48 protein-coding genes (2 of these 48 cut by a window edge) are annotated in these 56,684 nt (G+C 74.9%); 23 read left to right on the top strand and 25 right to left on the bottom strand.

What is annotated here, in order from left to right; translation table 11 throughout:
• Positions 1 to 111, top strand: the 3' end of a protein-coding gene (locus tag ACZ7BZ_RS26470) for a cytochrome P450 family protein (protein WP_470360475.1). 1,071 nt of this gene lie to the left of the window's left edge; 111 of the gene's 1,182 nt are visible here — the last part of the coding sequence; its start codon lies beyond the left edge, outside the window; its stop codon occupies positions 109 to 111.
• Positions 112 to 371: 260 nt separating this feature from the next.
• On the opposite strand, the gene ACZ7BZ_RS26465 is transcribed toward ACZ7BZ_RS26470, so the two are convergent.
• The gene (locus tag ACZ7BZ_RS26465; protein WP_470360507.1) at positions 372 to 968 is read right to left on the bottom strand and encodes a GNAT family N-acetyltransferase; all 597 of its coding nucleotides are present in this window, start codon (positions 966 to 968) and stop codon (positions 372 to 374) included.
• A 331-nt stretch (positions 969 to 1,299) separates the two neighbouring features.
• Positions 1,300 to 1,857, bottom strand: coding sequence for a universal stress protein (locus tag ACZ7BZ_RS26460; protein ID WP_470360474.1), 558 nt, complete (start codon positions 1,855 to 1,857; stop codon positions 1,300 to 1,302).
• 264 nt (positions 1,858 to 2,121) lie between these two features.
• Between ACZ7BZ_RS26460 and ACZ7BZ_RS26455 the strand changes: the two genes are divergently transcribed.
• The 6 genes from ACZ7BZ_RS26455 to ACZ7BZ_RS26430 all read left to right on the top strand — a co-directional run bounded on the left by ACZ7BZ_RS26455 (position 2,122) and on the right by ACZ7BZ_RS26430 (position 7,713).
• Positions 2,122 to 3,894, top strand: coding sequence for an oleate hydratase (locus ACZ7BZ_RS26455; protein ID WP_470360473.1), 1,773 nt, complete (start codon positions 2,122 to 2,124; stop codon positions 3,892 to 3,894).
• Between the two features lie 207 nt (positions 3,895 to 4,101).
• Entirely contained in the window at positions 4,102 to 4,395 is a 294-nt protein-coding gene (locus ACZ7BZ_RS26450) for a hypothetical protein (protein ID WP_470360472.1), read from the top strand.
• A gap of 55 nt (positions 4,396 to 4,450) precedes the next feature.
• Entirely contained in the window at positions 4,451 to 4,798 is a 348-nt protein-coding gene (locus tag ACZ7BZ_RS26445) for a GntR family transcriptional regulator (protein ID WP_470360471.1), read from the top strand.
• Entirely contained in the window at positions 4,795 to 5,805 is a 1,011-nt protein-coding gene (locus tag ACZ7BZ_RS26440; protein WP_470360470.1) for an SdpI family protein, read from the top strand. Before ACZ7BZ_RS26445 ends, ACZ7BZ_RS26440 begins: the two co-directional genes overlap by 4 nt.
• A 217-nt stretch (positions 5,806 to 6,022) precedes the next feature.
• On the top strand, positions 6,023 to 6,787 hold the full coding sequence (locus ACZ7BZ_RS26435) for a hypothetical protein (RefSeq protein WP_470360469.1): 765 nt from the start codon (positions 6,023 to 6,025) through the stop codon (positions 6,785 to 6,787).
• A gap of 86 nt (positions 6,788 to 6,873) precedes the next feature.
• A complete protein-coding gene (locus ACZ7BZ_RS26430) occupies positions 6,874 to 7,713 on the top strand; it encodes an SAM-dependent methyltransferase (protein WP_470360468.1) in 840 nt (279 codons plus the stop codon).
• A 337-nt stretch (positions 7,714 to 8,050) separates the two neighbouring features.
• Here ACZ7BZ_RS26430 and ACZ7BZ_RS26425 read toward each other — a convergent pair whose 3' ends face one another.
• Together ACZ7BZ_RS26425 and ACZ7BZ_RS26420 are read right to left on the bottom strand one after the other, a co-directional pair.
• Complete coding sequence (locus ACZ7BZ_RS26425) at positions 8,051 to 8,749, bottom strand: response regulator (RefSeq protein WP_470360467.1); 699 nt, start codon at positions 8,747 to 8,749, stop codon at positions 8,051 to 8,053.
• Entirely contained in the window at positions 8,746 to 9,939 is a 1,194-nt protein-coding gene (locus ACZ7BZ_RS26420) for a sensor histidine kinase (protein WP_470360466.1), read from the bottom strand. The genes ACZ7BZ_RS26425 and ACZ7BZ_RS26420 overlap by 4 nt, the downstream gene beginning before the upstream one ends.
• Positions 9,940 to 10,073: 134 nt before the next feature.
• On the opposite strand from ACZ7BZ_RS26420, the gene ACZ7BZ_RS26415 reads away from it, so the two are divergent.
• Positions 10,074 to 10,985, top strand: a complete 912-nt coding sequence (locus ACZ7BZ_RS26415) for an ATP-binding cassette domain-containing protein (RefSeq protein ID WP_470360465.1) — start codon at positions 10,074 to 10,076, stop codon at positions 10,983 to 10,985.
• Positions 10,982 to 11,818 carry an ABC transporter permease gene (locus ACZ7BZ_RS26410; protein WP_470360464.1) on the top strand — a complete coding sequence of 279 codons (837 nt, stop codon included), beginning with the start codon at positions 10,982 to 10,984 and terminating at the stop codon, positions 11,816 to 11,818. The genes ACZ7BZ_RS26415 and ACZ7BZ_RS26410 overlap by 4 nt, the downstream gene beginning before the upstream one ends.
• Here ACZ7BZ_RS26410 and ACZ7BZ_RS26405 read toward each other — a convergent pair.
• Positions 11,781 to 13,301: an MFS transporter gene (locus ACZ7BZ_RS26405; protein WP_470360463.1), complete on the bottom strand. Its 1,521-nt coding sequence runs from the start codon at positions 13,299 to 13,301 to the stop codon at positions 11,781 to 11,783. The two genes, ACZ7BZ_RS26410 and ACZ7BZ_RS26405, sit on opposite strands and share 38 nt — an antisense overlap.
• 268 nt (positions 13,302 to 13,569) lie before the next feature.
• Here ACZ7BZ_RS26405 and ACZ7BZ_RS26400 point away from each other — a divergent pair, with 268 nt between their 5' ends.
• Positions 13,570 to 15,636: an MDR family MFS transporter gene (locus tag ACZ7BZ_RS26400; protein ID WP_470360462.1), complete on the top strand. Its 2,067-nt coding sequence runs from the start codon at positions 13,570 to 13,572 to the stop codon at positions 15,634 to 15,636.
• A gap of 142 nt (positions 15,637 to 15,778) precedes the next feature.
• Here ACZ7BZ_RS26400 and ACZ7BZ_RS26395 read toward each other — a convergent pair whose 3' ends face one another.
• The 3 genes from ACZ7BZ_RS26395 to ACZ7BZ_RS26385 all read right to left on the bottom strand — a co-directional run bounded on the left by ACZ7BZ_RS26395 (position 15,779) and on the right by ACZ7BZ_RS26385 (position 18,589).
• Entirely contained in the window at positions 15,779 to 16,192 is a 414-nt protein-coding gene (locus tag ACZ7BZ_RS26395) for a hypothetical protein (protein WP_470360461.1), read from the bottom strand.
• Positions 16,189 to 17,328, bottom strand: a complete 1,140-nt coding sequence (locus ACZ7BZ_RS26390) for a molybdopterin-dependent oxidoreductase (protein ID WP_470360506.1) — start codon at positions 17,326 to 17,328, stop codon at positions 16,189 to 16,191. Before ACZ7BZ_RS26390 ends, ACZ7BZ_RS26395 begins: the two co-directional genes overlap by 4 nt.
• A gap of 223 nt (positions 17,329 to 17,551) precedes the next feature.
• On the bottom strand, positions 17,552 to 18,589 hold the full coding sequence (locus ACZ7BZ_RS26385; RefSeq protein WP_470360505.1) for an aldo/keto reductase: 1,038 nt from the start codon (positions 18,587 to 18,589) through the stop codon (positions 17,552 to 17,554).
• A gap of 126 nt (positions 18,590 to 18,715) precedes the next feature.
• On the opposite strand from ACZ7BZ_RS26385, the gene ACZ7BZ_RS26380 reads away from it, so the two are divergent.
• From ACZ7BZ_RS26380 to ACZ7BZ_RS26360, 5 genes are all read left to right on the top strand, one after another.
• Positions 18,716 to 19,336 carry a TetR/AcrR family transcriptional regulator gene (locus ACZ7BZ_RS26380; RefSeq protein ID WP_470360460.1) on the top strand — a complete coding sequence of 207 codons (621 nt, stop codon included), beginning with the start codon at positions 18,716 to 18,718 and terminating at the stop codon, positions 19,334 to 19,336.
• A gap of 128 nt (positions 19,337 to 19,464) precedes the next feature.
• Positions 19,465 to 20,127, top strand: coding sequence for a C39 family peptidase (locus ACZ7BZ_RS26375; protein ID WP_470360459.1), 663 nt, complete (start codon positions 19,465 to 19,467; stop codon positions 20,125 to 20,127).
• A 455-nt stretch (positions 20,128 to 20,582) separates the two neighbouring features.
• A complete protein-coding gene (locus ACZ7BZ_RS26370) occupies positions 20,583 to 21,263 on the top strand; it encodes a response regulator (RefSeq protein ID WP_470360458.1) in 681 nt (226 codons plus the stop codon).
• Complete coding sequence (locus ACZ7BZ_RS26365; RefSeq protein ID WP_470360457.1) at positions 21,260 to 22,819, top strand: sensor histidine kinase; 1,560 nt, start codon at positions 21,260 to 21,262, stop codon at positions 22,817 to 22,819. Before ACZ7BZ_RS26370 ends, ACZ7BZ_RS26365 begins: the two co-directional genes overlap by 4 nt.
• A complete protein-coding gene (locus tag ACZ7BZ_RS26360; RefSeq protein ID WP_470360456.1) occupies positions 22,816 to 23,301 on the top strand; it encodes a GerMN domain-containing protein in 486 nt (161 codons plus the stop codon). Before ACZ7BZ_RS26365 ends, ACZ7BZ_RS26360 begins: the two co-directional genes overlap by 4 nt.
• 27 nt (positions 23,302 to 23,328) lie before the next feature.
• On the opposite strand, the gene ACZ7BZ_RS26355 is transcribed toward ACZ7BZ_RS26360, so the two are convergent.
• Positions 23,329 to 24,372, bottom strand: a complete 1,044-nt coding sequence (locus ACZ7BZ_RS26355; RefSeq protein ID WP_470360455.1) for a TerD family protein — start codon at positions 24,370 to 24,372, stop codon at positions 23,329 to 23,331.
• A 165-nt stretch (positions 24,373 to 24,537) separates the two neighbouring features.
• On the opposite strand from ACZ7BZ_RS26355, the gene ACZ7BZ_RS26350 reads away from it, so the two are divergent.
• Positions 24,538 to 25,854, top strand: a complete 1,317-nt coding sequence (locus tag ACZ7BZ_RS26350; protein WP_470360454.1) for a pyroglutamyl-peptidase I — start codon at positions 24,538 to 24,540, stop codon at positions 25,852 to 25,854.
• 91 nt (positions 25,855 to 25,945) lie between these two features.
• Here ACZ7BZ_RS26350 and ACZ7BZ_RS26345 read toward each other — a convergent pair whose 3' ends face one another.
• The gene (locus ACZ7BZ_RS26345; RefSeq protein ID WP_380453151.1) at positions 25,946 to 26,431 is read right to left on the bottom strand and encodes an inorganic diphosphatase; all 486 of its coding nucleotides are present in this window, start codon (positions 26,429 to 26,431) and stop codon (positions 25,946 to 25,948) included.
• 85 nt (positions 26,432 to 26,516) lie between these two features.
• Between ACZ7BZ_RS26345 and ACZ7BZ_RS26340 the strand changes: the two genes are divergently transcribed.
• Positions 26,517 to 26,828: a hypothetical protein gene (locus tag ACZ7BZ_RS26340; RefSeq protein WP_470360453.1), complete on the top strand. Its 312-nt coding sequence runs from the start codon at positions 26,517 to 26,519 to the stop codon at positions 26,826 to 26,828.
• Between the two features lie 57 nt (positions 26,829 to 26,885).
• Here ACZ7BZ_RS26340 and ACZ7BZ_RS26335 read toward each other — a convergent pair whose 3' ends face one another.
• Positions 26,886 to 28,175: an alpha/beta hydrolase family protein gene (locus tag ACZ7BZ_RS26335; protein WP_470360452.1), complete on the bottom strand. Its 1,290-nt coding sequence runs from the start codon at positions 28,173 to 28,175 to the stop codon at positions 26,886 to 26,888.
• Between the two features lie 450 nt (positions 28,176 to 28,625).
• Between ACZ7BZ_RS26335 and ACZ7BZ_RS26330 the strand changes: the two genes are divergently transcribed.
• On the top strand, positions 28,626 to 29,444 hold the full coding sequence (locus tag ACZ7BZ_RS26330; RefSeq protein ID WP_470360451.1) for a hypothetical protein: 819 nt from the start codon (positions 28,626 to 28,628) through the stop codon (positions 29,442 to 29,444).
• Positions 29,445 to 29,496: 52 nt separating this feature from the next.
• Here the strand turns inward: ACZ7BZ_RS26330 and ACZ7BZ_RS26325 are convergent, their stop codons facing one another.
• The 3 genes from ACZ7BZ_RS26325 to ACZ7BZ_RS26315 form a co-directional block, all read right to left on the bottom strand.
• Complete coding sequence (locus ACZ7BZ_RS26325) at positions 29,497 to 29,940, bottom strand: cupin domain-containing protein (RefSeq protein WP_470360450.1); 444 nt, start codon at positions 29,938 to 29,940, stop codon at positions 29,497 to 29,499.
• Between the two features lie 130 nt (positions 29,941 to 30,070).
• Complete coding sequence (locus ACZ7BZ_RS26320; RefSeq protein WP_470360449.1) at positions 30,071 to 30,802, bottom strand: Mut7-C RNAse domain-containing protein; 732 nt, start codon at positions 30,800 to 30,802, stop codon at positions 30,071 to 30,073.
• A 90-nt stretch (positions 30,803 to 30,892) separates the two neighbouring features.
• Complete coding sequence (locus ACZ7BZ_RS26315) at positions 30,893 to 32,143, bottom strand: MFS transporter (RefSeq protein WP_465746504.1); 1,251 nt, start codon at positions 32,141 to 32,143, stop codon at positions 30,893 to 30,895.
• A 278-nt stretch (positions 32,144 to 32,421) separates the two neighbouring features.
• Here ACZ7BZ_RS26315 and ACZ7BZ_RS26310 point away from each other — a divergent pair, with 278 nt between their 5' ends.
• Together ACZ7BZ_RS26310 and ACZ7BZ_RS26305 are read left to right on the top strand one after the other, a co-directional pair.
• Positions 32,422 to 34,968 (top strand): xanthine dehydrogenase family protein molybdopterin-binding subunit, encoded by a 2,547-nt coding sequence (locus tag ACZ7BZ_RS26310; protein WP_470360448.1) that lies wholly within the window; start codon positions 32,422 to 32,424, stop codon positions 34,966 to 34,968.
• A gap of 15 nt (positions 34,969 to 34,983) precedes the next feature.
• The gene (locus ACZ7BZ_RS26305; protein WP_470360447.1) at positions 34,984 to 35,448 is read left to right on the top strand and encodes a (2Fe-2S)-binding protein; all 465 of its coding nucleotides are present in this window, start codon (positions 34,984 to 34,986) and stop codon (positions 35,446 to 35,448) included.
• A gap of 54 nt (positions 35,449 to 35,502) precedes the next feature.
• Here the strand turns inward: ACZ7BZ_RS26305 and ACZ7BZ_RS26300 are convergent, their stop codons facing one another.
• Positions 35,503 to 35,895 (bottom strand): hypothetical protein, encoded by a 393-nt coding sequence (locus ACZ7BZ_RS26300; RefSeq protein ID WP_470360446.1) that lies wholly within the window; start codon positions 35,893 to 35,895, stop codon positions 35,503 to 35,505.
• A 283-nt stretch (positions 35,896 to 36,178) separates the two neighbouring features.
• On the opposite strand from ACZ7BZ_RS26300, the gene ACZ7BZ_RS26295 reads away from it, so the two are divergent.
• Entirely contained in the window at positions 36,179 to 37,435 is a 1,257-nt protein-coding gene (locus tag ACZ7BZ_RS26295) for a helix-turn-helix domain-containing protein (RefSeq protein WP_470360445.1), read from the top strand.
• A 137-nt stretch (positions 37,436 to 37,572) separates the two neighbouring features.
• Here ACZ7BZ_RS26295 and ACZ7BZ_RS26290 read toward each other — a convergent pair whose 3' ends face one another.
• The 7 genes from ACZ7BZ_RS26290 to ACZ7BZ_RS26260 form a co-directional block, all read right to left on the bottom strand.
• Positions 37,573 to 38,871 (bottom strand): alpha/beta hydrolase family protein, encoded by a 1,299-nt coding sequence (locus tag ACZ7BZ_RS26290; RefSeq protein WP_470360444.1) that lies wholly within the window; start codon positions 38,869 to 38,871, stop codon positions 37,573 to 37,575.
• A 48-nt stretch (positions 38,872 to 38,919) separates the two neighbouring features.
• Positions 38,920 to 39,498 carry a TIGR03086 family metal-binding protein gene (locus tag ACZ7BZ_RS26285; RefSeq protein WP_470360443.1) on the bottom strand — a complete coding sequence of 193 codons (579 nt, stop codon included), beginning with the start codon at positions 39,496 to 39,498 and terminating at the stop codon, positions 38,920 to 38,922.
• A gap of 174 nt (positions 39,499 to 39,672) precedes the next feature.
• On the bottom strand, positions 39,673 to 40,428 hold the full coding sequence (locus tag ACZ7BZ_RS26280) for an SDR family NAD(P)-dependent oxidoreductase (RefSeq protein WP_470360442.1): 756 nt from the start codon (positions 40,426 to 40,428) through the stop codon (positions 39,673 to 39,675).
• 255 nt (positions 40,429 to 40,683) lie between these two features.
• Positions 40,684 to 41,442 carry a transglycosylase family protein gene (locus tag ACZ7BZ_RS26275; RefSeq protein ID WP_470360441.1) on the bottom strand — a complete coding sequence of 253 codons (759 nt, stop codon included), beginning with the start codon at positions 41,440 to 41,442 and terminating at the stop codon, positions 40,684 to 40,686.
• Between the two features lie 554 nt (positions 41,443 to 41,996).
• Positions 41,997 to 42,665 (bottom strand): response regulator transcription factor, encoded by a 669-nt coding sequence (locus ACZ7BZ_RS26270; protein WP_470360504.1) that lies wholly within the window; start codon positions 42,663 to 42,665, stop codon positions 41,997 to 41,999.
• 124 nt (positions 42,666 to 42,789) lie between these two features.
• Positions 42,790 to 44,454 carry a sensor histidine kinase gene (locus ACZ7BZ_RS26265; protein WP_470360440.1) on the bottom strand — a complete coding sequence of 555 codons (1,665 nt, stop codon included), beginning with the start codon at positions 44,452 to 44,454 and terminating at the stop codon, positions 42,790 to 42,792.
• Between the two features lie 36 nt (positions 44,455 to 44,490).
• The gene (locus ACZ7BZ_RS26260; protein WP_470360439.1) at positions 44,491 to 47,040 is read right to left on the bottom strand and encodes a SpoIIE family protein phosphatase; all 2,550 of its coding nucleotides are present in this window, start codon (positions 47,038 to 47,040) and stop codon (positions 44,491 to 44,493) included.
• Between the two features lie 425 nt (positions 47,041 to 47,465).
• On the opposite strand from ACZ7BZ_RS26260, the gene ACZ7BZ_RS26255 reads away from it, so the two are divergent.
• Positions 47,466 to 48,776 (top strand): outer membrane protein assembly factor BamB family protein, encoded by a 1,311-nt coding sequence (locus ACZ7BZ_RS26255; RefSeq protein WP_470360438.1) that lies wholly within the window; start codon positions 47,466 to 47,468, stop codon positions 48,774 to 48,776.
• A 91-nt stretch (positions 48,777 to 48,867) separates the two neighbouring features.
• Positions 48,868 to 49,503, top strand: coding sequence for a nucleoside/nucleotide kinase family protein (locus ACZ7BZ_RS26250; protein WP_470360437.1), 636 nt, complete (start codon positions 48,868 to 48,870; stop codon positions 49,501 to 49,503).
• Here the strand turns inward: ACZ7BZ_RS26250 and ACZ7BZ_RS26245 are convergent.
• The 3 genes from ACZ7BZ_RS26245 to ACZ7BZ_RS26235 all read right to left on the bottom strand — a co-directional run.
• Positions 49,451 to 50,308: a DNA-formamidopyrimidine glycosylase family protein gene (locus ACZ7BZ_RS26245; protein WP_470360436.1), complete on the bottom strand. Its 858-nt coding sequence runs from the start codon at positions 50,306 to 50,308 to the stop codon at positions 49,451 to 49,453. The genes ACZ7BZ_RS26250 and ACZ7BZ_RS26245 overlap by 53 nt on opposite strands.
• 58 nt (positions 50,309 to 50,366) lie before the next feature.
• Positions 50,367 to 50,831, bottom strand: coding sequence for a universal stress protein (locus ACZ7BZ_RS26240; protein WP_470360435.1), 465 nt, complete (start codon positions 50,829 to 50,831; stop codon positions 50,367 to 50,369).
• Between the two features lie 295 nt (positions 50,832 to 51,126).
• On the bottom strand, positions 51,127 to 56,684 hold the 3' portion of the coding sequence (locus ACZ7BZ_RS26235) for a beta-ketoacyl synthase N-terminal-like domain-containing protein (RefSeq protein WP_470360434.1). Its footprint extends 688 nt past the window's final position; only the last 5,558 of its 6,246 coding nucleotides appear in the window; its start codon lies beyond the right edge, outside the window — the gene reads right to left on this strand; the stop codon is at positions 51,127 to 51,129.

The following is a 56,684-nucleotide window of genomic DNA, read 5'->3' as shown; positions in this document are numbered from 1 at the left end:
GTGCTACTCACACGCTTCCCCGAGCTTCGACTCGGCCGGCCCGCCGACCAACTGCGCTGGCGCCACTCGCGGCTCATCCACGGGCTGGAATCGCTCCCCGTCCTGCTGTAGCCGGGCCGCCGGCGGAGTTCGCCGACGCGGCTGCACCGCCCGCCGACCGGGCGGTCGCGGGGCCCGCGCCACGTCACCGGGGCGTGGCCCGGGCCCCGCGCGCTCAGTCCGTCAGTCCGTCGCGTTCAGCCCTCGCGCTCGGCCCTCGCGTTCGGCCCTCGCGTTCGGCCCTCGCGTTCATCCAGAACAACACGCCCACGTTTCCCTTGCTCTACCGTCTCCCGTACGCCGAGAACGCATCAGCGCCCCTCCGCGCTCGCCTACGCCCGGGGCGCGCGCCGCATCGCCCAGAGGGTCGGGCCGTCCCCCGGCAGCCGCACCTCCTCCTCCACCTCGAAGCCGAAGTGCCGGTACAGCGCGAGGTTCTCCTGCTTGGAGGACTCCAGGTACACCGGCAGGCCCGCCGCGTCCGCCCTGGCCAGGCCCGAGCGCAGCAGGGCGGCGCCCTCTCCGCGGCCCTGGGCGACCGGGTCCGCGCCGAGCACCGCGAGGTACCAGTGCGCCTCCTGCGGGGCGTTCGCGGCGGCCGCCTCGACACAGTGCCGGAACCAGTCGGCCCGCTCCCCGAGCAGACCGCTCAGCTCCCGGATCGTCCCCTCGTCCGGCGCGGCCTTCTCCTGCGCCTCCGGCCCCACCCAGAGGGCGGCCGCGTGCTCGGTGCGCTCGCACACCCCGTGCGGGAGGTACTGCCGGGTGAGCAGGGTGCTGAAGTAGCCGTCCAGCGCGGCCGGGCGGGTGGCGCCGTCCGGGAAGAACCAGCACATCATCGGGTCGTCCTCGAAGGCCCGGGCGAGCGCCCCGGCTATCGACCCGACGTCGTCACCCGTCGCCGCCCTGGGCGTGCCCGCATTCGTCATCCGCATACGGACATTCTGCTCGCCCTTATCCCCGCCGCCCGGACGGGGCCCCAACTCGGCCCGTTCCGAACGCTTCTGACCGCACGTGCGCGACGAGGCGGTGGAGCGGCCGCTGCGGGCGGCGGGCCCGCTGTCCGAACGGCGGCCGCTCCACCGGGGGGGTACCGGGGCACCCCGCTCCCACCTGTCTTCCACCGGTGGTCGCGGGCTCCGGAGTTCCGGCCGGGGCCCGGCGGGCCGGCGCGGTCCGCCCCGGGAGGAGGGCGGACCGTCCATGGGCGGACCGGACCGTACGGTCGGACCGCGGTGGCGGCGCCCGAAGGCGCCGGGGTCAGGCCGCCTTGGCCGCGGTGAGCTCCGGTGCCGGGCCGACGGGCAGGTGCCAGCGGGCGCGGCGGTGCAGCGTCTCCAGGTCGTGCAGCAGCTCGGGCACCGGGACGGTGAGCACCGGACAGCCGGCCCGGCGGGCGCAGTACCCGGAGACCGGGCGTCGCAGCCGACGGCGCAGCGGGCCGCCGCTGCGGCCGAGGACGAGCAGGTCGTCCGGCCGGTCGGCGAGGTGGACCAGGGCGGGCCCGGTCTCGCCCCGGATCACCACGGGCTGCATCGGCACGCCGGGTCCGGCTTCGCCGAAGGCCGCTTCGAGGGCCTCGTCCAGCCGCCGCTCGGCGGCCTCCCGGGCGGCGGCGAGCAGCGGCGGGCACGGCGAACGACGGTAGCCGTGTTCGCCGCCCGGCGGCTCCCAGGCGAGCACCGGCCAGAGCACGGCGCCGCGGTCGCGGGCCTCGGCGAGGCCGCGGTGCAGCGCCGCCAGACTCCCCAGCGACCCGCTGACCCCGACCACCACCCTGAGTGCCGTTCCGTCCTGGTGCTGCCCGCTGCCGTGCATGATCCGTCCTCGCGTGGTCCGTTCGTCCGTCGGTCTCCACCCAACCGCCGCCGGCCGGCCGCTCCGGGCCGCTTTGACGCCTTCCTGACGCCCCGGAGGACGTTCCGTACGCACTCCATACGCGGATCGCCGGAGGGCCCTCCGCTTCACCCGTCCGGCTCAACCAGCGGGCGACGACCACTCCCGGATGGGTGGATGGGAAGCGCCCGAGGGACAGCCGTGCCCGCGGGCCGTTCGATGCCGAACTTTCAAGGGAGCGCGGGCTTGTACTACAGCAGCGGCAACTACGAGGCGTTCGCCCGGCCGAGGAAGCCCGAGGGTGCGGAGCGCAAGCGGGCGTGGTTCGTCGGGGCGGGCCTGGCCTCCCTGGCCGGGGCCGCGTTCCTGGTGCGGGACGGCCAGGTGCCCGGCGACCGGGTCACCGTCCTGGAGCGGCTGAAGCTGGCCGGCGGCGCGCTGGACGGCATCAAGGAGCCGGCCAAGGGCTTCGTGGTCCGGGGCGGGCGCGAGCTGGAGGACCACATGGAGTGCCTATGGGACCTCTTCCGCTCGGTGCCCTCGCTGGAGGTCGAGGGCGCGTCCGTGCTGGACGAGTTCTACTGGCTGAACAAGGACGACCCCAACTTCTCGCTCCGGCGCGTCACCGAGCGCCGCGGCCAGGACGCCGGTACGAACGGGCTGTTCGCGCTCGACGACACCGCACAGAAGGACCTGGTGCGGATCTTCCTGGCGACCCGCGAGGAGTTGGAGGGCAGGCGGATCGACGAGGTCTTCTCCCGGAGCTTCCTGGACAGCAACTTCTGGCTGTACTGGCGCACCATGTTCGCCTTCGAGGAGTGGCACGGCGCGCTGGAGATGAAGCTCTACCTGCACCGGTTCGTCCACCACGTCGGCGGCCTGCCGGACCTCTCGGCGCTGAAGTTCACCAAGTACAACCAGTACGAGTCCCTGGTACTGCCACTGACCCGCTGGCTGATGGACCAGGGCGTGCGGTTCCGCTACGACGTCGAGGTCACCGACATCGACTTCGAGCTCTCCCCCGGGCGCAAACTGGCCACCCGGATCCACTGGCGCGAGGCCGGGCGGGAGGGCGGGGCCGACCTCGGCGAGGACGACCTGGTGTTCACCACCATCGGCTCGCTGACCGAGAACTCCGACAACGGTGACCAGCGCACCCCGGCCCGCCTGAACGAGGGCCCGGCCCCGGCCTGGGACCTGTGGCGCCGGATCGCCGCCAAGGACCCGGCCTTCGGCCGCCCCGAGGTGTTCTGCGGGAACATCGCCGCGAGCAAGTGGGAGTCCGCCACGGTCACCACGCTGGATCCGCGGATCCCCGAGTACATCCGCAAGGTCGCCCGGCGCGACCCGTTCGGCGGCGGCGTGGTCACCAGCGGCATCGTCACCGCCCGCGACTCCTCCTGGCTGCTGAGCTGGACGGTCAACCGCCAGCCGCACTTCAAGCAGCAGCCCGCCGACCAGATCGTGGTCTGGCTGTACTCGCTGTTCGTCGACCGCCCGGGCGACCACGTGCGGAAGCCGATGCAGGAGTGCACCGGCGAGGAGATCACCCGGGAATGGCTGTACCACCTGGGGGTGCCGGTCGAGGAGATCCCCGAGCTGGCCGCCTCGGCCGCCCGTTGCGTGCCGGTGATGATGCCGTACGTGACGTCCTTCTTCCTGCCCCGGCACGCGGGCGACCGGCCGGACGTGGTGCCCGAGGGCGCGGTCAACTTCGCCTTCATCGGCCAGTTCGCCGAGACCACCCGGGACTGCATCTTCACCACCGAGTACTCGGTGCGCACCGGCATGGAGGCGGTCTACCGGCTGCTGGGCGTCGAGCGCGGCGTGCCCGAGGTGTTCGACTCCACCTATGACGTGCGCAAGCTGCTGGCGGCCACCACCCGGCTCCGGGACGGCGCCGAACTCGACCTGCCGGGGCCGGAGTTCCTGCGCAAGCGGCTGCTGCGCCGACTGGAGGAGACCGAAGTCGGCGAGCTGCTGCGGGAGTTCGGCCTGATCGAGGACGGCCGCTCCTGATCCGAAATCGAGCCGCTCCCGAGCGACTCCCGAGCTGAACGTGAGCCGCTCCCGAGCCACTCCTGAGCCGCTCCCGAGTCGGCCTGGAGGCGGCCCCGCGCCCACCGCTCGACCGCTTGCGGGCATTCGGCCCACGCCGCCGCCCTGCGGGGGTGACCCCCGCCCGCTCCCGGGGAGGCACAAGCTCCGAATGGTTATTCATATTGCATGACAATCACCCTTACCACCGCACTCGGCGCCCCCCTGATGGCCATCGCCGCCCTGACCCTGACCACCGGCCCGGCGGCCGCGGCCACCGGAGACCTGGCCATCAACGGCGCCACCCATACGGATCCCTCCGGCTGCTACGCCCTGGACGAGGCCGCCAGCATCGTCGACAACCTCACCGACCGAACAGTGGAGATCTACTCCGCCGCGGACTGCACCGGAGACGTCGTCGAAACGATCGCCGCCGGCGACGACAGCCGCGTCACCGGAGCCCAGAGCCTCAGCATCCCCTGAGCCGGCCGGGCCCCACCCAGCACCATGACCGCATGGTGCTATCGTCACTAGCACCATGTTGCTGAAGCTGGACCTTGGCGACGCCCGCCCCCTGCACGAGCAGGTGGCGGGCGCGATCCGACGGGCCGTCGCGGAGGGCGAGTGCGCCCCCGGCGACAAACTGCCGCCCGCCCGGGAGCTCTCCCGGGCCCTCGGCGTGAACACCAACACCGTCCTGCGCGGGCTGCGCGCCCTGCGCGACGAGGGGGTGCTGGAGTTCCGCCGGGGCCGCGGCATCACGGTCGCCACCGACGCCGACACCCGGGCCGAACTGATGGACCGGGTAAGGCAGTTGGTCGCCGACGCGGCCCGGTCCGGCTACAGCAGGAATGATCTCGTGGATCTGATCAGGGGGATGTCGTGACGTTCGAAGAAGCGGCCGGAGAGCCCGTCCCAGACCGGCCGGTGCGCCGGGCCGCGCTGTGGGGGGCCGTGGTCTGGACCCTCGGCGTGGCGGGCCTGCTGGTCGCCCTGCCGCTGACCGCGCGGGACCGGCTGCCGGAGCAGGTGGCGACCCACTGGAGCGGGAGCCGCCCGGACGGTTCGATGCCGCTGACGATGGCGGCGCTGCTCCCGGCCGGGGTCTGGCTGCTGGTCGCGCTCGGGCTCGCCGTCGGTCTGCGGCTCGGGCCCGACCGTACCCGCGGCGTCGCCGGACCGGTCCTGGCCGCCACCGGAGTGCTGCTGGCCGGCGCCCAGGCCTCCATCGTGCGCGCCAACCTGGACCGCACCCGCTGGCAGGACGCCGCACCGATGGGCGTCGAGGTGGTCCTGATCATCGTGGCGGCCGGCCTGGCCGGCTCCCTGGCCTGGCTGGCGACCCGACGGGCCGCCGCCGTGACCGCGCCCGTCCTCCCCGGGGCACCGGTGCTGGCCGCGAAGCCGGGCGAGCGGCTGGTCTGGCTCTCCCAGGCCGCCAACCACTGGCTGCAGGTGCTCGCCGCCGCCCTGGGGCTGGTCGCGGTGCCGGGCGCACTGCTCGCCGCGAGCGGGCGCACGGAGTCCGCCGACTGGCTGTCGGTCGTCCTGTTCGGCGCCGGCGCCGTCACCGTCCTGCTCTGCTCCTCGGTACGGGTCCGGGTGACCGGCGACGGCCTGCACGTCGGCTTCGGCCCGTTCGGCCTGCCGACCCGGCACCTCGCCCCCGCGGAGATCGCCTCCGCCCGGGTCGAGCACCTCAGTGCCCGTCAGGCCGGCGGCTGGGGCTTCCGGGTCTTCCGCAAGGGCACCGCCGTCTTCGTCCGCTCCGGCGAATGCCTGGTCGTCCGCACCACCCGCGGGACGGACTTCGTGATCAGCGTCGACGACGCCGAGCGCGGGGCGGCCCTGCTCAACGCACTCGTCGAACGGGCCGGTACGCCGAGCCGCTGAGCAGGCCCGCCCCGCCGAACCCGCGGAGGCCGCCGACCGCCGACCGCCCACGCAGCGTGGCACTCGACCCCGGTGCCAGGGCGGTCCTCCGGCGGCGACTCGACACCGGCGTCAACTCGGCACCGCGGGAAACCACCTGATCCAGTGGTGGGGTGATCTCCTTAGCGGGTACACCAGTTGACGGCCAAGCATTGCGCGGACCAGCGAGGAGGCGTCCGTGACCGACGACCGGAGTGTCCAGGGGACCATCGATTCGGAGCAGACCGTCCAGGCCGTCCAGACAGCCCAGGACGAACGGACCATCACCTTCCTCAGGTTCGGCGTCGGGGCGATCGGGGTGCTTCTGCCACCGGCACTGCCGTTGGGCAACTGGCTGGCGGCCGAGGTCACCGGCCGGGCCACCGAGGGGTACTGGCCCGCGTCGATGAGTGCCGCGTACTACTCGGGGATGCGGAACGTGTTCGTCGGGGCGCTGTGCGCGCTCGGGGTGTTCCTGATCTGCTACCGGTCCGACCGGCGGGACGACCGGTGGAGCACGGCGGCGGGGGTGTTCGCGCTGGGGGTGGCGCTCTGTCCGACGACACCGTCGGATCCGAGCGGGCTGCAACGCACGGTCGGGGCGTTCCACCTGGTGTTCGCCGGGCTGCTGTTCGTGATGCTGGCGCTGTTCTGCCTGTACTCCTTCCGCAATCCGCGCTCGGCGCAGCCGGCCCGGGTGGGCACGGCCTACCTGGCGGCGGGCGGGCTGATCGTGGTCGCGCTGCTGGCGGCGGTGGTCACCGGGCTGTCCGGGTTCGGGGCGGACTGGACGGTGCGGCCGGTGTACCTGTGCGAGTGGGTGGCGACCTGGGCGTTCGGTGCGGCCTGGATCGGCGCGGCGGTGGAGCTGGCGGCCGGGCGCGGCGGGCGGGCCGGGGCCGGGCGGCTGCCGCGTCAGGCGGTGGGGTTGGAGGTGCGAGGGCCGGAGGCCTCCCAGATCTGACCATTCGTCATCTCGTCGCACCGGCGAACCGTTACCATGCGCACGGAGGTCGGCCGCCGGACAGAGCCGGGGGCGGCCGGGGGCGGATGCCAGCAGCTACGGGGAGCGCGCACGTGACGAACGAGGAGTACCCGTCGGTCGACCTGCGGATGGACGTGCCGCACTCCGCCCGGGTCTACGACTACCTCATCGGCGGCAAGACCAACTTCGAGGCGGACCGGGCCGCCGCGCACGCCTCGGTGCAGGCCTGGCCTGCGCTGCCGGTCTCGATGCGCACCACCCGCGACTTCATGCAGCGCTCGGTGCGCCACCTCACCGAGCGGTACGGGGTGCGGCAGTTCCTCGACATCGGCACCGGCATCCCCACCTCGCCCAATGTGCACGAGATCGCCCAGGCGATCGCCCCCGAGGCCCGGGTCGGCTACGTGGACAACGACCCGATCGTGCTGACCCACGCGCGGGCCCTGATGTCCAGCACGCCCCAGGGCCGCACCTGTTATGTGGACGCGGACTTCCGCGACCCGGAGTCGATCATCGGCGACCCCCGGCTGCGCGAGGTGCTCGACCTCTCGCAGCCGGTGGCGCTCTCGCTGATCGCCACCGTCCACTTCGTGCTGGACGACGACGACCCCCGGGGCATCGTCCGCCGCCTCATGGACGCCCTGGCGCCTGGCAGCTTCCTCGCACTCACCGTGTTCACCGGTGACACCGACCCGGTCGGGGTGGGCGGCGTCGGCCGGGAGTACAACGCCCGCGGCATCCCGCTGCAGATCCGCGACAAGACCGAGACCGAGGCCTTCTTCGACGGCTACCGGCTGCTCGACCCGGGCGTCACCCTGGTCCACCACTGGCGGCCGGACGCCGGCGCCCCGGCGATCCGCGACCGGGACATCGCGATGTACGCGGGCGTGGCCGTCAAGGACTGAGCAGCCGCACGACCACGCCGTCGCCCCCGGACCCGCAGCCTTCGAGCCGCAGGCCCGGGGGCGGCCGCGTGGTGCACCGGGCCGGTCCACCGGGCGAACGAAATTCCTTGACGTTGCGTCAGACGCTTTCTAGCGTCGGCTGGGTTCGGCACGTGCCACTCATACCAACCCGCCCTGAAAGGCTCCGCCATGCCTTCTGGCGAACGGACGTCCGTCGCGTCGCCGAGATCACCGAGGGCCGGCACCCGGGTGTCCCCGAGGAGTTGCGCCGGTTGACCGTCGTCCCGCTCGGCCTGCGGAGGCGATCGTCCCGGACCGGCCGGTACGCCCACGGTGCTCAGCCGGGGATGGAGACCAGACCCGCCTCGTAGGCCAGGATGACCAGTTGCACCCGGTCCCGGGCGTCCAGCTTGGCCAGCAGCCGGGTCATGTAGGTCTTCACGGTGGCGACGCTGAGCACCAGTTCGGCGGCGATCTCGGTGTTGGACAGGCCCCGGCCGACCAGGGTGAGGATCTCCCGCTCCCGCTCGGTGATCACCTCCAGCCGGCGCGCCGCCACCTGCGCTCCGAGCGGCGGCTTCGGCTGCTGCGCCGCGAACGCCCCGATCAGCCGCCGGGTGACGCTCGGCGCGATCAGCGCCTCCCCCGCCGCGACCACCCGGACCGCCGCCAGGATGTCGTCCAGCGCCATGTCCTTGACCAGGAAGCCGGAGGCCCCGGCGCGCAGCGCCGCGTACACGTGCTCGTCCTCGTCGAACGTGGTGAGCACCACCACCCTGGTCGGCCCGCCGGCCGCGGTCACCAGCCGGGTGGCCTCGATGCCGTCGGCGACCGGGGGCACCTCCCGGCCGCCGGGCTGGGGGCGCATCCGAATGTCCATCACCACGACGTCCGGCCGCAGTTCGGCGGCCAGCCGGACGGCCCCGGCGCCGTCGCCCGCCTCGCCGACCACCTCGACGTCCGCGGTCTCGGCGATCACCATTTCCAGCGCGGCCCGCACCAGCGGCTGGTCGTCGGCCAGCACCACCCGGATCACGCCGTCACCTCCGCGGGGCCGGGGATCGGCAGCCGGGCGGCGACCCGGAAGCCGCCGTCCGGGCGCGGCCCGGCCTCGAACTCGCCGTGCAGCAGGGCGACCCGCTCGCGCAGCCCGGCCAGGCCGAAGCCGCTGCCTGGCCCGCTGCCGTGGCCCCGGCCCCGGTCGGTGATCTCCACGCTCAGCTCCCCCGCCGCGCGGTCGACGGTCACCAGGCAGTCGCGGACCTGCGCGTGCCGGACCACGTTGGTCACCGATTCCTGGATGATCCGGAACGCCGAGAGGTCGATCTCCGGTGGCAGCGGCCCCGGTTCGCCCGCGCGCCGCAGCTCGACCCGCACCCCGGCCGCGGTGGTGGTCGCGGCCAGCCGGTCGAGGTCGGCCAGGCCCGCCGGGACGGTGTCCGACACCTCGCCGTCGGCCTGGCGCAGAGCGACCAACATGCGGCGCAGCGCGGCCAGGGTCTCCCGGCCGGCGGTCTCGATCTCGCCCAGCGCCTGCTTGGCCCGCTCGGGCCGGCGGTCGATCACCCGCCGGGCGGCGCCGGCCTGGAGGGCGACGATGCCGATGCTGTGGGCGACGGTGTCGTGCATCTCCCGGGCGATCCGCAACCGTTCGGCGGTGACCGCCTCGACGGCTGCCCGGCTGCTCAGCGCCTCGGCGTGCTCGCGGTTCTGCCGCACCGAGCGCCCGGCCAGCCAGGCGACCAGGGCGAGCAGCGCGGCGCCGTCGGCGGTGCCGATGTGGGTGCCGGTGAAGATGCCGACGGTGCTGCCGGGCACCAGTCCGATGTGCAGCACCAGGAAGGTCATGACCAGCGCGGAAGCGGCACGCGAACTACGGCGCGGCGCTCCGGCGGTGATCACGAAGAGCGCGACGTCCACGGCGAGAAGCGCGGCCGGGGGCACCTGGTTCTTCGCCGCCCAGCCGTCGGTCTCGGTCCAGGTGGCGATCAGCAGCACGATGACCGAGAGCACCGGCCGGCGGCGCACCTGTGCGGCACCGGCGAAGGCCACCACCGTGGTGGCCAGGGCGAACGGCAGGCCGCCGTGCGCGGCGGCGCCGTGCTGCCGCCAGCCGGTGTCGCGGAGCAGCACGGCGGGGTAGGCGACGGCCACGCACCAGGCGAGGGCGACCCAGGCCTCGGCCGGGACGCGCCGGATCAGCGGGGCTGTCGGTGTCGCGGACATGGTCCAAGATCGTAACGACCGGCCGGGCGTCCGGCATCCAACCGTGGTTGTACGACCGGGGCAGGCCCGTGGACCCTGCGGTGTCGACGCGGGTCCGATGTGGCGGCCGGGGCTCCCCCGGCATCGTGGTGGCCATGATCGAAGTCATCGAACTCACCAAGCGCTACGGCCATCGCACGGCCGTCGACCAGCTGACCTTCACCGTCCGCCCCGGGCACGTCACCGGCTTCCTCGGCCCCAACGGCGCCGGCAAGTCCACCACGCTGCGGATGATCCTGGGCCTGGATGCCCCGACCTCCGGCACCGCCACCGTGGACGGCCGGGCCTTCCGCAGCCTGCCGCGCGGCCTGCGGGAGGTCGGCGCGCTGCTCGACGCGGGCGACGTGCACGGCGGACGCACCGGCTCCGCCCAGCTGCGGGCCCTGGCCCTCAGCAACGCGATCCCCCGCCGACGGGTGGACGAGGTGCTCGCCGAGGTCGGCCTCGCCGACGCCGCGGGGCGGCGGATCGGCGGCTACTCGCTGGGCATGAAGCAGCGCCTGGGCATCGCCGGCGCCCTGCTCGGCGACCCGCCCGTCCTCCTCTTCGACGAGCCGCTGAACGGGCTGGACCCGGAGGGCGTGCTCTGGGTGCGCGGACTGTTCCGCCGGCTCGCCGCCGAGGGGCGGACGGTCTTCGTCTCCAGCCACATGATGGCCGAGATGGAGCACACCGCCGATCGGCTGATCGTGATCGGCCGCGGCCGGCTGATCGCCGACGAGAGCCTCACCGACTTCGCCGCCCGGGCCGGCCGGGGCACCGTCACCGTCCGCGCCGCCGAACCCGAGCGGCTGACGGCCGTCCTGCGCGCCGAGGGCGCCACCGTCCGCCCCGGCCCGGACAGCAGCCTCGACGTCACCGGGCTGGACGCCGGCCGGATCGGCGAACTCGCCCTGGAGCAGCGACTGTTGCTGTACGCCCTGACCGAGCGCGGGGCCTCCCTGGAGGAGGCCTTCATGGAACTGACCGCCGACAGCGTCGAATACCTCGCCGGAGAGCCCCGATGAGCACCGCCGCCCTTTCCCCTTCCACGCCCCTGCGCCGCCACCGCTTCGGCGACCTGCTCGCCGCCGAGTGGCTCAAGTTCTGGTCACTGCGCTCCATCCCCTGGGTGCTCGGCCTCGGCGCACTGGTCGTCATCGTCGTCAACCTCAAGTCCGCCCAGTACACCCACGACCACTACCTGCCCGGCGACGGCGACCCGGTGGCGATGAAGCAGGTCGCCCTGAACGACTCGTTCGACACCGCCGGCGCCGACATCCTGATGCTGCTGGCCGGCGGCCTCGGCGCGATCGTCATCACCGGCGAGTACGCGACCGGGCTGATCCGCACCACCCTGGCCGCCGTCCCCGACCGCCAGGCGGTGCTGCTCGCCAAGGCGGGCGTGCTGACGACGGTGATGGTCGGCTTCGGGGTGGCCGGCGTGGGCCTCTCCTTCGGCCTCACCCAGGCGATCCTCGCCGACCGGGGCATCGGCCAGTCGATCACCGACCCGACCGCCTTCCGGTACGTGGCCGCGGCCGTCCTGTTCGCCCCGGTCTGCGGACTGGTCGGGCTCTGCCTGGGCACCCTGCTGCGGCACAGTGCGGGGGCGGTGGTGGGCACCGTGGTGGTGCTGTTCTTCGTGCCGTCCTTCGTCACCGAGCGCTACCGCTGGAGCGCCGACCTGCTGCACGCCCTGCCCTTCCCGGCCTGGCAGCGCCTGGCCCGCACCACGCTGGTGAACATGCGACCCACCGAGTACCCGGCCACCGTGGCCGGCTCCTGGACCACCTACGCGGTGTGGGCGCTCGCCTCGGTGCTCATCGCGACGGTGGCGATCCGGCGCCGCGACCACTGAGTGGGCCGGCCGCCCGCCGGCCGGCCCACTCGTCGGCCAGTGCCACCAGCAGGGCCGTCAGCACCAGCCCCGCCGCGACGGCGACGCCCAGTTCGAAGGCCAGCGCCCAGTCGGGGCGGGGTCCGGCCGCGTGGGCGAAGAAGACCGAGCCGACCACGGCGATGCCGACCGCCGAGCCGACCCGCTGGGCGGTCTGCAGCACGCCGCCCGCGCTGCCCGCCCGGGTGAGCGGCACGTGCTGGAGGGTGAGCGTCTGGTTCGGGGAGATCACCAGGCCGCTGCCCACCCCGGCGACCAGCAGCGGTACGAGCGTCGTCCAGCCCACCGAGGGCCCCGACCACAGCTGCACCGCCAGCGCCGAGGCCAGCAGGCCGACCAGCACCAGCAGCAGCCCGAGTACCACCAGCCGCCGGCCCAGCCGGCTCACCAGGCGCCCGCCCACCGCGGCCGCCACCCCCGAACCCACCGCGAAGGGGGTGATCGCCAGACCAGCCGTCAGCGCCGAGTAGTGCAGGCCCGCCTGCAGGTAGAGCGTGAAGATGAAGAAGACCGCGGTGAACCCGGCGAAGTACACCAGCGACAGCAGCACCCCCGCCGCGTACGGCCGCACCGCGAACAGCGCCATGCTGACCAGCGGTTCGTGCCGCCGCCCGTAGACCCGCTCCCAGCCGACGAAGACGGCCAGCAGCACCGCCGCCAGCGGCAGCAGCAGCCAGCGGGCCGGGCCGTGCCACTGCTGAGCCTGGACGAACGGCAGCAGCAGCGCGACCGTCCCCGCACCGAGCAGCAGCACCCCGAGCGGGTCGAAGTCCCGGTGCCCGGCCCGCTCGGCGGCCGGGCGCGGCGGCGGGAGCAGCCGGTAGGCGATCGGCAGGGCGGCGAGGCCGATCGGCAGGTTGACCAGGAACACCCAGCGCCAGCCGTCCTGGGTGCCGGCCAGGTGGATCAGCAGGCCGCCCAGCAACGGGCCGACAGCGGTGGACAGCCCGATGGTCGCGCCGAGCGCGCCGAAGGCCCGGCCGCGTTCGGCGCCCTGGAACAGGACCTGGATGAAGCCGGACACCTGGGGCACCAGCACCCCGCCGGCCGCGCCCTGGAACAGCCGGGCCAGCACCAGCCACTCCTGGTCCTGGGCCGCGCCGGCCAGCGCGCTGGCGGCGGTGAACAGGGCCAGCCCGGCGAGGAAGACGGCCCGCCGGCTCCGGGCGTCACCGAGCCGCCCGGCGGGGACGAGCACCAGGCCGAAGGCCAGCGCGTAGCCGCTGAGCACCCACTGCAGGCCGCTGTCCGACATGTGCAGCCCGACCCGGACGGTGGGCAGCGCGACGTTCACGATGCTGACGTCCAGCAGGGTCATGAACCCGGCCACCAGGCAGACCGTCAGCGCCCGCCAGCGGCGCGCGTCGGCCCGCCCGCCGACGGCGGAGGCACCGGGCGGCTGCGGGCGCGGGTCCTGCGCGTCAGGGGAGGTGGGGGCGGTCATGGGGAGCCTCTTCCCGGGTCCGGGTCCGGGGCCCGGGGCCCGGCGGACAGGCCCGAGGACAGGCCCTAGTCCTGGCTCTGCTCCGGCTCATCCTCACCTGGGCCGTACCCCGCCGCCACCCGAGCCCGCCCGGCGTCCGGCGCACGTCCGCTCTCTCATCCGGTCGCTCCTCCGGCTCACGCCCGGTCTCACGCCCGGTCTCACGTCTGGCTCACTCGAACGGACGAACCGGATCGCGACCGGCCAGCCCGCCCCCGAGGCTGGCCGCATGACCGTCGCCACCGAGACCCCGCCCTCCGCCCCGCCGGTGCTCGACGTGCGGCAGCGGAACGTCGTCTTCGCCACCATCGTGCTCGGCATGCTGCTGGCCGCCCTCGACCAGACCATCGTCGGCACCGCGTTGCCCACCATCGTCTCGGACCTCGGCGGCGCCGCCCACATGTCCTGGGTGGTGACGTCCTACCTGCTGGCCGAGACGGTGGCCACCGTGCTGGCCGGCAAGTTCGGCGACCTGTACGGGCGCAAGCTGATCTTCCAGCTGTCGGCGATCGTCTTCGTCGGCGGCTCGTTCCTGTGCGGCCTGTCCACCAACATGACCCTGCTGATCGCCTGGCGGGCGGTGCAGGGCATCGGCGCGGGCGGGCTGATGGTGACGGCCATGGCGCTGATCGCGGACGTCATCCCGCTGCGCGAGCGCGGCAAGTACCAGGGTGCGATCGGCGCGGTGTTCGGCCTGGCCACCGTCATCGGGCCGCTGCTGGGCGGGCTGTTCACCGACCACCTGTCCTGGCGCTGGGCGTTCTACGTGAACGTCCCGCTCGCCGTCGTGGTGGTGATCGCGGCGGCCCGGACCATCCCGTCGGTGCGCTCGGCGGTGCGGCCGGTGATCGACTACCTGGGCATCGCGCTGGTCTCGGTCGGCGCCAGCGCCCTGATCCTGGCGACCAGTTGGGGCGGCAACCAGTACGCCTGGGGCTCCGGGGTGATCATCGCCCTGTTCGTCGGCGGCGTGGTGGCGCTCGGGCTGTTCTGCTGGGCGGAGACCCGGGCGGCCGAACCGATGCTGCCGATGCGGCTGTTCCGCAACCCGGTGTTCGCGGTCTGCTCGGTGCTCAGCTTCATCGTCGGCTTCGCCATGCTCGGCGCGCTGACCTTCCTGCCGACCTTCCTCCAGTACGTCGACGGCGACTCCGCGACCGTCTCCGGCGTGCGGATGCTGCCGATGGTGATCGGCCTGCTGATCGCCTCGATCGCCAGCGGCAACGTGGTCAGCAAGACCGGCCAGTACCGGCTGTTCCCGATCGCCGGGACGCTGGTGATGGCCGTCGGCCTCTACCTGCTGTCGCGACTCGAACCCGGCACCGGCACCGCGCTGGCCTCCCTCTACATGTTCGTGCTCGGCGTCGGCATCGGGCTGAGCATGCAGGTGCTGACCATCGCCGTGCAGAACACCGTCGACTACGCGGACCTCGGTACCGCCACTTCCGGGGTGACGTTCTTCCGCACCATCGGAAGCTCCTTCGGCACCGCCGTGTTCGGCACCATCTACGCCAACGGCCTCAAGACCGAACTGGCCAAGGGCGTCGCCTCCGCCGCCCAGCTCACCGGCGCCGACCCGGCCGTACTGGCCCACGCCGCCGAGAGCCCCCAGGGCCTGCACCGGCTGCCCGCCGACCAGGCCGCACCGATCATCCAGTCGTACTCGGACGCCCTGCACACCGTGTACCTGTGGACGATCCCGGTGGCCGTGGTCGGCTTCGTGGTCGCGCTGTTCCTCAAACAGGTGCAGCTGCGCGACACCACCCGGGCCGGCTCCACCGACATGGGCGAGGGCTTCGCCCAGCCGACCACCAGCGACTCCGACCCGCACCTGGAGTACGCGGTGTGCAATATCGTGCGCGGCGTGGACCTGGACACCGTACGGACCATCGTCGGCGACGCCGACACCCGGGTCGACCTCGCCGGCGCCTGGGCCCTGATGGAGGTGGCCGGCCACACCAAGGCCGTCGGCCACGCCTCCCTCGACCTCATCGCCACCCGCAAGAAGCTGCCGCCCGAGGTCCTGGAACCGGTCTTCGACCGGATGGCCGCCGAGGGCTACCTCACCCGCGACGGCGACCGCCTCGCCCCCACCGACGCCGGCACCCGCGAGGTCCGCGCCCTCGGCCGCGCCTGGTCCGACTGGCTCAACGACCGCCTCGACGCCGACGCCGGCCGCCCCCGCAGCCCCCGACTGCGCACCGCCGCCGACGCCATCGCCTGGCGCCTGCTCACCGAGGACCTCGCCAACGGCCTCCCGGCCGGCGCCCGCGCCAAGGCCGGCGCCAAGGTCTGACGCCCGGAAACGGACGCCGCCCGCCCCGACTACAGCCGGGTGGTGTCGAGGTCCAGCCCGAATGGCGCCGGGAGGCGGACCCGGGGTCCGCATCAGCCACCACGTTGCCACCACTGGCCGCGTGGCCGCGCCGCCGAACGGGCTACCGGCCTGGCCGGCGCGACCGGCGTGCCCGGCCGACCGCCTCCAGGAGCAGGGTGACCGCGGCCGTCGCGAGCAGCAGCCACCCCAGGTTGCGCGCATAGGGCAGCGGCAGCGCGGTCGGGTTGGCGCCTTCGCCCGCGTGCAGGACGGCCGGCAGCCCGACCGCGGTCAGTGCGGTGGCCACGATCAGGCCGCCGCGCACCGTCCAGGACAGCCGGGGCAGGGCCGCCCCGGCCAGGCAGACCAGGGGGAGCCACAACCCGTCGTGCAGCACCACTCCCCCGGCCGCCCAGATCCCGACGTCCAGCGGGTCGCGGAGGTCCGGGTCAGCCAGCAGCCCGTGCCCGCCGTAGCCGATCACGCCCACCGCGACCAGCCCGGTCACCGTCCGCAGCACCCTCGCCGCGTTCATGCGATCACCTCGATCCGCGCCACCCACTTGGTCTGCAGCACGCCCGGTCGGCCCGGCGCGATCACCCGGGCCGGGAAGCCGTGGTCGGCGTCCAGGACCGCGCCGTCGACCCGCAGCGCCAGCAGGGTCAGCGGGTCGGCGGCATGGGCGGCCTCCATCTCGGTCTGCCGGTAGGGGCCGTCCGCCTCCAGGGAGGTGATCCGCAGCCGGGCGGTGGCCGGGGCTCCGGCGCGGGCCACCAGGTCGCGGATGCGCACCCCGGCCCAGTGCGCGGAGGCGCTCCAGCCTTCGACGCAGGAGATCGGCAGCACGGCTTCGTGCTGGTCCATGGCCAGCAGTTCGGCCATGGACAGCTGGTACGGCCGCGGGCCGGTGACGGTCAACCGCCAGTCGGCGGGCGGTAGTTCGGTGCCCGCCGCGGCCGCGGTCCGGTTGACCGGCAGGCCCTGGGGGCCGTCGCCCGGGCGTCGCGGCGCCAGCAGGTCGATCCGGCGCAGCCACGGCACCGTCTGTCCGGCGGTGACCGCCGTCACCGCCAGGACGGACGCGGTGACGGCGGTCAGGAAGCTCCGGCGCTCCGCCGGGCCGGGCCGCCCGCGCCGCCAATGGGCGGCGATCTCGGGCGACTTGACGGCCAGGTGCAGCAGCAGCCCGCCCACCGCGATCCACGCCAGCCAGAAGTGCGTCTGCCGGAACGGGAACGGCCACACGTACCACTGCAGGGTGTTGAGCAGCCCGGTGAACAGTTCCAGCACCATCGACGCGACCAGCAGCAGGATGCCCAGCCGCTCCAGCGCGTGCCGCACACTGCGCGCGGGGGGCCATTCGAACAACCTCGGGTAGACGGTCCACAACTTGGCGCCCAGCAACGGGATCGCGGCGATGCCGCTGATCACGTGCGCCCCCTGGGTGGCCTGGTAGAGCCCCACCGGTCGGGTGGGCAGGTGGTCGCGCAGCCAGCCTGGCGGCTCCTGCAGCGCGTGGCTGTACAGCCCGGTGAGGAAGCAGAGCAGCAGCGCCGCGCCGAGCCAGCGGCCGATCACCACGGCGGTGCGGGAATCGTGGAGCCGGGAGCGGAACGCACCTTCGCGCAGCGGTCCTTTCCGCAGCGCCTCGGGCGGCGTCGGCGGCGGCAGGTCGAAGTGCCGCCCGGAGAACGGGGAGGAAGGGGTTCGTCGCACCCTGCCATGACAGCAGCCGCCGGGCCCGGGCCGGTGGAGTCGGCCGCTTACGGAATTCGTACGGCCGGCGGATCCGCGGCTCCGGCGGGTCCGCGGCTCCGGCCGATCGCGCGGCCGAGGGCGTCGCGGAGGTACCCGGCTCGGCACGGGGGCGCGCCCAGCGGTCGACGCCGCCCGGTCAGCCGGCCAGAGGCGGGTCGAGGCGGGCGAAGCCGGCCTGGCGGCGGTAGGGGAAGTACGGGTAGGGGGCGGTGCGGGTGCTGGCGGCGTCGAGGCGGGCGACCTGGTCGGGGGTCAGGGACCAGCCGATGGCGCCGAGGTTCTGGCGGAGCTGGTCCTCGTTGCGGGCGCCGATGATGACGGAGGAGACGGTGGGGCGGCGCAGCAGCCAGTTGATCGCGATCTGCGGGACGGTGCGGCCGGTTTCGGCGGCGATCTCGTCGAGGGCGTCGACCACCCGGTGGAGCAGGTCGTCGTCGACCGGCGGGCCGTAGTCGGCGGTGTCGTGCAGTCGGCTGCCGGCCGGGAGCGGTCGGCCGCGGCGGATCCGGCCGGTGAGGCGGCCCCAGCCGAGCGGGCTCCAGACCAGGGCGCCGACGCCCTCCTGCTCGGCGAGCGGCATCAGCTCCCACTCGTAGTCGCGGCCGACCAGGGAGTAGTAGACCTGGTGGGCTGCGTAGCGGGGGCGGCCGTGCCGCTCGGCCAGGTCGAGGGACTTCATCAGCTGCCAGCCGGAGAAGTTGGAGACGCCGGTGTAGCGGATCTTGCCCGCGCGGACGAGGTCCTCCAGGGTGGCCAGCACCTCCTCGATCGGGGTGGCGGCGTCGTAGGCGTGCAGTTGGAAGAGGTCGAGGTGGTCGGTTTCGAGGCGGCGCAGCGCGTCGTCCACCGCGCGGATGAGCCGGGCGCGGGAGGTGCCGGCCTGCTGGGGGCCGTCGCCGAGCGGAAGGCCGGCCTTGGTGGAGATCAGCACCTGGTCGCGGCGGCCGCGGAGGGCCTGGCCAAGCACCTCCTCGGAGGCGCCGTCGGAGTAGACGTCGGCGGTGTCGAAGAGGGTGACGCCGGCGTCGATGGCGATGTCGAGGAGGCGGCGGGCCTCCTGGACGTCGGTGGTGCCCCAGGCGCCGAACAGCGGGCCGCGGCCGCCGAAGGTGCCGGTGCCGAGGCTCAGGGCGGGGACCTTGAGGCCGGATGCGCCGAGTCGGCGGTATTCCATGCCGGTGGATTCCACGGTGGTTGACATGAAGGCACTCCTCCCGGAGCCCCTAATGGGACTCTCGTTCCGTTAGGATGAGTCGAAACTAGCAGACTCCACCCAGCTAATGGAACAGGAATCCCGTTAATGGCCGACGAGCCCTCCACGCCCGGAACCGTCCGTCCCGGCGGCCGCACCGCCCGGGTGCGTGCCGCCGTCCTGCGGGCCGCCGAGGACGCCCTGGTCGAACACGGCTTCGGCGGTCTCGACCTCGGCGACCTCGCCCAGCGGGCCGAGGTCGGCCGCACCACCGTCTACCGCCGCTGGGGCAGCACCACCGCCCTGGTCGCCGACCTGCTCGCGGACATGGCCGAGCAGTCGCTGCCGCGCGCCCGCAGCGGCTCGCTCGCCGAGGACCTCCGGGCCAACGCCCGACTGGTCCAGCAGACCCTGGCCGACCCCCGGCAGGGCGCGCTGTTCCGCGCCGTCCTCGTCGCCGCCAACGGCGATCCGGGCACCGCCGAGGCGCTGCGGCACTTCTACCGGCGCCGGGTCGAGGAGTGGGCGCCGTGCGTCACCGAGGCCGTCGAGCGCGGCGAACTCCCCGCCGGCACCGACCCGTTCGAGGTGATCCGGGCCGTCTCGGCGCCGCTCTACTACCGGATGCTCACCACCGCCGAGCCGCTCGACCGGGCCGCCGCCGACCGCGCCGCAGCGGCGGCCGAGGCCGCCGCCCGGGCGGGGGCGTACCGGCGCGCGGAGGACTGAGGAGCGAGGGGCGAGTACGCCGACGGCCTGGGGGCCGGGCCCACCGGAACCGACGAAGAGGTACGCCCCGTCACCTGATCGCCCCTCACCGGCTGCGGAGCGCGACCGGCCTTCGTAGCGTCATGGCCATGACGATTACCGCACGCGCTTCCCTACTCGCCGCCCTGACCACCGCGACCCTGGCGCTGGGTGCCACCCCCGCCCCCGCCGCCGCTACCGTCCCCTACTACCACCAGCAGCTCAGCGACGACTGCGAGGCCGCCGCACTGCGCATGGTCCTCGCCGCGCGGGACGTGACGGCCGACGACCAGCAGATCCTGGACCGGATCGGCGTCGACCGGGCACATCCCGAGTTCGGCCACTCCGGCCCGCGGTCCGGCGACCCCTACGAGGCCTTCGTCGGCGATCCCGACGGCTCGGAGACCGGCGGCACCGGCTTCGGCGTCTACTCCCCTCCCGTCGCCGAGGCCGCCCGCTCGTACGGGCTCACCGTGCTCCAGGACGGCTCGGGCATCTCGGTCCAGCAGCTCAAGGACCAGCTCGCCGCCGGCCACCCGGCGATCGTCTGGGTGGACTACCTCTGGCGGCACCTCAAGAGCACCACCTACACGGCCTACGACGGCCGGAGCGTGCTGTACGCCGGGACGGCCGAACACACCGTCGTGGTCACGGGGTTCAGCGGCGGCAAGGTGTCGGTCAACGACCCGGCCCGCGGCCGCACCACCGTCTCCGAGCAGGACTTCGCCGACGGCTACGCCACGTACGGGCACATGGCGGTGGTCATCCGCTGACCCTTGCCCCGGGAGCCGCTCGTCACCGCCGGGGGATCCGGGGCAGCCGAACACGAAACCGCCGGCCCGGAGCCAGGGCAGTAGCCCTTCCAGTGCCTCCACGCTCTGCGCCCGGTCGCCCCGCCGTCGTGCGGCGGCACGGTCGGGCCGGAGCGCGGCCGGGCCTTCGCGGTCTCGACGACCCGCTCCGCACCCGGGCGCTCGAAGTCCCGGGTGTCGACGTTCCAGCGCGGCGGGCGCATGCCGTGCGCGGCGGCGACCACCTGCCGGGCGAGGCCGGGGCCCAGTGCCCACCTCGGTGCCCACCTCGGTGCCCACCGCCCTCGCCCGCCCGCCGCGTGAGCCGCGTGAGCCGCGTGAGCCGCGTGAGCCGCGTACGAGCGTTCCGCAACAGCCCCGCCCCCGCCCCACCCCCGGAGACGCGTCCCCGCAGGTCAACCCGGATACTGGCTCACATGGCACGGCTGCTCCTGATCGAGGACGACGACTCCGTACGCGAGGCACTGGCCCTGGGCCTGCGCCGCCAGGGCCACGAGGTGCGCACGGCGGCCTCCGGCGAGGCGGGGTTGGAGGCCGCCCACCGGGAGCCGCCGGAGCTGGTGGTCCTGGACCTGATGCTGCCCGGGATCGACGGCCTGGAGGTCTGCCGGCGGCTGCGCCGGGCCGGGACCACCCCGGTGATCATGCTGACCGCGCTCGGTGACGACGTGGACACCGTGCTCGGCCTGGAGGCCGGCGCCGACGACTACGTGGTCAAGCCCGCCCAGTCCCGCGTCCTGGACGCCCGGATCCGCGCCGTCCTGCGCCGCGCGGGCGGGCCGGGCCCGGAGGCGGACCGGGAGACCCATGGCGACCTGGTGCTGGACCGCTCGGCGCTGACCGTCACCAAAGGCGGCGCCCCGCTCCCGCTGGCGCCCAGCGAACTGCGCCTGCTGCTGGAACTGGCCGCAGCCCCCGGCCGGGTCCTCAGCCGGGAGCAACTCCTGCAGTCCGTCTGGGGGCTCGGCCGCCAGGACGACATCCGCCTGGTCGACGCCGGGGTGAACCGGCTGCGCGCCAGGATCGAGGACGACCCCGCCGCGCCGCGCTACATCCAGACCGTCCGCGGCTTCGGCTACCGCTTCGGACCGCTGTGACCGCCCCCGGCCCCGCCCACGGCCCCCACCCGACGCCCGCCCACGACCCCGCCGGCGCTCCCGCCGGGCCCCCCGCCGACGCGCCCCGCCGGACCGAGGAGCCCCACCCGCCCCGGCTGCTCCGGCTGCGCCGTGCCGTCGCCGGCCTGCGCCCGCGCCTGCTGGTCGCCTTCGTGGCCGTCGCCGCCCTGAGCGCCCTGGCCACCGCCGCGCTCACCTACCGGGCCGCCACCACCTCCACCCTCGACCTCACCAAGGACACCGCCCTGGACGAACTGCGCCGCCGCGTCGACGTCCTCGCCCCGGCCCTGCCCTTCCCGCCCACCCAGGGCGAACTCGACCGGTTGGCCGGCCAGCTGTCGGGCACCGGCGGCTTCCGCGACTGGCGGGTGCTGGCCTCCTACGGCACGGCCCGCTCGGAGTGGACCCAGCCCTTCGCCGTCCCGCCGGCGCTCCAGCACACCGTCGGCAGCGGCCATGCCGCCTTCCAGCGCTTCACCGACGACGGCCACCCCTGGCTCGCCGTCGGCGTCCCCGTCAGCTACGCGAAGGGCGCCGCCTCCACCGGGCCGTCCGGGCTCACCGTCTACGCCGCCCTCCCCCTCGACCGCGAACAGGGCACCGCCGACTCCCTGCTCGCCGGCGCCGCCGGGGCCGGGGCGTTCGCCGCCGTGCTGGCCGCCGGGCTCGCCCTGCTGGCCGCCCGCCAGGTCCTGCGACCGGTCCGGGCCCTCGGCGACGCCGCCCGGGCCCTCGCCCAGGGCCGACTGGACACCCGGCTGACCGTCACCGGGCACGACGAACTCGCCCAGCTCTCCAAGACCTTCAACCACACCGCCCGCACCCTCCAGGGCACCATCGAGGAGCTGCGCGCCATCGAGTCCCAGGGCCGGCGCTTCGCCGCCGACGTCTCCCACGAACTGCGCACCCCGCTGGCCGCGATGCTCGCCGTCACCGACATCCTCGACGAGGACGCCGAGCAGCTGCCCGCCGACACCGGCACCGCCCTGCGCATGATCAGCAGCGAGACGGTACGGCTGACCCGCCTGGTCAACGACCTCATCGAGATCTCCCGCCTGGACGCCGGAGCCGCCCCGCTGCGCACCGAGGCCGTCGACGCCGCCACCGCCGTGCGCGAGACGCTCGACCTGCGCGGCTGGAGCAAGCGGGTCGACCTCGACCTGCCCGCCGCCCTGCCCGTCCGCCTGGACCCGCGCCGCTTCGACGTCATCGTCGCCAACCTGGCCGGCAACGCCCTGCGGCACGGCCGCCCGCCGGTGCGGCTGGCCCTGCGCGGCTCGGCGGACGAACTGGTGCTCACCGTCACCGACCACGGCGCGGGCATCCCGCCGGCCGACCTCCCGCACCTGTTCGACCGGTTCTACAAGGCCGACAAGTCCCGGGCGCGGTCCGAGGGCAGCGGACTGGGGCTGGCCATCGCCCAGGAGAACGCCCGGTTGCACGGCGGCCTCGTCCGGGCCGCCAACTCCCCCGACGGCGGTGCGGTGTTCACCCTCGTCCTGCCCCGCGGGCTCGACCCGGAGGAGGAGCTGTGACCGTCCGCCGCCTCGCCCGGCCGGCCGCCCTGGCCGCCGCCCTGCTGCTCGTCTGCGGCTGCTCGATCTCCACCACCGGCGCCGTCCGCAGCGGACAGCCGGCCACCGGCGTGCAGCCCGGCACCCGGCTGTACTTCCTCGACCCGCACGGCATCCGCCCCGCGATCCGCCCGACCGCGCAGCGCGAGGACCTCCAGCAGACCCTGGACACCCTGCTGGGCGGGCCCGACAAGACCGAGTACCACCAGGGCCTGTACAGCGACCTCCCGGCGAACGGCAGGGTCCAGGCCACCGCAACTCCCGGGGTGGTCACCCTGCGGCTCTCCTGGCCGGCCGCCTCGCTGTCCGCCCCCGCCATCCAACAGCTCGTCTGCACCACCGAGGACGCGCCCACCGCCGGGCCGGTGCCGAAGGTCGCCATCGTCAGCAGCGACGCCCCCTCGGCCATCCAGCAGCAGTGCGACCTGCACCGCACCGGCTGACCGCGGAGGCGTCGACGACCTGACGGTTTAGAAGAACGAGTCGTCGTCCTCGTAGTAGTTGTTGACCACCACCTGCGGCTCGTCGTCACTCAGCGCCTCGTTGAGCAGCATGCCGCCGACCAGGCCGGCCGCACCGGCGCCGATCATCGCGCCGGTGCCGAACCGGCGACCGCCCTGCTCCTGCTGGGCGGGCACCTGCGCCTGGACCGGCTGCGGGTAGCCGGCCTGCGGGTAGCCCTGCTGCGGGGTGTAGAACGGCGGGACGGTGGTCTGCACCCGCTGGGCGCAGGCGGCGCAGGTCTCGACCTGGCGCGGCACGCCCCACTGCGGCTGCCACAGCACCACGGCCGAGCCGACACCGTGGGTGGGGTCGAAGAAACACGTCACGGGTGAACTCCCTGTTGCTGGCTGGGTCTTCGGAACAGCGGGGACGGCCGGGGCCACGGCGGGCGCGGCGGGCACCGGAACCGGCGCCGCGGGCGTCGGCGCGGGCGTCGCCGCGGGCTGAAGGACGTCGACGCCGAAGTCGGTGGCGATGCCCGCGAGCCCCGCGGCATAGCCCTGCCCGACGGCCCGGAACTTCCAGTCCGCGCCGTTGCGGTAGAGCTCGCCGAACACCATGGCCGTCTCGATGCCCGCCTCCGGGGTCACCTCGTAGCGGGCCACCTCGCCGCCGCCGTCCGCGTCGACGAGCCGGACGTACGCGCCGCGCACCTGCCCGAAGGACTGCCGGCGCTGCGCCGCGTCGTAGATCGCCACCGGGAAGACGACCTTCCGCACCTCGGGCGCCACGTCCGCGAGCCGGACCTCGATCCGCTCCCGGTCCTCGCCCGCGCCGCCCGCGCCGCCCGCGCCGAGGTGGCGGACCGCGCCGTCCGGGCTCTGCAGGTTGTTGAAGAAGACGAAGTGCCGGTCCGAGAGGACCTTTCCGTTCTCCCCGCAGAGCAGCGCGCTGGCGTCCAGGTCGTACTCGGCTCCGACCGCCCAGCCGAGGCACACCCGCACGGACCGCACACCGGGCGCCTGCCGGTTCAGGGAGACGTTGCCGCCCTTCGTCAGGGCCACGCTCATGGGGTTCCTCCACGTCCGATTCCTGCTGTTCGACCACGACAACGCTGTAGAGGTCACACCGGTTCCCGCCCGGTCCGGGCCGGACCGGGCGGGATTCCGGCAGGCACGCGCCTGCCGGGCGGGCACCCTGGCGGGGTGTCGGCCCGCCGCTTATCGTCGGTGTCCATGACAAATACCCACCGTGACGCCGGGCGCACCACCGGCCGCACCGCCCGCCGCGCCGCCGCGCTGGCCACCGCCCTCGCCGGCACCCTCGCGACCCTCCTCGCCCCGGCCGCCGCCCAGGCCGCACCGGCCGACTGCCGGACCGTCACCACCGCGCCCCTGGACGCCGAACAGGCCCGGCTCCAGGACCCCCGCACCACCGCCTTCACCGAACGCTCCGGCCTCGCCGACCTGCTGCACGACTTCCCCGCCGCCCTCTGCTCCGCCCGCACCGCCCACCGCGCCGAACGGGTGGTCGACGCCTGGGGCCGCAAGCTCTGGCAGGCCGGCCTCGACCGCGCCCAGGGCCGGCGCCCCAGCGGCGAACTGCCCGCCCTGGACGACCGCCCGCTGTACTGGGCCCGGCTCGCCATGACCGTCCGGATCGCGCAGTGGCAGCCCCGGTTCCGCGTCGACCACGCCGCACTCCGGGCCCGCTTCGAGGACGCCTCGCGCGGCCTGGACGACGGCTTCTCCGCCGGATCCGGCTCCGGGCCCGGGAGCGACGTCCGGCGGATCTTCGTCAGCGGCTTCGACCCGTACGGTCTGGACACCGAACCGCGCCGCGCCAACCCGGCCGGCGCGGCCGTGCTGCAACTCCACGGCCGGCGGATCACCCTCGCCGACGGCACTACCGCCGAGGTGCGGGCCGTCGTCCTGCCGGTGCGCTACGGCGACTTCGACCACGGGATCGTGGAACGCGCCTTCGGCCCCCACCTGCGGCCGGACGGCCCGCAGTCCGCCGACCTGATCACCAGCATCAGCCAGGGCTACCCCGGCACGTTCACCCTGGAGGCCTGGGCCGGACGCGCCCGCTCCGCCGACCCGGCAACCGACAACGTCGGCGCGCTCTCCGGCGGCACCACCACCCACCCGGTCGACGCCCCCGGCCTCGCCGACGGACCGCAGTTCATCCGCACCACCCTGCCCACCGACGCCATGACGGCCGTCCAGCAGCCCTACCCGGTCCTGCTCAACACCCCCGTCACCGAGATCCCGGCGGGCGCCGCCGCCCCCGTCCAGCGCCCCGACGGCCCCACCCCCGGCTCCCGCGCCGTCGCCGGCGGCGGCGGGGGCTACCTCTCCAACGAAGTCGCCTACCGCTCCAACCGGCTGCGCCTCGACCTCGACCCCGACCTCCCCGGCGGGCACCTCCACACCCCCGTGCTCACCGGCCTCCCGGCCCAGCAGGACCGGCTCACCGCACCGGAGTTCGAGCACAACGAGGCCGCCATCGCGGACGAGGTCGGCGCCATCCTGCGCGGCGCCCGGCTCTGAGCAGACGGCCCTTGTCCGGCACCACTCCCGGCCCCTCGCCCGCCCGACCCGGCCCGCCGCAGTCGGGCAGTCCGGGTCGGGCCGGACGCGCCTACGCCGGGCGGGCGAACCGGGTGCCCGCCGCCCGGGCGCGGGAGCCGGTGATCTCCGCGTAGGCGGCGTCCCGGCCGGCCCAGTGCGAGCCCTCGACCGCCTTGCCGCGTTCCAGGGCCTTGTAGACCTGGAAGAAGTGGGTGATCTCCAGCAGGTCGAACTCGGGCAGGTCGCCGATGTCGCGGAGGTCGGCGTAGCGCGGGTCACGGGCCGGAACGCAGAGGATCTTCTGGTCCGGGCCGCGTTCGTCGCGCATCACCCACATGCCGACCGCCCGGCAGGTGAGCACGCAGCCGGGGACGGCCGGTTCGCGGCCGAGGGCCAGGGCGTCCAACGGTTCGCCGTCTCCGCTGAGGGTGCCCTCGACGTAGCCGTAGTCGGTGGGGTAGCGGGTGGCGGTGAAGAGCGTGCGGTCGAGGCGGATCCGGCCCGCCGCGAAGTCCATCACGTACTTGTTGCGCGACCCCTGGGGGGTCTCGATCATCACCTCGAACTCGGCGGGTTCCACCGCGGCCTCCTCCTCGGCTCCTCGGGCCGGTCTTCAAACCCGCTGCTGCAAGGCTGCGGCCTTGACGGCGTTCGAGCTGGCCATGGCGCCCATCCTGCCTGATCCGCCCCCCGGCGACGGCACGCACCACCCTGACGGTCAGCTGATCTCGGGGCGGGGCGATGCGGCCGACCAGATCGTTCAGGACCGAACCGACCCAGGCCGAGCGTGCGGTGCTCGAACGCCTGGCAGACTCGCGCACCGCACCGCACCGCACCGCACCGCACCGCACCGTTCGAGCAGGTGCCGCGGCCGGTTCGCCTCCCCCGACGAACCGGCCGCGGCCATCGACACCTTCGTCCTGGCCTGCGACGAACACGACGCCAAGCCCTGACACCCGAGCTACGACGGCAGCCCACTCGAAGCCGCAGGAACCTGCGACGGATCAACGCTAGGGCTGGAAGAGTACTTCCGGATTGTTCGGCGAGGGACCGTCCAGCAGCGGACTGCGGATCCCCTTCAGCGTCTGGTCGAAGAACGCCGTCACGTACTCGCGGGTGATCTCCACCCCGCGTTCCGGGGAGAGGGGCGGCGTCGGGAACCCGGCCTGCTCGTGAAGCAGGTCCAGGTCGCTGAAGCTGAAGTGGTCGGCGCCGGCCACCGTCAGCCACTTCTTGTAGCCGCCGAGGGCGGCCCAGGCCTGCCCCCACGTGGTGTCGTCGCCACCGACCGGGTGGTTCTCGGCCGTACCCAGCATGAGGAACGGCCGGTCGATCTGGCCGGGCACCGGGGCCGGCTTGAAGGCGCCGTCCATGTTCACTCCGGCCCGTACCCGCGGGTCGGCGATCATCGTGTCGGCGGCCGACGCTCCGCCGAGGGAGTGTCCGGCCATGCCGATCTCGTGCTTGTCGATGAGGTGTGCCAGGCGCCACGCGGTATTGCCGTGCGTCAACCGGTCGATCACGAAGGACACGTCCAGCGCGCGGCTGGCGGGGATGGAGTCGATCCGCGCCCGGTCACCGCAGATCGCGCACGGCGTCGTCCGGCCGTCCGCCAGCGTCTCGCCGCTGTCCTCGTAGGTGTCGCCGACGAGCGCGACGACGTAGCCGTGACTGGCCAGGTCGGTCGCGAGCGAGGTGAGCGTCATGCGCGGGTCCTCGTACGCGGGTGAGAGGACCACCAGCGGATACTTGCCGCGCTGCGGCCGCGCGCCGTCGAAGGCGTGCGTGGTGACGCCGGCAAGGGTCTGCGGGGTGACGCCGGAGCTCGCCGGCAAGTTCTGCCGCTGGACGATTCCGGCTGCCTCGCCGAGGGTCATGTAAGGGGCCGGGGTCCCGGTCCCGGGGACGGCCGGGTAGACCATCGTGACGGCCAGTTGGCGGGGACCGGACGACGGCACCCACGGGTCGGGACGGCTCGCGTCGGTGAGGTGGATGACGTCCTCGCCGGCGGCGTAGGGGCCGGTCGGCGCGGGGAGCGCGCCTTGGAAGGACCGCGCGGTGGCCGTGGCCGTGGCGGGTGCGGTGCCGAACGCGTGCGCGGCCACCGGTGGGGCCGACGGTTCGGTCGTGGCGGCGAACCCGGTGCCGGTTCCGGCGACGAGGGCGGCGAGCGCCAGCACCGCGACAGCGCCGATACGGCGACTGCGTTTCACGGGGCCGACGGAGCTGCTGCCGGGGGCGCCCCGGTGGCCGGTGCTCGACGGCACCGCGAGGTCCACCGCGCCGTCGCCGGTCGTCATGGTGCACCGTCGGGCGGTGCGGTGTGAGGTATTGATCGTTCCACTCCTCGTTCTCGGGAAGGCCGGTGGCCTTCACCGGTGGTTGGCGGTGGCGCTGCGGGGCGGCGCACCTGCGCGGCCCGCACCGACCATCTGCCGTCCAGCCAACCGCAGTTCGGCCGGGGCGGACACATGGCCAGCCCACCGGACCGGGGTAGGGATAACCCACCTGTCGGTCCCGGCCGTCGTTGTCGGGCGGGGTGGTGGTGCCGGTGGTGCCGGCCGGGGTAGCGGCCCGGGGCTGCGCGGCGGCGCCGACTCCGGAAGCGATGGCGGGCGTGACGAGGGCGACGGTGAACCCTCGAAGGGTCAACGCGGCGCCGCACCGGGGCGGTTGTCCGCGGTCCGGGCCCCGTGGGCACCCGTCGGAACGCCCTCCGCCGCCCGGCCCCAGCCGATAGCATCCGGCCCATGGGGAGCTGGCAGGTCACCGTCCTGGACCACCGTCACGAGCCCGGCGGACGCCCGCAGGGGCGCCCGGCGGAGCCGCTGGCGCGGCGGGACGGCTGGGAGGTGCACGGCGGGAACGGCTGGCTCAGCTGGGTCGGCCCGGACGGCGGGGTCCGCTGGCGCCGGCCCTGCCCGGGGCGGCCGAACGCGGCACACCTGTCCGCCGACCGGGTGCTGGTCACCACCGACTCCTTCGAGTACACGGCCTGGGGCCACCTGGGCCCGGCCCTGCTACTGGACCTCGCCACCGGCTCCCTGGTCGCCGAACTGCGCGGCGAGCGCGGCGCGGCGCTCGGCGACGACGGCCGGTTCGTGCTCGGGCTGGAGGGCTACGGCGCCTTCCACACCCGGGCGCACGCCCGGGACGGCGCCGTCACCGACAGCTGGCCCAGCTACGGCCACTACGTGGTCGACGGCGGGCTGCGCGTCGTCGAGGCGGACCGCCGGAACCCCACCGGCAGCCGGGTGGTGCGGCTGCTGCCCGGCGGGGTGGTCGAGCGCGGCCCGCGGCTCTCCGACGCCCAGGCCCCCGCGCCGCTGGTGCTGCCCGACGGCACCCTGCTGGTGCTGGACGCGGGGGTGCTGCGCGCCGTCGGGCGGGAGCTGGACGACGCGGTGCTCGCAGAACTGCTCCCGCTCGCGCCGGACCAGCGGCACCGCTTCACCGGCGCGCTGCGCCGGACGGCCGAGGGCCTGACCGCGACGCTGGTTGAGCGCCATCCGACCCGGATGGGCCGCTACCACCACCACGTCTGGACCCTCGGCCTGCACACGCCGTAGCCGGCGCTGCAACTGCCTTCGCGCTACCGGCAGTTGCCGCACCAGGCCCGGCTCATCGGACGGTCGCCCTCCAAGGGCCGTCCTCGGGGTGCGCCTCGGTGTCCGTCCCCGGCCAGGGCGGCATGGTGACGGCGGTGATCCGCAGCCCGTCGCCGTCCGGGTCGGCCCGGAACTGGAAGGCCGTGCCCAGCGGGATCGACACGGCCGTGCCGGGGTCGAGCCGGTGCACCTCCTCCCGGCCGTCCTGACGCCGCCACAACTCGCCGCCGCCGCCGGTGACCTGCCACAGCTCCTGCACGGTGGCGTGCGACACCGCGTGGGTGACCTGCCCGGGGGCGAGCTCGAAGACGGCTAGGCTGCCGAGCCCGTCCAGGACCAGCAGCGGGCGGACCACGGCGCCGTCCGGGGCGGTCACCACGGGGGCGTCGGCGGCCTCGGCGCTCTCGAACGCCTGGTGCCGTGCTGAGACGGACTGCTGCACTGACTGATCGTTCATCCGACGACCCGGCCTCTCTCGTACGACGGAGTTCCCGGGATCGTCCCCCGTCGCCGATCGGACCACGCCCACCGCTTGGGCCCGCCTTCGGCACCGGCCGACGTCCGACCTCGGGACGCCCGCGCAGCCGCTACCCCGGGACGCCCCCGAACTCGCGCACGGCGTCGGTGACGATCGCCTCCAGCCGGGCGTGGTGGGCGCCGCGCCAGTAGGCCTGGCCGCACTCCGTGCACTGGGCGAAGGCGTCGTAGGAGCGCTCGGTGCCGTCGTGGAGCTGCTCGCGCACGGTGGTCTTGCTCACCGTGCGCAGGGTGCCGTTGCAGGTGGTGCAGCGGCTCCAGGGGGCGAGCGGCGGGGCGAAGCGGGAGAGCACGTCGCGCAGCTGCTCGGCGGGGCGGTGGCTGTAGACGTAGGCGCCGGCCCACAGCTCGCGGCGGCGCAGCAGGCCGCGGTCGCGGGAGAGCATGATGCGCTGCTCGGCGGCGGAGCGGGCGGCCAGCGCGGCGTCGCCGATGTCCGGGTTCTCGTACGCGGCGTCGAGGCCGAGCAGGCGCATCCGGCGGGCGAGGGTGCCGAGGTGGACGTCCAGCAGGAAGCGCGGCGCGGCGGGCGAGGGCTGCGGCCGGGCCACCGCCTCCACGCTGACGTGCTCGTCCTCGGCCGGGACGTACGAGTCGGGCACCGGCCGGCCGTCCACCCGCAGGGTGCCGACCTCGGTGAGCGGGACACCCAGGGACTCGACAACGTGGCCGAGGCTGGAGGAGCCGTCGGTACGCAGCGCGGTGCGGCCGGCCCGCCGGGGCGCGGAGACGAAGAGGTGCAGCTCGGGGGCGAAGTCGAGCCAGATCTGGGGTCTTTCCACGCGGCCAGCATGCCAGCGGACGGCGGGCCGGGGCCACCGGTTTGCCCGGCCCCGCCCTGGGCCCGTCCGGCGGACAGGCCCGGACTCGCCCTACGAGGCGGCCGCCGCCGCTGCCAGCGGCGCCCGGTCGCGAGCCGCCCAGCGGGCCACCGGGCCCATCGCGTACCCGGCGGCGAGGAACACCGCGCCCAGCACCAGCCAGCCGGCGAGCCCGCCGTCCAGCAGAAGGGCGGTGAGCAGCAGCGGTCCGAGGGTGCGGGCGACGGCCACGCCGGTGCCGAAGAAGCCCTGGTACTGGCCGATCCGCTCGGGCGGCGCGAGGTCGAAGCCGAGCTGCCAGGAGCCGGCCGACTGGCGCATCTCGCCGGCGACCTGGAGGACGGCCGAGGCCACCAGCAGGGCGGCGAAGGCCCACAGCGGGACGTCCAGCACGGACAGCCCGCAGACCACGCAGGAGGCGAGCAGCAGCACTCCGGACGAGCGCACCGCCCGGACGGCGGAGTCCAGTCCGCTGACGTCGCGCGCCGCCCGGACCTGGAAGGCCAGTACGGCCAGGGTGTTGAGCACGAACAGTACCGAGCCGAGCCAGCCGAGGCCGGGGGCGCGTTGGGCGATCCACAGCGGCAGGATCAGGCTGAGCATCGGCATCCGCAGCAGCAGCACCGTGTTGACCAGGGTGACGGCGGCGTAGCGGCGGTCCCGCAGCACGGCCAGGCGTGGGCCGGTGCCCGACTCCCTTGGCGCGGGCGGGACTTCCGGCAGCCCTCGGAGGACGAGGGCGCCGGCCAGGAAGCCGAGCGCGGTGACGGCGAAGGCGCCGAGGTAGGCCGTCCGGGTGCCAACGGTGAGCGCGATGCCGCCGATGGCGGCGCCAACGGCGAGTCCGCCGTTGAGGGTTGACTGCAGGTGGGCGAGCAGTCCGGTGCGTTCGGCGGGCGGCACCAGGCCCGCGACGAGCGCCTGCCGGGCGGCGGTGAGGCCGGACTGCGCGGTGGCGTAGAGGCAGACGGCGAGCAGGAAGGGGGCGTACGAGCGGACCACCAGGAGGACGGCGACCACGGCGGCGGTGGCGAGCGCGAGCGTCACGGCGGTGCGGCGCGGGCCGCGGCGGTCGGCGAGGTGGCCGAGCGGCACGCCCGCCAGCGAGCCGAGCGCCCAGGCCACCGCGAGGCCCAGACCGAGGGCGGTCGGCGACATGCCGACGACCCGGGTGAAGTAGAGCGCGGAGCAGGTGTAGTAGGCGCCGTCGCCCACCGCGCTCGCCAACTGGGCTGCGGCGAGGGTGCGCTGGGGGCCGGCGGGGGGCAGCAGGGCGAGCCGGGCGGCGCTCTGGTTCGGCACGTGTCTCCTGTCGGACTGCGGACTGCGGACTGCGGACTGCGATTCGGGACGGCGGACTGCGGACGGGCGGCGCGCGGGCCACCCGTTCACAACCGCTCGGGGCGGTCCGTGGTGGGGCAGCGCCCAGCCTAGGGAAGAAGTGGACCATCCGACAGATCCATTGATCTTGCATCCACCTGGGCCACTTCCACACCGCTCCCCACCACCCACGGCACCACCCACCGCGCCACCGGGCGCACCGCCGGGCGAGCCGTGAACTCCCGTACGACTGCTGTCCGTTGGCCCGTCGACCGGATCCAGCGCAGTCCGACGCCGCCCCCGCCCGCCCGGCCGAAGCGCCGTCCGTACCCGCTCGGACTCCCCCGCCGGAAGCGAACCGGACACCTCCACCAGCCGACCGGAGGGCCAAGATTGACCGTGTTGACCCGTCAGTAGCGCCCTCCTATGCTCGACGGCGTTCGCGATCCGGCTCCGGGGCCGGGGCCGTCCGTGCCCGCCCGATCCGGCGCCGTCCCCGGTTCGAAGGGTTTCCTCCCATCAGCACCTCCATCGCGCCCTCGGACACCGCCGACCACCCGGACGAGCCGGCCCGCCCCGCCGACGACGACACCGGCCGCCGCCGCTTCCTCACCTACCTGCTGGCCGCTCCCACCCTCACCGTCGCCGCCCGGCTCGGCCTCGACGCCGCCGCACCCGCCACCGCCCGGGCCGCCGTCCGCACCGCCGAGGCCGCCGAGGCCACCCGGGGCGCCTCCGCGCCCCCGCAACTGCTCGGCCTGCCCGGCATCCCCGACGTCCTCGACCTCGGCGACGCGATGATCCTCGCCGGGCTGCCGACCTCCCACCTGCTGGTGCTCGAAATCACCCCCGCCGGGCGTGCCGCGCTGTACCTGCCCCGACTGGAGGTCGGCCAGGGCCTGACCACCGCGATCGCCATGCTGGTCGCCGACGAACTCGACGCCGAACTCACCGACGTGGACGTGCCGCTCTCCGACGGCCGCCCCGAACTGCTCTTCAACCAGCTGACCGGCGGCTCCAACTCGGTGCGCTCGCTGTACGACCCGGTGCGCGCCGCGGCCGCCGCCGCCCGCGCCCGGCTGATCACGGCCGCGGCCCACCGCTGGAACGTTCCCGCGGGCGGCCTGCGCACCGCCGGCTCAGCGGTGCTCGCCCCCGACGGCCGCCGGCTCGGCTTCGGCGAACTCGCCGCCGACGCCGCCGCCGTGATCGTGCCCGCCGTGCCCGCCACCCCCAAGCCGGCCGACCAGCGCCATCTGGTCGGCCGGCCCACCGGCCGGATCGACGCCCGCGACATCGTCACCGGACGCGCCGAGTACGCCGGGGACCTCCGGATCCCGGGCGCCGCGCCCACCGTCGTCGCCCGCCCGACCACCGTCAACGGCACCCTCAAGTCGCTGGACGCCTCGGTCGCCCGCGCCATGCCCGGTGTGCTCGCCGTGGTGCAGGTCCCCACCGGCGTCGCCGTCCTCGCCGAGACCTTCGACCAGGCGCTCAAGGCCCGCGACGCGCTGCGCACCACCTGGAACCCCGGCCCGGTCGCCGACCTCTCCACCGCCGACGTCCAGGCCCGGCTGCGCGCCGCCCACGCGCCGTTCCTGCTGCCGCCGCTGCTCACCCCGTACCTGGACGGCGAGTTCGACTTCGCGTTCGTCAACCACGCCCCGATGGAGGTGCTGACGGCCGTCGCCGACGTCCGGCCCGGCCGCGCCGAGCTGTGGTTCGCCGCGCAGAGCCCGGTCATCGCCCAGCAGACCATCGCCGCCGAACTCGGCCTGCCGCAGAACGCCGTCACCGTCCACGTGGTGCGCGGCGGCGGCTCCTTCGGGCGCCGGCTGTTCTTCGACGCCGCCCTGGAGGCCGCCCAGATCTCCGGAGCCGCCGGGCGCCCGGTCAAGCTGATGTGGACCCGCAACGACGACATGCGCCACGGCCGGATGCGCCCCGCCAGCCACCACCGCATCCGCGCCACCTACGGCCTCGGCCGGATCCTCACCTGGGAGCACCGCGCGGCCACCGTCCGCACCGACCTCTCGCACGGCCTGGGCGAGGCCCTCACCGGCGCCGGGTTCAACCTCTCCGTCGCCGGGATCAGCCTCGCCCAGGCCTTCTTCCTGCTCACCGAGAAGAACCCGTACGACGTCGGCATCCCCACCCAGCTGCTCGCCGAGGTGCCGCTGCAGGTGCACACCGGCAGCTGGCGCTCCGTCTACTCGGGCATGGTGCGGGTCGCCGACGAGATCATGATGGACGAACTGGCCCGCCGGATGGGCCAGGACGAGGTCGCCTTCCGCCGCGCCCGGGTGCGCGACGCCGCCGGGCGGGCCCTGCTCGACACCGTCGCCAAGGCCGGGAACTGGGGCCGCCAGATGCCCGACGGCCAGGCCCAGGGTGTCGGCTACCACGACGAGAACGGCGGCCGGGTCGCCTATCTGGTCGAGCTCGACGCCACCGACCGCGCCAACCCCCGGGTCACCAAGGCCGTCATCGCCGCCGACGTCGGCCAGGTGATCAACCCCCGTGGTCTGGAGGCCCAGTTGACCGGCGCCCTGATCGACGGCATCTCGGTCATCCTGCAGGCCGGCAACCATCTGGACAACGGCGCCTTCCGGGAGGGGAGTTACGCCGACTTCCGCTACGCCCGGCAGCGCAACAGCCCACCGACGGTCGAGATCCACCTCATGCCGCCCAGCGGATCCCCCGGCGGCGCGGGCGAGTTGGGCGTCCCGGCCGCCTCCGCCGCGGTCGCCAACGCCTACGCCCGCGCCACCGGCACCAGCCCGCGCTCCTTCCCGATCGACTTCTGAGGACATCGACTCCCCATGCCCACCCACACCTTCGTCCTCAACGGGCAGCCCGTCAGCGTCGACGCCCCGGACGACATGCCGCTGCTCTGGGTGCTCCGCGACAAGCTCGGCGTCACCGGCCCCAAGTACGGCTGCGGGGTGGGCGTCTGCCGGGCCTGCACCAGCCACCTCGACGGCCAGGAGTTCCAGCCCTGCACCCGCGCCGTCAAGGACTGCGGGGGCCGCACCGTCACCACCATCGAGGGCCTCGCCGACGGCGACACCCTGCACCCCGTGCAGGAGGCCTGGATCGACTGCGACGTCGCCCAGTGCGGCTTCTGCCAGCCCGGCCAGATCATGACGGCCGTCGCCCTGCTGCGCCGCACCCCCGCGCCGACGGACGCTGACATCGACCAGATCCAGAACATCTGCCGCTGCGGCAGCTACCCGCGCATCCGCGAGGCGATCAAGCGCGCGGCGGCGACCCGGGCGGCGCACTGACGCGGCTGTGCCCCACCCGTCCGCCGGGCGGGGCACAGCCGGGTCAACCGACCGTCAGCACGCGCGCAGGCCGTTGTGGAAGTACCAGTTGCCGTCGGTGTAGGCGCCGTAGGTGTACGCCGTTCCGAAGAAGTTGCCGTTGGTGCCACCGATCTGGTACCAGACGTTGCCCTGGTTGTTGATGTCCTCGCCCCGGGTCCAGCACTCGATGTAGATGTCGTCCGAGGACCACGAGTACGAGTACACGTCGGCGGCGACCTTGGCCGACCAGGAGTTCGGCTGCGAGTAGACGCCCACGCCGTGGCCGCTGGCGTGGTACTGGAGGTAGTACCAGCCGTCGGCGGACGCGCTGCCGGCCGAGATGCCCACCGCGCCGGCCGCCAGTGCCAGCACGGCCGCCGTGGCCGCCCCGCGCCGCCCGATCTTCTTCATGATGTTCTTGACCATGAGGGTCCTCCTGTCCGGCCGGACGCCTGGTCCGGCCGATCCGTTGCCAACCCCGTCGACCTCGACGGCGGAGCCAGCTGACCCGATCACCGGCACTGTTCGGTACCGCCTGACAGGAACTGACAACAGCTGACACGTCCGCCGAACACGCCTGCCGAACACGCCTTCCGCCGACCGGAGTCGACGAATCGCCCCTTCGCCGCCGTCACCCATCGCTATGATCCGTACGCGACAAGCAAGCAGCGGCACCGAAGGATCTGACAGCTGACAACAGGGGGCCGTCATGGCGGAACACCAGCAGGAGCCGCGAGCCACGCGAAAACCGCCGACCGCCGCCGAGAACTTCGCCGGTCAGCTGCGCACCCTCCGACTGGACGCCGGCCAGCCCTCGTTCCGCACCATGGCCAAGGCCGTCGGCTCGATCTCCCACACCACGCTCTACGAGGCCGCCTCCGGCTCCCGGCTCCCCTCCTGGCCCACCACCCGGGCCTTCGTCAGCGCGTGCGGCGGGGACGAGGAGGAGTGGCACCGCCGCTGGCGGGCCGCCGTCAAGGGGGAAGCACCCGCCGAACTCGTCATTCCGGCGCCGCCGGCCGCCCCCGCGCCGCCGGATCCGACACCGGTCCCGGTCCCGGCACCGGTCCCGACTCCGTCCGGGGCCGTACTGATCGCCCCGCCCGCCGCGCCGGCCCGGCCGCCGCGCACCCGGCTCTGGACCCACGCGCTCAGCCTGCTCCTAGGGCTGGCGCTCGGTGTCCTCGGCACCCTCGGCCTGCTCGCCGACCGCGCACCCGCTGCCCGGTCCCCAGCCCCAGCCGGCGCCCAGTCCGCCGCGCACGACTGCCCGAGCACCGACCCCGACCTCCCCGCCCCCGGCGAACACCCGACGCCGGGCCCGACCGGCCCCGGAACGCCGCCCCCCGCCTGGGTCGCCCGGACGGCCTTCGGCCAACAGGCCGCCACCAGCACGGACTTCGCCCTGCCGGTGCTGGCCCCGGTCGCCCGCGGGGACGCCCTGGTGGTTTCCGTACTGCTGACCGGCACCTGCCCCGGACCGGTCACGGTCACCGACAGCCACGGCGACCGCTTCCAGCTCCTCGGCGACGTCACCGACGCACTGCGCCACCGCGTCCTGGTGCTCGCCGCCTTCGACGCCGCCGCCCTCACCACCGCCGACTCGATCCGCGCCAGCTATCCGCGCTCCGAGGACTTCCACGTCGCCGTGGACGAGTTCCGGGGCGTCAGCACCCTCCGCGCCTTCTCCCCCGCCTCCGGAGACGCCGGCGGGTCCGCCTTCACCACCGCCGGCAGCTCCGGCTGCGAACCCGGCGACCTCCTGGTGGGCGCGGTCGGCAGCAACGGCGGCACCGCCCCCGAGTTCGCCGCCGGCTGGACCGCGCTGCCCGTCCTCCAGCTCTCCCCCGACCGCCTCACCACCGCCCACCGGATCGCCACCGGCACCGATGCCGATGCCACCCACTGCACCGCCACCGGCCGCACCACCGCCCAGTGGGACGCCGTCCTCGTCGTCCTCCGCTGAGTGCCCACCCCACGGCCGGGCTGCACCGACCCCGGCCCTCAGGCGCGGCTCAGGGCCGGTCGAACACCCCTACCGAGCGCCCCCGTCGCAGGCCCAGCCGAACGCCCCCGTCGAACGCCCCCCAGCGCAGCGTGCCCCTACCGGCCGTCCAGCCAGGTCGCGATGCCCTCCAGCACCTCCGCCGCCACGTGCCCGGGCCGGGCGTACTCGGCCGGGGTGGCGGGGCCGTCACCCGGGAGGAAGAGGTGGTTGAGCTCCGGGTGGATCCGCACCGTCACCCCGGGCCGGTCGGCGAGGGCCTGCCGCCAGCGCGTCAGGTCGTCCTCGACGGTCACCTGATAGTCCCGGCCGCCCTGGAGGATCAGCATCGGGACGGACAGGCCGGCGGCCGTGGCCACCGGGTCGTAGTCGCGCAGGTCGAGCCAGTACGCGGCGGAGAGTCCGAACGGCAGCGCGTCCGCCGGGGTGTCCGGGGTCAGCTCGGGGCCCTCCACGACCGCGGCCTGCCCGACCAGGGTCTCCACCAGCTGCTCCAGCTGCGGTCCGGGCATCAGCGCCGCGAGGTACCGGGCCACCCGGACGGCCGCCTGGTGCATCGGCTGGGCGTCGGCGGCCAGCAACACCAGTCCCGCGACCGGGGGTTGCGCCGCCGCGGCGATCCGGGGCGCCACCTTGCCGCCCATGCTGTGGCCGAGCAGGTGGAGCCGGTCGGCGTCGATCTCCGGGCGGGCGCGGAGCAGGTCGAGGGCGGCGAGCGCGGCCGGCAGGTACTCGTCGGCCATGGTGAAGCCGGCGGGCAGCCGGTCCGGGTGGGTGAAGGTCGGCTTGTCGAAGCGCAGGACGGCCGTCCGCCGGGTGGCGAGCCCCCAGGCGAGGTCCTTGAGCGGCTTGTTGGGGCCGCTGCTCTCGTCGCGGTCGAAGGCGCCGCCGCCGCTGAGCAGCACCACGGCGGGCCAGGGGCCCGGTCCGACCGGCAGGGTGAGGGTGCCGGGGACGGCGAGCGGTCCGCTGCCGAGCAGCACGTCGGTCTCGGTGAACCGCGCCGGGTCCGCGTACGGCGGCGGCTGCCAGGCGGCGTCGTCGCCAGGGTCCAGCCGCAGTCCGTGCAGCAGGCCGTCCGGGCCGACCGAGGTGACCACGGTGAAGCCGCCGTCCGCACAGCTCACCGGGATGCGTACGCGCACCGGCTCGGCACCGGGTTCGGCCACCTCATCGGCCCCTTCCCCGGCCACCTCCCCGGCCTCCGGTTCGCCGATCGCCGTCACCCCGCCGCGCCCGTCGGTTTCGGTCGCCCAGGCGAGGCGGAGCGCCTCGGCCGGGACAGCGGCCCGCAGCGGCGGCGCGAACAGTTCGACGGCCTCGGCGAAGTCCTCGGCCCGCAGCAGTGCGGCGAACGCGCGGGCCGCCTCGGTCACTCGTCCCTGATCATCCCCCATGGTCAGGAACCGTATCAGGAGCGGGATTTGGCTCCGCCGACCGCCGGCTCACGCCCCCGGGTCGCGGCCGAAGAACGCCGCCAGCCGGTCGTACGCCGGGGCGTCCGCCGGCGCGGGGACTTCAGGGCCGAAGGCCTCGCCGCGGTACTCGGGTTTGAGGGCGCCGTGCGCCCAGTCGAGCGCCGCATCGGCCACCTGGTGGTCCAGCCCGTCGGTGGACTGGCCGGTCGCGTGCGCCAAGTCCCAGGCGTGGACGGCGAATTCCGTGGTCTGCTGGTCGACCGCGAAGCGGGCCGGGATGGTGCCGCCGCCGGGCCCCGGCACGGTGCCGGTGAGGTCCCCGGCGGCGCGCCAGGCCTGGACGAGCCGTTCGGCGCCGGCTTCGAAGGCGTGCAGCCAGTCCTCCTCCACCCGGTCGAAGGGCTGTGACCAGTCCGGTCGGCCGCCCTCGGCCCGGAGGGTGAACTGCCACAGGTCGTGGAGGAGGTGGCTGATCAGATCGCCGACATCCCAGGCCTGGCAGGGGGTCTGGTGGCCGGCCAGCTCGACACCGGTGCCGTCGATCAGCCCGGCGGTCTGGGCGAGAGCCCGGGCGAGCAGGTCGATCGGGTCGTCCACCGCGGTCATGGCACACCTCTCGGTCGGGGTCTGGGTCCTGTCCGGCGGATCGTGTCGATCGGCGCGCGGCAGGATCCGCCGGACAGGGCCCGGGGCGCACGGGTCGTGCCGGGCGATCGTAAGCGCGGTCACCGACGACCGCCCGGCACGACACCGCCGCCCCTGCCGGACAGGCCCTGGGCGTCAGGCGGCGAACCCGCCGTCCACCGACAGTTCGGCGCCGGTGACGTACCGCCCGTCCTCGCCCACCAGGTAGGCGACGGCGCCCGCCACCTCCGCCACCGTGCCGTAGCGGCCGAGGGCGACGAAGCCGCGCTGGAAGTCGGCGGAGGGGCCGTCGGCGGGGTTCATGTCGGTGTCGATCGGGCCCGGGTGGACCAGGTTGACGGTGATCCCGCGCGGGCCGAGCTCCCTGGCCAGCGCCTTGGTCAGGCCGATCAGCGCGGCCTTGCTGGTCGCGTAGAGCGCGGCACCGGGGAAGACCACGCGCTGGGCGATGCAGCTGGCGATGCTGACGATCCGCCCGCCCTCGGCCAGGTGCGGGACCGCCGCCTGGGCGTAGAGGTACGGCGCGCGGACGTTCACGTCCAGCACCCGGTCGATCTCCTCGATCGAGGCCTCCTCGATCGGCCCGCCGGCGCCGGCGCCCGCGTTGTTCACCAGGACGTCCAGCCGCCCGAACCGCTCGGCGACCTCCGCCACCGCGGCGCGCACCGCCGCCGGGTCGGCGCTGTCGGCCCGCACGGCCCAGCCGGTCCGGCCCATCGCGGTGATCTTCGCGACCACCTCCTCGGCCCGCTCGGCCGAGCCCTGGTAGGTCAGCGCCACATGGGCGCCGTCCTCGGCCAGCCGCAGCGCGATGGCCGCCCCGATCCCCCGGCTGCCGCCGGTCACCAGGGCCACCTTGCCGTCGAGCGCCGCCGCACCGTTCATCGTCATGTCTTCGGATCTCCCTCGTTCACCGTGTTCCGATCGCGCCCCCGCCGGTGTGTCCGGCCGGTGTGCCGCTCTCGAGGTACGGGTCGATCCTGATCCGGATTCCTTGACGTCTCCGGCGGTATTCAGACGTTGCGTTCAATCTTCAACTACGACTCCGCACGCCCCGGTGGTGCGACCACCGGCAGTACGACCCGGCCCACGAACGCGCCGGAACGGCCACCCCCGCACAGGGGTGGCCGCCGGTGTGGAGCCGCGTCAGACGGTCAGCGTCTGCCCCGGGAAGATCAGGTCCGGGTCGGCGCCGATGGTGCGCACGTTCTTGCCGTACAGGCTGTCGGTGTCGACGCCGAACTTGGCGGCGATGTCGCTCAGCGTGTCACCGCTCCTGACGGTGTAGCTGCCGCCGGAGGTGTTCCGCTCCGCCGCCGGGGCCGACTGCGCCGGCTTGGCCGACGGACGGCCCTGCGGGGCCTCCGCGGCGGGCGACTTGGCCTTCGGGGTGGCCTTGGGAGCGGTGTGCTGGGCGGCCTTGGGGGCCGCCTTGGTGGAGCGCTGGGCCGGCTTGGCCGCCGAGGAGCCCGCGTCCGAGCCGGTGTCGACGGCGGCCGGGGCGCCGCCCTTGCTCAGGCCGGCCTTCTTGGAGCAGACGGGCCAGGCGCCCGGCCCCTGCGAGGCGAGCACCTTCTCGGCGACGGCGATCTGCTGCGCCCTGGTCGCCTGGTTGGCCTGGGGGGCGTACGCGGTTCCGCCGTACGCGGCCCAGGTGGAGGGGGTGAACTGCAGTCCGCCGTGGAAGCCGTTGCCGGTGCTGATGCTCCAGTTCCCGCCGCTCTCGCACTGGGCGACGGTGTCCCAGGCCGAGGAGGGTGCGGCGGAGGCCGAGGTGGCCGTGACGAGGCCGGCCACCGGCAGGGCCGCTATGGCGGCGCCCGCGATGACCGCCAGCCGCAGGCGGTTGCGCTTGACGGTGGCGGTGGTGTCGGTGGCAGCGGCGGTCTCGTGACGGGAAGTCATGAATGTCCTCTCGACAAGCCCCGGGCGGGCAGGCGGAACCGGGCCCGGGACACGGGCCGGTCGATCGCACTCACCTCACTCGTCGGGCGGCCGGACACGTGTCGGACGTGCCGTGCCGCCCCGGTCACCTCCACTCGCCGACGGCCTGTTCGAGCCGGTCTCGTCGGCGGGCACCGCCCTCGCGCCGGGGGTCAGTCGGCGGGCCGTGCGTCGGGGTGAACCCGGGTGGCGCTCGTTGCGCCGCCAAGAAAGCTAGGGGCATGTCCGGGGCGCAGCAAGCAATTCTTGGTCATCGCAGGTCAGTTGACTGTTACCGGCGGTATCGATCAAGAAATGGTGCCCGGTTCGACCGGGTTTGACCGCATTTTAAAGATCGAACGATCAATTTCCGTGCTCGCACTCACATCTGTCCATCCGTGAAGTGCCGCACACCGTCGACGGCCCGTCACCGATCACTGACGGGCCGTCACCACGACATCCGGAGTTCCCCGTTCGGCAAGGCGACCGAGTGGGATCCGTCACCACCGACACCTTCCGCGATCGCGTGAAGACGCTCAGCTACGACTGTCGAGCTCCGCGTCCCGCGCCAGCAGCGCCGCCTGGACCCGGTTCTCGCAGCCCAGCTTGGCAAGGATCCGGCTGACGTACGTCTTCACCGTCGCCTCGCTCATGTGGATCCGGGCCCCCGCGTCCGCGTTGGACAGCCCCTCCCCGAGCAGCGCCAGCACCTCCAGCTCGCGCCCGGTGAGCACCTCCAGCCGGCGCCGCGCCTCCGCCCCGCGGGCCGCCGCCGAGCCGCTGCGCCCGGAAGCCAGCGAGTCGACGATGTGCCGGGTGGCGGCCGGGGAGAGGAAGGCGTTCCCGCCGGCCGCCGCGCGGACGGCCTGGATCAGCTCGTTCGGCGCGGTGTCCTTGAGCAGGAACCCGGCGCCGCCCTCGGTCACGGCGCGCAGGACGTTCTCGCGCTCCCCGAAGGTGGTGAGGATGATCGCCCGCGCGCCGGGGGCGACCCTCCCGAGCTCCCCGAGCGCCGTCAGCCCGTCCATCACCGGCATCTGGATGTCCAGCAGCACGACGTCCACCCGGTGCGCCCGGGCCAGTTCCAGCGCCTCCCGGCCGTCGGCGGCCTCCGCGACCACCTCGATGTCATCGGCCGACCCCAGGATCATCCTGATCCCGGCCCGGATGAGCGGCTCGTCGTCGGCGACGAGGACTCGGATCACGCTGGTCATTCCCCTCGAACGGTGGTGCGACTTGAGCACCATCCTCACATCCCCGCCCCCGCCGTCCCCCGCCCGGGCCGCCCCGGCCCGACGCGCCCGGCCTCGGCGGCCGGGGCGGACGGTGTCAGCTCTTCTTGACGTACTCCACCTTCTCCACCAGCACCCCGCCCTTGAAGCAGAACCGCGCCGCGTGGTCGTCCGACCAGGAGTCGCCCGTCTCCGCCTTCGCCAGCGAGTACCAGCGGCAGTGCGAGTCCTCCGGCTTGGGCGGGCCCGCCTGCTGGTAGTCGGAGGTGAAGAAGTCGTTGCCGGGCGGCAGCTGCCGCATCACCTCGGACCTCGACTCCCCGACCCTGATCTGCTCGTAGAGCGACTGCGACACCGTCGAGTCGCTGGCGCCCCGGACGAAGGCCACCACACCCCAGGCCACCAGGCCCGCCACGATCAGCGTGACCGCGCCCACCCCGGCCGCACAGCCGAGCGCCGGGCGGCGCCGGCCGTCCTCCGCCCCGTCGGCCGGCGGCAGACCGGACATCCAGTCCTCCTCCGCCGTCAGCGCGGCGGCGCCCTCGGCCTCCGCCCCCTCGTACGGGAGGACGGCCGCCAGCCGGAAGCCCCGCTCGGGCGTCGGACCGGCGTGCACCATCCCGCCGACCAGCCGGGCGCGCTCCCGCAGGCCGGTGAGCCCCTGTCCGCCGCTCACCACCGCCCCCGCGCCGGCGCGCGCGCCGACCAGCTCCGGCGCGCCCGGGTTGGTGACCTCCACCACCAGCGCGTCCGGCTCGTACCGGAGCGCGACCGCGATCGGTGCGCCGGGGGCGTGCTTGTGCGCGTTGGTGAGCGCCTCCTGCACGATCCGGTACGCGGCGTGGTCGACCGCCGCCGCGAGCGCCCGCCGCTCCCCCTCGGTACGGAACACCACCTCCGCCCCGGCCGCGCGGGAGGACTCCACCAGCCCCTCGACGCCGTCCACCCCGCCCCGGGCGGGCGCAGGGCCGGGGGCGCCTGCCGCCGGCGGCAGGGCCGTCGACTCGTCGTGCAGCACCCCGACCACCTCGCGCAGCTCGCGCATCGCGGCGACCGCCGCCTGCCGCAGCACCCCGACCGCCTCCCGCTGCCGGTCGCTGAGGGTGCGGTCCACCTCCAGCGCGCCCGAGTGCACGGAGATCAGCGCGAGCTGGTGGCCCAGGCTGTCGTGCATGTCCTGGGCGATCCGGTGCCGCTCGCGCAGCCGGGCCTGGTGCACCACCATCGCCCGCTCGCGCACCAGCTGGTCGTTGCGCTCGCGCAGCGCGTCCAGCAGGGCCCGGCGCTGCGCCCGGTAGCGGCTGTAGAGGGCGGGCAGCACGGCGAAGACCAGGAAGACGCCGAGCGACAGTCCGATGATCAGCTTGGACGAACCCGTGGCGCCGTCCTTGAGCATCCCGAAGGTGGAGAACACCAGGTAGCTCAGCACGAAGGCGCCGACCAGCCGCCACACCCGGCCGATCCGCGCCCCGGCCACCCAGCCCGCGCACACCAGCAGCAGTACCGGCCCCACCGACCAGCCCGCGATCGCCCCGGTCAGCACCAGCACGGTGGCCGGGAAGCCGCGCCGCAGCACCCACAGCACCGCGACCGCGAGACCGAAGGGCCAGGCCAGACCGGTGCCGGCGACCAGCTCCAGCAGCCCGGTGAGCACGGCCAGCAGCAGCGCCACCACCGCCTCGCCCACCACCCGCCGGGGCCGCCACGGCCCCGGGAGTGCCGTCCGTACCACCTTCGACCAGGCCCGTGCGATTGCGTCCACCCGTCGAGGCTAACCGGGCGGCCGTCCGGGCCGCGGTCACCCTTCGTCGTCGCCGGGGCCGACGAAAGTCGCCGCTCCGGGGCCGCTGCCCGAGCCGTCGGCCTCCCCGAAGACCGTGAGCAGCAGCGCCACGTCGTCCACCCGCCCAGTCGAGCCGACCTCCCGGATCAGCCGCTCGGCCAGCTCCTCCAACGCCTCCCCGGGCCGCCCGTGCGCCAGCGCCGCCCGCAGCCGGTCCACCCCCTGGTCGATCGCCAGCGCCGGGTCCTCCACCAGCCCGTCGGTGTACAGGGCGAGCAGCGAGCCGGGCCGCAGCCGCAGCTCGGTGACCGGGTACGCGGCGCCGTCGTCCACGCCGAGCAGCGGCCCGCCCGGGACGTACAGCGCCTCGGCCCGCCCGTCCGGGTGGCGCAGCACGGGCGGCAGGTGCCCGGCCCGGCCCATCCGCACTGTGCCGTCGGCGGGGGTGAGCCGGACCAGGCAGCAGCTGGCGAGCAGCCCGGGGTCGAGGTCGAGCAGCAGCCGGTTGGTCCGGGTGAGCACCCGGTCGGGCGGCTCGCCGCCGCTGGCGAAGGCCCGGACGGCGCTGCGCAGCTGGCCCATCGCGGCGGCGGCGGCGACGCTGTGGCCCTCGACGTCGCCGATCACCAGGGTGAGGTCGGCGCCGGTGATGATCGCGTCGTACCAGTCGCCGCCGATCTCCATGCCCTGGGTGCCGGGCAGGTAGCGGGCCGCCGTCCGGATCCCGGGCACCTGCGGCAGCCGGTGCGGCAGCAGGGCCTGCTGCAGGCCGCGGGCCAGGGCGAACTCGGCGTCGTAGAGCCGGGCGCGCTCCAGCGCCTGGGCGATGAAGCCGCCGAGGCCGGTGAGCAGGCCGCGCTCCTCGACGGTGAAGGGGTGCGCCCGGTCGAAGCCGAGGATGCAGCTGCCGACCGGCCGGCCGGAGGCGATCAGCGGCAGGAAGGCCCAGGCGCCCATCTCGTCCAGGGCGAGGCCCGGGTAGGCGGCGGCGAGTTCGTGCACCGACTCGAAGAAGATCGGGGTGCCGGTGCTGAGGGTCTCGGCGCCGGGCACCCGGGCGTCGAGCGGGGTGCCCTCGAAGCCGTCCAGGAAGCCGTCGGGGTAGCCGCTCTGCGAGACCAGGTGCAGCCGCTGCTCGCGCACCCCGTAGATGGCCAGCTCCTGGCCGCCGAAGGCCGGGAGGATCTCCTCGGCCACCGCCCGGCACACGTCGCGCACGGTGGCGGCCTCGGTGAGCGCACTGGCCAGCTGGAGCAGGTGGTGGGTGCCGCCGACGCCCCCGACACCGCCCGTGCCGGCGCCGGCGGTGGCCGGGGAGAGCACGGCGGTCGGCGGCTCGGCCGTGCCCGGCGGGGCCTCGGCGGCGACCACCCGGGCGGTGACGCCGTGCGCGTCGGGGAAGAGCGAGAAGGCCAGCCAGCCGTCCGGCGGGCGGGCGGCCAGGAAGGCGGTTGGCTGCTGGGAGAGCAGGGCGGCGCGGTAGCGGTTCTCGTAGAAGGGGTCGGCGAGCCAGGGCAGCACCTCCCACGGGTGGTGGCCGACGAGGTCCGCCGCCCTCGCCCGCAGCAACGGCTCGGCGGCCCGGTTGGCGTAGCTGATCAGGCCGTCCGGGTCGAGCGCGAGGACGCCCTCGTGCAGCCGCTCGACGGCGGCTGCGGCGGCGGTCAGGGTGCTGACGTCCAGGACGGCGCCGACCAGGTGGGTCCGGCCGTCGGAGATCGCGCCGGGCACCCGGGCCCACAGCTCCACCGGGTGCGGGTGGCCGGCCGGTCCGAGCACCCGCACCCGGGCGGCCAGCACCTCGCCGCGCTCCAGGGCGGTCCGGGCCGCGGCCCGGAACCCGGGCACGTCCCCGGGGGCGATCCGCCCGGTCAGGCAGCCCACCGTGCCGTCGAACTCGCCGGGCGCGAGGCCGAAGATCTCCTGGAACCCGACGTCCGCGGCGAGCGCGCCGGTGGCCACGTCCCAGTCGAACAGCCCGACCCTGGTGCTCGGCGCGGACGCCGACGGCAGCTCCACCACGGCGGCGTCCCCGGCCGGCTCCACCGGCTGCCCGGAGGCCGCCAGTTCGGCCAGTCCGGCGCCCAGTCGGGAGGTGATGGCGATCAGCTGCGGGCCCTCCCGGGCCGGCCCGCCCTCGTCCGCGGCCGGCCACAGCACGCTGAGCACCCCGAACCGCTCCCCGCCGTGCCCCACCGGCACGCAGGCCGAGACGAACTCGTACGGCAGGCCGACCGCGAGCTGGGGGAAGCGCCGCATGGTGTCCTCGGAGTCGGACAGCTCGATGCTCCGGCCGCTCCGGAAGCAGACCGCCACCGGCAGCGGCCCGGCCGCCGCGATCCGCCGGAACGGGCTCATGATCGACAACGGCACCCCGGCCAGGGTGCGCAGCACCAGCGACCGCCCGTCCCGCGCCCGCAGGTACACCATCGCCGCGTACGCCCCGGTCGACCCCAGCGCCCCCCGGACGGCCTCCGCCAACAGCTCGTCCCGCCGGTGCTCCGCCTCCGGGCCCGTCCCCCCGACCGGCTCGCCGGCCCCACCGGTCACCTGCGGATGGCGCATGCTCCCTTGCTACGTCCGCCCCGGAACCGTGTCAAGGCGAACCCCCACCGCCGCCGGTCCACCTCCGCCCCCTCCGGCACCAACGCGGACGCCCTCACCGGCCTCGTCGACCATCCGCCGGGAGGGTGAACCCCTACAGCTCGGTGAGGTCGATCTCCACGGGATACGGGACCACGGCCTTCACCACGCCCGTGAACAGGTCACCTGCCCGGTACGACCGGCTCCCGACGTGATCTGCCGGTGCACCCACTCGGGTGCGATCACCTCGGCCGTCACGGTGTACCTCCCCGGTGTCCTGCGTGGGCCTGTGCCGTGTGCCACAGCCTGGTGGAGCACATCGACACCCTCGGATGGTTCGGGGACCGTTCGATATCCTCGCGGCGGGTGGTGGCGCGGTGGCCGCCGGGGGTGGAGGCGAGGGCCGCATGAAGTCGTCCGAGGGGCCCGCGCGGGAGGCGGCGTGGCAGTGGGACGGGCCGGTGGACGGGGCCGGCGGGGTGTCCGGGGACGTGATCGGCCAGGGCCCGGACGGGGGCGGGCCGCGGCTGAGCCGGCGCGGGCTGCTGGCCGGGGCCGGGGCGCTGGCGGTCGGCGGGGCGGCGTGGGCACTGAGCCGTGCGGGCAGGGGGCCGACGCCGGGCCCGAGCAGGCCGCAGCCGACCGGGGTGTCCGGGCCGGCGCCGCTGTGGACGTACCGGGGCGCGCAGGCGATGACCCCCGAGCGGCTGCTCGCCCCGCCGCCGCGCCCGGTGTTCCTGTCCAAGGCCGGATTGCAGGTCCTCGACCCGGCGGGCGGTGATCCCCGGCGGCTGCTGGTGTTCGACCCGCCGCGGCCCACGGACTGGCCGAGCGATCTCGAACTGCCCGGCGGGAAGGTCGCGATCGGGCCGGAGCACCTGTTCAGCACCGAGTCGAAGGGCCACCTGGACGCGCACCACCTGAGCGATCCGGCCGGCGACTGGAGCCTGCCGCTACCGGAGGAGCTGCAGGGCCAGTGCAAGCTCACCGGCATGGACGGCGGTGTCCTCTTCGGTTTCGCCTGGGGCCGCGGCCGCCCGGAGCAGACCTCGGCGGAGAACCGGGTGTTCGCCCTGCGACCCACCGACCGCTCGCTGCTCTGGTCCCTGCCCGCCGTCCAGCAGGAGCTGCCGGTCACCCCGCTCGCCGCGGACGGGAAGTACCTCGCCTGCGCCCGCTCCCTCGGCGACCACTCGCTGCTGGTGGTCCGGCGCGCCGCCGACGGCCAGGAGCTGTGGACCGCCCCCGGCCAGGAGGACCTGCGCTGGTGCGCCGCCGACGCCGGGCGCCTCTACCTCCCGGACGGCACCGGCGGTGTCCGCACCCTGCGGGTCTCCGGCGAGCCGGACTGGACGGCCTCCCCCGCCCGTGGCGAGTCCTGGCGGGCGCTGCCGCCGCTGCCGGACGGCCCCCAGGTGTACGTCCCGCGCGACGACGGCGTGGTCACCGCGCACGACACGGAGACCGGCGCGGTGCGCTGGACCTGCCGGGTGCCGTTCCTGCTGGACCGCCGCAGCCGTCCGGTGGTCACCGTCGGCACGCTGTTCGTCCCGGGGCCCGCGGCGGGCGGGGTGTGCGCGATCGACACCCGGTCAGGCCGAATGCTCTGGACCTTCCGCGACTCCGGCCCCGGCCGGGACGTCTGGGCGGTCGCCGTCGACGACCGTCACCTCTACGCGGGCCACGACGACGTCCTGCACGCGCTCCCGCTGCTCTGACGCCTGCCCCGGCCGTCCGGTCCGGCGCACCCACCCGCCCCCGGCCGCCCCGCCCGCACCGCCGCCCACCCGGCCCGGCAGGATTGGTCTGGTGAAGGTACGCCCGATCTCCCCCGACAAGCTGGCCGAGCTGCTCACCGACCGGATCACCGAACTGCCCGGCGCCGGCGAGCGGTGGCTGCGGATCGCCGTGGACGGCGCCGGGCCCGCCCGGCCCGAGCTGCTCGCCGACGCCCTGGTGGAGCCGCTGCGGCTGCGCGGCCGGCCCACGCTGCGGGTGTCGGCGGCGGACTTCCTGCGCCCGGCCTCGATCCGGCTGGAGTACGGCCACCACGACGCGGACGCCTTCCACGACCTCTGGCTGGACGACGGCGCCCTGCTGCGCGAGGTGCTGGACCCGCTGGAGCCGGGCGGCACCGGCCGGGTGCTGCCCTCGCTGCGCGATCCGGCCACCGACCGCTCGACCCGCGCCCCGTACGTCCGGCTGCCGCCCGGCGGCGTGCTGTTGCTGGACGGCGCGCTGCTGCTCGGCCGCTGGCTGCCGCTCGACCTGACCGTCCACCTGGCGCTCACCCCGGCCGCGCTGGCCCGCCGCACCCCGGCCGACCGGCAGTGGACGCTGCCCGCCTTCGCCCGCTACGAGGCGGAGACCGGGCCGGCCGAGGCCGCCGACCTCACCGTCCGGATGGACGACCCGCGGCACCCCGCCCTGGTCGAGCGGCCGTGACCGCGGAAACCGCGGGGGCCGGTCCGCGCTGGCAGTAGGGGCACCAGAACACCGCCCGGTCCCGGGGAGCCTCGCCCTGGCGGCCGGCCAGCACGGGTGTGACGCAGCGCGGGCAGGGCCGCCCGGCGCGGCCGTAGACCCAGTGCCGGTAGCCGGGCCGGGTGTCACCGGTGGTGACGTGGCCGGGGCGCAGCTTGTTGGCGTCGAGCATCTGCCGGGCGCGCTCCACCAGCCGGTCGGGGTGCGGGACTTCACCGACCTCGGTCCACGGGGTCACCCCGGCGACGAAGCACAGCTCGTTGGCGTAGACGTTGCCGATCCCGGCCAGGTTGCGCTGGTCGAGCAGGGCCTCGACGAGCGGCCGGGTGGGGCGGGCGGTGAGCCGGTGGACGGCCTCGACCGGGTCCCAGTCGGGGCCGAGCAGGTCCGGGCCGAGGTGGCCGACGGCCCGGTGTTCGTCGGTGGTGCGCAGCAGCTCGACGACGGGCAGCCGGTAGCCGACGGCGGTGCCCTGCTCGGTGCCGAGGACGGCGCGGATCTGGTGGGCGGGGCCGCCGGTCCAGAGCTCGCCGGGGCGGTAGACCTCCCAGTGGCCGTCCATCCGCAGGTGGGTGTGCAGGGTGAGGCCCCCGTCGAGGCGGGCGAGCAGGTGCTTGCCGCGCGGGCGGACCTCCAGCACCCGGCGCCCGGCGAGGGCGGCGGTGGCGTGGGCGGGCACTCGCAGCTCGGCGCTGGTCAGCAGCTGTCCGGCGAGGGCCCCGTGCAGCCGGGCCGCCACGCGGTAGATGGAGTCACCTTCTGGCATGACTCCATTCTGATCCGCATGGCGGCCCGGCGCGGCACGGCCCTCGGCCGGACGGACCCTACTCCTCGGGCGCACCGTCCGCCGTCCGGCCCTCGCGCACCACGACCACCGGGCAGGGCGCGTGCTCGGTGACGTGGCGGCTGACCGAGCCGAGCAGCACGCCGGAGAAGCCGCCGAGGCCACGGCTGCCGACGACCAGCAGCGCGGCGCCCTTGGCGGCCTGCAGCAGGACACCCGCCGCGTTGCCGGGCAGCACGTTCTCGGTGACCGCTACGGGCGGGTCCGCGCCGACCACCTTGGCGACGCTCCCGGCGAGCGTCTGGCCGGCCAGCTCCTCCGGGTTGAAGGACACGTCGGTGGGGGCGGCCGTCCCGCCCCAGCCGTAGAAGGCGGGGTACTCCCAGGCGGCGACGGCGTTGACGGTGCCGCCGACGGCCTCGGCGTAGTCGACGGCCCAGCGCAGGGCCTGCTCGGAGGCGGGCGAGCCGTCCACGCCGACGACGATCCGGGGTTTGCCACTCATGTGGGTGCTCCTTCGCTTGGTCCTGGTCTGCCCGTGCCGGGTTCCGGCTGTGCCGTGTACCGGACCGCGACAGGTCTCACTGCTGAGCCCGACCGACCTGGGTGAAGCCGTGGGGTGGAACACCGTCAGGGCCGACAGGGCCGGTCGCAGACCGGGTTCGAGTCAACCACCCGTTCGCGCCCCTCGCCCGCTCGGCGCACCCGCTCCAGCACAGCCCGGCCCGGCCCGGCCCGGCCCCACCGTGGCCAGGGTCTGTGGAGCCGGGCCACGGTGGGGCCGGGGTCCGGAGCCGGGGTCAGTTCACCGTCCGGGCGAGCCACGTCCGGATCGCATCCGCCGTCGTCGCCACGTGCTCGTCGAGCATCGAGTGGTGGTCTCCCGGGACGTCGCCGGGGCGCAGGTGCAGGGTGGGCTCGACCGTCTCCTCCGGCCGGCCCAGGAAGATGCGCACGTACGCGCCCATCGCCGCGAGCGCGGGCTCGTCCAGCCTGACCGCGGTACGCGCCGCCAGTCCGGTGAGCCGTTCCTCGTCCCTGACGGGGTGGGTGTCCAGCAGCACCACGGCCTCGGCGCCGACCCGCTCCGCGACGGCCTGGGCGACCAGGCCGCCGGTGGAGCGGCCCAGCAGCACCACCGGCCGGCCGAGCCGCCTGATCGAGGCGGCGTGCGTCCGGACGAGCGCCTCCACGTCCTCCGGCACCTCGCCGCCCTCGTACCCCGGGTGCGGGAGCAGCCACAGGCCCGGGAGGTGCCGGGCCAGCTGGCGGTACTCCCCGGGAGGCGAGGTGAAGGCGGGGAAGCAGACGATCGCCGGGCCCTCGCCGTCGCTGTCGCCATCGCCGGCGCTGAGTCGCGTCGGGGCCGCCGGCGGGAGCGTCGCCGCCGACGGCAGCGCCCACGAGGCGGAGACGAGCAGGTGCATGGCCTCCTGGTGGCGGCCCAGCCCGCACAGCCTGTGGTACAGGAAGGCGAGCGTTCCCGGGGCCGGTGGCGGGCGCAGCTGCTCGGCGATCGCCCTCGGCGTGGGGGAGTCGAACACCACGGTGGCGGGCAGGCGCAGGCCGGTCCGCTCCTCCAGCCTGTTGCGCAGCTCGACCGAGGTCAGCGAGTCGAAGCCGAGGTCGGGGACCGGGGTGTCCGGATCTACCTCCGGGTAGCTCAGTACGGCGGCGATCTCGGCGCACACCAGTTCCAGCAGGTTCGTCGGCCGGGCCGGTTCCGCCGCGCGCCGCGGTTCCCGCCGGGGAGTCCGGTCGAAGGCGATCGGCACCAGGACCGGTTCGTCGCTGCCCAGCGCCGCCTCCAGGAGCGCCACGCCCTCCGCCGGGGTGAGCGGCACCGGGCCGGGACCGGCGGTCCGGTCGGCCATCATCCCGACCGTCCACGGGCCCCAGGCCAGGGAGAGCGCGGGGAGCCCCGCCCGCCGCCGGTGGCGGGCGAGTTCGTCCAGATAGCTGTTGGCCGCCGCGTAGTTGGCCTGTCCGGCGTGGCCGAGCACGCCGGCCGCCGAGGAGAACAGCACGAAGGCGTCGAGGTCCCGGTGTGCGGTCAGCTCGTGGAGGTGCCAGGCGGCTTCGGCCTTGGGGCGCCATACGGACGCCAGGCGTTCCGGAGTCATCGAGGCCAGGATCCCGTCGTCGAGGACCCCGGCGGTGTGCACGACGGCCCGCAGGTCCTCGACCGAGTCGACCAGTGCGGCCAGCGCCGCCCGGTCGGTGACGTCCAGGCGGGTCTCGCCGCTGCGGCTGGCGACGACGACGCGCACGCCCTTGTCCCGCAGGTGGTCGGCGACCGCCCGGCCCAGCGCGCCGCCACCGGTGACCAGGACGGTCCCGCGCCAGGCGAAGGCGCCGCCGCCGGCCACGGGGACCAGCTCCGCGCGTTCGGCGACGGTCTCGGGCCCCTGGTCACCGAGTTCGGCCAGGGTGAACCTGCCGGGGTGTTCCCGCTGCGCGACCCGGACCAGGCCGGCCACCGCCGCTCCGGCGAGGTCGTCCGGCCGCACCAGGACGGTCAGGTGCTCGTGATCGGCCTGCAACTCCCGCAGGACGAGTGCCAGGGCGGCGGGCGCGTCCCCGGCCGGTACCTCCAGCAGCTTGCCCCGCGGGGGTTCCGGCACCCGCTGCCACTCCGGGCGGAACAGGGAGCCCCGGCCGGTTCCGGTCGTCCGCGCGGTGAGCGACTCGACGCACGCCACCGGTCGGCCCGTCCGGTCGGTCACGTCGATCCGCCCCGCGCGGATGCGCACGCGCAGGGCCGTGGCGCCCCGGGCCAGCAGGTGCACGCCGCGCAGGACGAACGGCACCCCGCCGGTGAGCAGCCGGGCCGGGTGCAGGGCCGCGTCGAACAGGGCGGGGTGCAGGGCGAACCGTCCGGCGTCGGGGAACTCCCCGCGCACCTCGCCGAAGAGTTCGTCGCCGCGGCGCCACATCCGGCTCAGCCCGCGGAACGCCGGACCGTAGTCGGCGTGCTCGACGTCGAGCTCCTGCGCGCCCGGCGGGGGCCACTCGCCGGTCTCCACCTGCGGGGGCGGCCCGGAGTCCAGTCGGCCGCTCGCGCAGCGGACCCCGTTCGCGTAGACCTCGAACGGCCGTGCGCCGTCGGGCTCCGCGGGCCGGACGATGACCTCGGCCCGCCTGGTCCGGGGCAGCGGCATCGCGGTGTGCAGGACCAGTTCCCCGACGCCGGCGCACCCGGCCCGCTCCCCGGCGTACAGCACCAGTTCCAGGATCGCCGTGGCGGGCACCAGCGCGGTCCCGTCGACGACGTGGTCGAGCAGCCAGGCGGGGCTGAGGTCGGCGAGGCACACCACCTCGCCCGAACCGGGCACGACGACGGTCGACTCGATCAGCGGATGCTCGGCGCCCCGGTCGAGCCAGTAGCGCCGGCGTCGGAAGCCGCGGGTGCCCCGCAGCCGGGCCGCCGCCCGCTCGGGGTCGGTGGTGGGGACGACCCCTTCGACGAGGGCGCCGAGGGTGTTGCCCGGGCCGAGTTCGACCAGGGTGGCGCCCTCGACCGCGGCCACGTGGTCGGCGAAGCGGACCGTCTCGCGCAGGTGTCGCACCCAGTGGCCCGGATCGTCCGGGCGGGCGCCGATGACCGGGATCGTCGGCGGACGGTACGTCAGGCTCTCCGCCACCCGGGCGAACTCCGCCAGCACGGGGTCCATCAGTGGCGAGTGGAAGGCGTGGCTGACGGTCAGCCGGGTGGCGTGCTCGAACCCGGCGGCGATGGCGAGGACTTCCTCCTCCGGCCCGGACACGACGACCGAGTCCGGGCCGTTGACGGCCGCGATCGCGGTGCGGGGGGTGAGCCGGACCTCGCTCTCGGCGGCCCGGAGGGCGACCATGGCCCCGCCCGGCGGCAGCCCCCGCATGAGCCGTCCGCGGGCGGTGACGAGCCGCGCGGCGTCGGGCAGCGACAGGACGCCCGCGACGTGGGCGGCCGCGATCTGCCCGGCGGAGTGCCCGATCAGCGCGTCCGGGCGGTACCCCCAGGACTCCAACAGGCGGAACATGGCGACCTCGTAGGCGAACAGGGCCGCCTGGGCGATGTCGGTGCGGTGCACCAGCTCGGTGTCGACCTCCTCCCGCACCGCCGGGTCCAGGTGCGCGCAGGCCTCCTCGAAGGCCGCGGCGAACACCGGGTGCCGGGCTGCCAACTCCCGCCCCATCCCGGGCCGTTGCGCCCCCTGCCCCGGAAAGAGGTACGCCGTCCGCAGCTGCTCGTACTCCTCGACGATCACGTGCGCGTTGGTCCCGGAGATCCCGAACGCCGACACCGCGCCACGGCGCGGACGGTCCCGCGCCGGCCAGGGCGTCGGCTCGGTGACCAGGCGGACCCGGCCGGCCGTCCAGTCGACCTCGCGGGAGGGCTCGTCGATGTGCAGGGTGGCGGGCACCGTGCGGTGCCGCATCGCCATCACGGTCTTGATCACCCCGGCGACCCCGGCGGCCGCCTGGGTGTGCCCGAGGTTGGACTTGACGGTGCCGACCAGGACGGGGGCCGGCCGGTCCTGGCCGTAGGTGGCGAGCAGCGCGGCCGCCTCGACCGGGTCGCCCAGGGCGGTGCCGGTGCCGTGGGCCTCGATCACGTCCACGTCGGCGCCGTTCAGTCCGGCGTCGGCCAGCGCCTGCTGGATCACCGCGGCCTGGGCGGGGCCGCTGGGCGCCGTGAGGCCGTTGGAGGCCCCGTCCTGGTTGACCGCCGAGCCGCGCAGCAGGGCCAGGATCGGGTGGCCGTTGCGCACCGCGTCCTCGACCCGTTCCAGGAGCAGCAGTCCCGCTCCCTCCGACCAGACGGTGCCGTCGGCGGCCGCGGAGAACGGCTTCACCCGTCCGTCGGGGGCGAGGCCGCGCTGCCGGCTGAAGGCGACGAAGCTGTCCGGGCTCGCCATGACCGTGGCGCCCCCGGCCAGGGCCAGGTCGCACTGCCCGCTGCGCAGCGCGTCCGCCGCGAGGTGCATGGTGACCAGGGAGGAGGAACAGGCGGTGTCCAGGGTGAGGGCCGGCCCGTGCAGGCCCAGTCCGTAGGCGATCCGCCCGGACGCCACGCTGCCCGCCGAGCCCAGGGCGAGCTGGGGCAGGAGCTCGTGGTCGGCGCCCCGGAACCGGCCGGCGTAGTCGTTGTACATCAGGCCCACGAAGACACCGGTGTTGCTGCCGCGCAGCGACTCGGGGGCGATCCCCGCCCGTTCGACCGCCTCCCAGGCCGTCTCCAGCAGCAGCCGGTGCTGGGGGTCGGTGGTCAGGGCCTCCCGCGGTGACATCCGGAAGAACGCCGCGTCGAAGTCGGCCGCGTCGGCGAGGAAGCCCCCGCGCGTCACGTAGCTGGTGCCGACGTGGTCGGGGTCGGGGTGGAACAGCTCGTCGAGGGGCCAGCCGCGGTCCGTGGGAAAGTCCGTGATGGTGTCCTGGCCGGCGGCGACCACCCGCCACAGGTCCTCGGGGCCGGCGATCCCGCCGGGGTAGCGACAGGCCATGCCGACGATCGCGACCGGCTCGGTGGCACTGCGGGCGGGCGGCGGCCCGCCGTCGGCCCCGCCGGTCAGATGGTCCGCCATCGCGCGGGGCGTGGGGTGGTCGAACACCAGGGACGGGCGCAGCGCGACCCCGAGTCCGGTGCCCAGCCGGTCCCGCAGCCGTACGGTGCCCAGCGAGTCCAGACCGGCCTCGGCGAACGGCTGGTCCGGCTCCGGTGCCCGACCGGTGATCCCCTCGGTCTCCCGGCGGACCAGGTCCAGCACGTACTGGAACCGCAGCCGTCGCCGGGCCGGCTTGCCCGAGGACGTCTGCGGGATCCGGCTGACCGGGCGGATCGCCTCCGGTACCCGGTGCGGTGGCAGCTGCCGACGGCAGAAGGCCAGGACCGCCGCCGGATCGGCGTCGCCGACGACGTAGCCGACCGGCACCTCGCCGAGCACCGCGTCGGCCTCCCCCGCCACGGCCGCGTCCCGGACGTCCGGGCAGCGGGCCAGCACCTGCTCGATCTCGGCGGGGTGGATGTTCTCCCCTCCCCGGATGATGATCTCGCTCGCCCGCCCGGTGACCACCAGCCGGCCGTTCTCCTCCCGGCCGAGGTCCCCGGTGGCCTGCCAGCCGACGGCGCCGGGCATCCGCAGCTGGATCTCGCCGTCGACGAACCGGGTCTCGATCCCGGGCAGCACGACGCCGTCGACGGCGACCTTCCCGGAGGCCTCCGTGCTGCCGTAGCCGTCGTGCAGCTCGTGGCCGGACGCCCGGCGGAACCGGTCCCGCAACTCCTCCGGCAGCGGAGCGCCGGCCGACAGGCAGCGGGGCGGCAGCGGGGCCCCGGCTTCCAGGAGCTGGGTGAAGACCGTCGGTACGCCGCCCA

The sequence above is a fragment of the Kitasatospora sp. NPDC036934 genome, assembly GCF_055608425.1.
Note: the sequence above shows the minus strand (reverse complement) of the source record. Positions and strands in the feature narration are given on the sequence as shown.

Coding starts and splice junctions, on each gene's coding strand:
- ACZ7BZ_RS26465 (WP_470360507.1), bottom strand. CDS start 968: ATGACGAATGCGGGCACGCCCAGGGCGGCGACGGGTGACGACGTCGGG.
- ACZ7BZ_RS26460 (WP_470360474.1), bottom strand. CDS start 1,857: ATGCACGGCAGCGGGCAGCACCAGGACGGAACGGCACTCAGGGTGGTG.
- ACZ7BZ_RS26450 (WP_470360472.1), top strand. CDS start 4,102: ATGACAATCACCCTTACCACCGCACTCGGCGCCCCCCTGATGGCCATC.
- ACZ7BZ_RS26445 (WP_470360471.1), top strand. CDS start 4,451: ATGTTGCTGAAGCTGGACCTTGGCGACGCCCGCCCCCTGCACGAGCAG.
- ACZ7BZ_RS26430 (WP_470360468.1), top strand. CDS start 6,874: ATGCCAGCAGCTACGGGGAGCGCGCACGTGACGAACGAGGAGTACCCG.
- ACZ7BZ_RS26420 (WP_470360466.1), bottom strand. CDS start 9,939: ATGTCCGCGACACCGACAGCCCCGCTGATCCGGCGCGTCCCGGCCGAG.
- ACZ7BZ_RS26415 (WP_470360465.1), top strand. CDS start 10,074: ATGATCGAAGTCATCGAACTCACCAAGCGCTACGGCCATCGCACGGCC.
- ACZ7BZ_RS26410 (WP_470360464.1), top strand. CDS start 10,982: ATGAGCACCGCCGCCCTTTCCCCTTCCACGCCCCTGCGCCGCCACCGC.
- ACZ7BZ_RS26405 (WP_470360463.1), bottom strand. CDS start 13,301: ATGACCGCCCCCACCTCCCCTGACGCGCAGGACCCGCGCCCGCAGCCG.
- ACZ7BZ_RS26400 (WP_470360462.1), top strand. CDS start 13,570: ATGACCGTCGCCACCGAGACCCCGCCCTCCGCCCCGCCGGTGCTCGAC.
- ACZ7BZ_RS26395 (WP_470360461.1), bottom strand. CDS start 16,192: ATGAACGCGGCGAGGGTGCTGCGGACGGTGACCGGGCTGGTCGCGGTG.
- ACZ7BZ_RS26385 (WP_470360505.1), bottom strand. CDS start 18,589: ATGGAATACCGCCGACTCGGCGCATCCGGCCTCAAGGTCCCCGCCCTG.
- ACZ7BZ_RS26380 (WP_470360460.1), top strand. CDS start 18,716: ATGGCCGACGAGCCCTCCACGCCCGGAACCGTCCGTCCCGGCGGCCGC.
- ACZ7BZ_RS26375 (WP_470360459.1), top strand. CDS start 19,465: ATGACGATTACCGCACGCGCTTCCCTACTCGCCGCCCTGACCACCGCG.
- ACZ7BZ_RS26370 (WP_470360458.1), top strand. CDS start 20,583: ATGGCACGGCTGCTCCTGATCGAGGACGACGACTCCGTACGCGAGGCA.
- ACZ7BZ_RS26355 (WP_470360455.1), bottom strand. CDS start 24,372: ATGAGCGTGGCCCTGACGAAGGGCGGCAACGTCTCCCTGAACCGGCAG.
- ACZ7BZ_RS26350 (WP_470360454.1), top strand. CDS start 24,538: ATGACAAATACCCACCGTGACGCCGGGCGCACCACCGGCCGCACCGCC.
- ACZ7BZ_RS26345 (WP_380453151.1), bottom strand. CDS start 26,431: ATGATCGAGACCCCCCAGGGGTCGCGCAACAAGTACGTGATGGACTTC.
- ACZ7BZ_RS26335 (WP_470360452.1), bottom strand. CDS start 28,175: ATGACGACCGGCGACGGCGCGGTGGACCTCGCGGTGCCGTCGAGCACC.
- ACZ7BZ_RS26330 (WP_470360451.1), top strand. CDS start 28,626: ATGGGGAGCTGGCAGGTCACCGTCCTGGACCACCGTCACGAGCCCGGC.
- ACZ7BZ_RS26325 (WP_470360450.1), bottom strand. CDS start 29,940: ATGAACGATCAGTCAGTGCAGCAGTCCGTCTCAGCACGGCACCAGGCG.
- ACZ7BZ_RS26305 (WP_470360447.1), top strand. CDS start 34,984: ATGCCCACCCACACCTTCGTCCTCAACGGGCAGCCCGTCAGCGTCGAC.
- ACZ7BZ_RS26300 (WP_470360446.1), bottom strand. CDS start 35,895: ATGGTCAAGAACATCATGAAGAAGATCGGGCGGCGCGGGGCGGCCACG.
- ACZ7BZ_RS26295 (WP_470360445.1), top strand. CDS start 36,179: ATGGCGGAACACCAGCAGGAGCCGCGAGCCACGCGAAAACCGCCGACC.
- ACZ7BZ_RS26290 (WP_470360444.1), bottom strand. CDS start 38,871: ATGGGGGATGATCAGGGACGAGTGACCGAGGCGGCCCGCGCGTTCGCC.
- ACZ7BZ_RS26285 (WP_470360443.1), bottom strand. CDS start 39,498: ATGACCGCGGTGGACGACCCGATCGACCTGCTCGCCCGGGCTCTCGCC.
- ACZ7BZ_RS26280 (WP_470360442.1), bottom strand. CDS start 40,428: ATGACGATGAACGGTGCGGCGGCGCTCGACGGCAAGGTGGCCCTGGTG.
- ACZ7BZ_RS26275 (WP_470360441.1), bottom strand. CDS start 41,442: ATGACTTCCCGTCACGAGACCGCCGCTGCCACCGACACCACCGCCACC.
- ACZ7BZ_RS26260 (WP_470360439.1), bottom strand. CDS start 47,040: ATGCGCCATCCGCAGGTGACCGGTGGGGCCGGCGAGCCGGTCGGGGGG.
- ACZ7BZ_RS26255 (WP_470360438.1), top strand. CDS start 47,466: ATGAAGTCGTCCGAGGGGCCCGCGCGGGAGGCGGCGTGGCAGTGGGAC.
- ACZ7BZ_RS26245 (WP_470360436.1), bottom strand. CDS start 50,308: ATGCCAGAAGGTGACTCCATCTACCGCGTGGCGGCCCGGCTGCACGGG.
- ACZ7BZ_RS26240 (WP_470360435.1), bottom strand. CDS start 50,831: ATGAGTGGCAAACCCCGGATCGTCGTCGGCGTGGACGGCTCGCCCGCC.